Annotated in this window: 60 protein-coding genes and 1 tRNA gene (2 of these 61 only partly in view); 18 read left to right on the top strand and 43 right to left on the bottom strand. The window is 55.0% G+C overall.

Going from position 1 to position 55,038, the window contains the following annotated elements; all coding sequences use genetic code 11:
* Nucleotides 1–221, top strand: partial view of a DUF5681 domain-containing protein gene (locus ACEN84_RS30880; RefSeq protein WP_413711753.1) — the 3' portion only. 211 nt of this gene lie to the left of the window's left edge; the window shows 221 of its 432 coding nt (coding positions 212–432); its start codon lies beyond the left edge, outside the window; its stop codon occupies nt 219–221.
* A complete protein-coding gene (locus ACEN84_RS30875) occupies nt 218–1,399 on the top strand; it encodes a PBSX family phage terminase large subunit (RefSeq protein ID WP_413711752.1) in 1,182 nt (393 codons plus the stop codon). Before ACEN84_RS30880 ends, ACEN84_RS30875 begins: the two co-directional genes overlap by 4 nt.
* 11 nt (nt 1,400–1,410) lie before the next feature.
* Here the strand turns inward: ACEN84_RS30875 and ACEN84_RS30870 are convergent, their stop codons facing one another.
* Nucleotides 1,411–2,496, bottom strand: coding sequence for a quinone oxidoreductase family protein (locus tag ACEN84_RS30870; protein ID WP_413711751.1), 1,086 nt, complete (start codon nt 2,494–2,496; stop codon nt 1,411–1,413).
* Nucleotides 2,497–2,621: 125 nt separating this feature from the next.
* Here ACEN84_RS30870 and ACEN84_RS30865 point away from each other — a divergent pair, with 125 nt between their 5' ends.
* On the top strand, nt 2,622–3,842 hold the full coding sequence (locus ACEN84_RS30865; protein ID WP_413711750.1) for a hypothetical protein: 1,221 nt from the start codon (nt 2,622–2,624) through the stop codon (nt 3,840–3,842).
* 809 nt (nt 3,843–4,651) lie between these two features.
* Here ACEN84_RS30865 and ACEN84_RS30860 read toward each other — a convergent pair.
* The 13 genes from ACEN84_RS30860 to ACEN84_RS30800 form a co-directional block, all read right to left on the bottom strand.
* Entirely contained in the window at nt 4,652–5,086 is a 435-nt protein-coding gene (locus tag ACEN84_RS30860; RefSeq protein ID WP_413711749.1) for an RrF2 family transcriptional regulator, read from the bottom strand.
* Between the two features lie 84 nt (nt 5,087–5,170).
* The gene (locus tag ACEN84_RS30855; RefSeq protein WP_413711748.1) at nt 5,171–5,545 is read right to left on the bottom strand and encodes a hypothetical protein; all 375 of its coding nucleotides are present in this window, start codon (nt 5,543–5,545) and stop codon (nt 5,171–5,173) included.
* A gap of 46 nt (nt 5,546–5,591) precedes the next feature.
* The gene (locus ACEN84_RS30850; protein ID WP_413711747.1) at nt 5,592–8,714 is read right to left on the bottom strand and encodes an efflux RND transporter permease subunit; all 3,123 of its coding nucleotides are present in this window, start codon (nt 8,712–8,714) and stop codon (nt 5,592–5,594) included.
* Nucleotides 8,714–9,799, bottom strand: a complete 1,086-nt coding sequence (locus tag ACEN84_RS30845) for an efflux RND transporter periplasmic adaptor subunit (RefSeq protein ID WP_413711746.1) — start codon at nt 9,797–9,799, stop codon at nt 8,714–8,716. The genes ACEN84_RS30850 and ACEN84_RS30845 overlap by 1 nt, the downstream gene beginning before the upstream one ends.
* A gap of 65 nt (nt 9,800–9,864) precedes the next feature.
* A complete protein-coding gene (locus tag ACEN84_RS30840; RefSeq protein ID WP_413711745.1) occupies nt 9,865–10,485 on the bottom strand; it encodes a TetR/AcrR family transcriptional regulator in 621 nt (206 codons plus the stop codon).
* An 88-nt stretch (nt 10,486–10,573) separates the two neighbouring features.
* The gene (locus ACEN84_RS30835; RefSeq protein ID WP_413711744.1) at nt 10,574–11,020 is read right to left on the bottom strand and encodes a MarR family winged helix-turn-helix transcriptional regulator; all 447 of its coding nucleotides are present in this window, start codon (nt 11,018–11,020) and stop codon (nt 10,574–10,576) included.
* A gap of 58 nt (nt 11,021–11,078) precedes the next feature.
* Nucleotides 11,079–11,513, bottom strand: a complete 435-nt coding sequence (locus ACEN84_RS30830) for a hypothetical protein (RefSeq protein ID WP_413711743.1) — start codon at nt 11,511–11,513, stop codon at nt 11,079–11,081.
* 368 nt (nt 11,514–11,881) lie between these two features.
* Complete coding sequence (locus ACEN84_RS30825; protein ID WP_413711742.1) at nt 11,882–13,159, bottom strand: beta-ketoacyl-ACP synthase; 1,278 nt, start codon at nt 13,157–13,159, stop codon at nt 11,882–11,884.
* Nucleotides 13,156–13,488: a MarR family winged helix-turn-helix transcriptional regulator gene (locus ACEN84_RS30820; RefSeq protein WP_413712527.1), complete on the bottom strand. Its 333-nt coding sequence runs from the start codon at nt 13,486–13,488 to the stop codon at nt 13,156–13,158. Before ACEN84_RS30820 ends, ACEN84_RS30825 begins: the two co-directional genes overlap by 4 nt.
* 126 nt (nt 13,489–13,614) lie before the next feature.
* Nucleotides 13,615–14,223 carry a hypothetical protein gene (locus tag ACEN84_RS30815; protein WP_413711741.1) on the bottom strand — a complete coding sequence of 203 codons (609 nt, stop codon included), beginning with the start codon at nt 14,221–14,223 and terminating at the stop codon, nt 13,615–13,617.
* A complete protein-coding gene (locus ACEN84_RS30810) occupies nt 14,220–15,185 on the bottom strand; it encodes a LysR family transcriptional regulator (protein ID WP_413711740.1) in 966 nt (321 codons plus the stop codon). The genes ACEN84_RS30815 and ACEN84_RS30810 overlap by 4 nt, the downstream gene beginning before the upstream one ends.
* Before the next feature lie 2 nt (nt 15,186–15,187).
* On the bottom strand, nt 15,188–15,514 hold the full coding sequence (locus ACEN84_RS30805; protein WP_413711739.1) for a hypothetical protein: 327 nt from the start codon (nt 15,512–15,514) through the stop codon (nt 15,188–15,190).
* 179 nt (nt 15,515–15,693) lie between these two features.
* Nucleotides 15,694–16,449, bottom strand: coding sequence for an alpha/beta fold hydrolase (locus ACEN84_RS30800; protein WP_413711738.1), 756 nt, complete (start codon nt 16,447–16,449; stop codon nt 15,694–15,696).
* 142 nt (nt 16,450–16,591) lie between these two features.
* Between ACEN84_RS30800 and ACEN84_RS30795 the strand changes: the two genes are divergently transcribed.
* Entirely contained in the window at nt 16,592–17,518 is a 927-nt protein-coding gene (locus ACEN84_RS30795; RefSeq protein WP_413711737.1) for a cupin domain-containing protein, read from the top strand.
* Here the strand turns inward: ACEN84_RS30795 and ACEN84_RS30790 are convergent.
* On the bottom strand, nt 17,502–17,993 hold the full coding sequence (locus ACEN84_RS30790; protein ID WP_413711736.1) for a hypothetical protein: 492 nt from the start codon (nt 17,991–17,993) through the stop codon (nt 17,502–17,504). The two genes, ACEN84_RS30795 and ACEN84_RS30790, sit on opposite strands and share 17 nt — an antisense overlap.
* Nucleotides 17,994–18,001: 8 nt before the next feature.
* A complete protein-coding gene (locus tag ACEN84_RS30785; RefSeq protein ID WP_413711735.1) occupies nt 18,002–18,964 on the bottom strand; it encodes a GlxA family transcriptional regulator in 963 nt (320 codons plus the stop codon).
* A 90-nt stretch (nt 18,965–19,054) separates the two neighbouring features.
* On the opposite strand from ACEN84_RS30785, the gene ACEN84_RS30780 reads away from it, so the two are divergent.
* Nucleotides 19,055–19,909: an MBL fold metallo-hydrolase gene (locus ACEN84_RS30780; protein WP_413711734.1), complete on the top strand. Its 855-nt coding sequence runs from the start codon at nt 19,055–19,057 to the stop codon at nt 19,907–19,909.
* Between the two features lie 34 nt (nt 19,910–19,943).
* Here the strand turns inward: ACEN84_RS30780 and ACEN84_RS30775 are convergent, their stop codons facing one another.
* The 4 genes from ACEN84_RS30775 to ACEN84_RS30760 form a co-directional block, all read right to left on the bottom strand.
* Nucleotides 19,944–20,738, bottom strand: coding sequence for an SDR family NAD(P)-dependent oxidoreductase (locus tag ACEN84_RS30775; RefSeq protein WP_413711733.1), 795 nt, complete (start codon nt 20,736–20,738; stop codon nt 19,944–19,946).
* A 104-nt stretch (nt 20,739–20,842) separates the two neighbouring features.
* Nucleotides 20,843–21,385, bottom strand: a complete 543-nt coding sequence (locus tag ACEN84_RS30770; RefSeq protein WP_413711732.1) for a nuclear transport factor 2 family protein — start codon at nt 21,383–21,385, stop codon at nt 20,843–20,845.
* Nucleotides 21,386–21,401: 16 nt separating this feature from the next.
* Complete coding sequence (locus tag ACEN84_RS30765; RefSeq protein ID WP_413711731.1) at nt 21,402–22,160, bottom strand: SDR family oxidoreductase; 759 nt, start codon at nt 22,158–22,160, stop codon at nt 21,402–21,404.
* Between the two features lie 60 nt (nt 22,161–22,220).
* Entirely contained in the window at nt 22,221–22,652 is a 432-nt protein-coding gene (locus tag ACEN84_RS30760) for a MarR family winged helix-turn-helix transcriptional regulator (RefSeq protein ID WP_413711730.1), read from the bottom strand.
* A 92-nt stretch (nt 22,653–22,744) separates the two neighbouring features.
* Here ACEN84_RS30760 and ACEN84_RS30755 point away from each other — a divergent pair, with 92 nt between their 5' ends.
* Nucleotides 22,745–23,245: a nuclear transport factor 2 family protein gene (locus ACEN84_RS30755; protein ID WP_413711729.1), complete on the top strand. Its 501-nt coding sequence runs from the start codon at nt 22,745–22,747 to the stop codon at nt 23,243–23,245.
* Nucleotides 23,246–23,293: 48 nt separating this feature from the next.
* Here the strand turns inward: ACEN84_RS30755 and ACEN84_RS30750 are convergent, their stop codons facing one another.
* From ACEN84_RS30750 to ACEN84_RS30740, 3 genes are all read right to left on the bottom strand, one after another.
* A complete protein-coding gene (locus ACEN84_RS30750; protein ID WP_413711728.1) occupies nt 23,294–24,475 on the bottom strand; it encodes a thiolase family protein in 1,182 nt (393 codons plus the stop codon).
* A gap of 62 nt (nt 24,476–24,537) precedes the next feature.
* Nucleotides 24,538–25,053 carry a hypothetical protein gene (locus tag ACEN84_RS30745; RefSeq protein ID WP_413711727.1) on the bottom strand — a complete coding sequence of 172 codons (516 nt, stop codon included), beginning with the start codon at nt 25,051–25,053 and terminating at the stop codon, nt 24,538–24,540.
* A 68-nt stretch (nt 25,054–25,121) separates the two neighbouring features.
* Nucleotides 25,122–25,796, bottom strand: coding sequence for a GNAT family N-acetyltransferase (locus ACEN84_RS30740; RefSeq protein WP_413711726.1), 675 nt, complete (start codon nt 25,794–25,796; stop codon nt 25,122–25,124).
* Nucleotides 25,797–25,888: 92 nt separating this feature from the next.
* Here ACEN84_RS30740 and ACEN84_RS30735 point away from each other — a divergent pair, with 92 nt between their 5' ends.
* Together ACEN84_RS30735 and ACEN84_RS30730 are read left to right on the top strand one after the other, a co-directional pair.
* The gene (locus ACEN84_RS30735; protein ID WP_413711725.1) at nt 25,889–26,338 is read left to right on the top strand and encodes a winged helix-turn-helix transcriptional regulator; all 450 of its coding nucleotides are present in this window, start codon (nt 25,889–25,891) and stop codon (nt 26,336–26,338) included.
* Nucleotides 26,339–26,341: 3 nt separating this feature from the next.
* Nucleotides 26,342–27,043 carry a gamma-glutamylcyclotransferase gene (locus ACEN84_RS30730; RefSeq protein WP_413711724.1) on the top strand — a complete coding sequence of 234 codons (702 nt, stop codon included), beginning with the start codon at nt 26,342–26,344 and terminating at the stop codon, nt 27,041–27,043.
* Here the strand turns inward: ACEN84_RS30730 and ACEN84_RS30725 are convergent.
* Nucleotides 27,038–27,697 (bottom strand): TetR/AcrR family transcriptional regulator, encoded by a 660-nt coding sequence (locus ACEN84_RS30725; RefSeq protein WP_413711723.1) that lies wholly within the window; start codon nt 27,695–27,697, stop codon nt 27,038–27,040. The two genes, ACEN84_RS30730 and ACEN84_RS30725, sit on opposite strands and share 6 nt — an antisense overlap.
* Before the next feature lie 96 nt (nt 27,698–27,793).
* Between ACEN84_RS30725 and ACEN84_RS30720 the strand changes: the two genes are divergently transcribed.
* From ACEN84_RS30720 to ACEN84_RS30705, 4 genes are all read left to right on the top strand, one after another.
* The gene (locus tag ACEN84_RS30720) at nt 27,794–28,978 is read left to right on the top strand and encodes an HlyD family secretion protein (RefSeq protein ID WP_413711722.1); all 1,185 of its coding nucleotides are present in this window, start codon (nt 27,794–27,796) and stop codon (nt 28,976–28,978) included.
* Nucleotides 28,979–28,989: 11 nt separating this feature from the next.
* Nucleotides 28,990–30,555: a DHA2 family efflux MFS transporter permease subunit gene (locus ACEN84_RS30715; protein WP_413711721.1), complete on the top strand. Its 1,566-nt coding sequence runs from the start codon at nt 28,990–28,992 to the stop codon at nt 30,553–30,555.
* A 190-nt stretch (nt 30,556–30,745) separates the two neighbouring features.
* Entirely contained in the window at nt 30,746–32,200 is a 1,455-nt protein-coding gene (locus tag ACEN84_RS30710; RefSeq protein ID WP_413711720.1) for a catalase, read from the top strand.
* 63 nt (nt 32,201–32,263) lie between these two features.
* Nucleotides 32,264–32,914 carry an HD domain-containing protein gene (locus ACEN84_RS30705; protein WP_413711719.1) on the top strand — a complete coding sequence of 217 codons (651 nt, stop codon included), beginning with the start codon at nt 32,264–32,266 and terminating at the stop codon, nt 32,912–32,914.
* A 4-nt stretch (nt 32,915–32,918) separates the two neighbouring features.
* On the opposite strand, the gene ACEN84_RS30700 is transcribed toward ACEN84_RS30705, so the two are convergent.
* From ACEN84_RS30700 to ACEN84_RS30680, 5 genes are all read right to left on the bottom strand, one after another.
* Nucleotides 32,919–33,872 (bottom strand): GlxA family transcriptional regulator, encoded by a 954-nt coding sequence (locus ACEN84_RS30700; protein WP_413711718.1) that lies wholly within the window; start codon nt 33,870–33,872, stop codon nt 32,919–32,921.
* A gap of 53 nt (nt 33,873–33,925) precedes the next feature.
* A complete protein-coding gene (locus ACEN84_RS30695) occupies nt 33,926–35,299 on the bottom strand; it encodes an MFS transporter (protein WP_413711717.1) in 1,374 nt (457 codons plus the stop codon).
* Between the two features lie 83 nt (nt 35,300–35,382).
* On the bottom strand, nt 35,383–35,841 hold the full coding sequence (locus tag ACEN84_RS30690; RefSeq protein ID WP_413711716.1) for a MarR family winged helix-turn-helix transcriptional regulator: 459 nt from the start codon (nt 35,839–35,841) through the stop codon (nt 35,383–35,385).
* A gap of 97 nt (nt 35,842–35,938) precedes the next feature.
* Nucleotides 35,939–36,655, bottom strand: coding sequence for a flavin reductase family protein (locus ACEN84_RS30685; protein ID WP_413711715.1), 717 nt, complete (start codon nt 36,653–36,655; stop codon nt 35,939–35,941).
* A gap of 10 nt (nt 36,656–36,665) precedes the next feature.
* Nucleotides 36,666–37,856, bottom strand: coding sequence for an alpha/beta fold hydrolase (locus ACEN84_RS30680; RefSeq protein ID WP_413711714.1), 1,191 nt, complete (start codon nt 37,854–37,856; stop codon nt 36,666–36,668).
* 115 nt (nt 37,857–37,971) lie between these two features.
* Between ACEN84_RS30680 and ACEN84_RS30675 the strand changes: the two genes are divergently transcribed.
* Both ACEN84_RS30675 and ACEN84_RS30670 read left to right on the top strand, forming a co-directional pair.
* Nucleotides 37,972–38,877 (top strand): alpha/beta hydrolase, encoded by a 906-nt coding sequence (locus tag ACEN84_RS30675; protein WP_413711713.1) that lies wholly within the window; start codon nt 37,972–37,974, stop codon nt 38,875–38,877.
* The gene (locus ACEN84_RS30670; protein WP_413711712.1) at nt 38,877–39,665 is read left to right on the top strand and encodes an enoyl-CoA hydratase/isomerase family protein; all 789 of its coding nucleotides are present in this window, start codon (nt 38,877–38,879) and stop codon (nt 39,663–39,665) included. Before ACEN84_RS30675 ends, ACEN84_RS30670 begins: the two co-directional genes overlap by 1 nt.
* A gap of 43 nt (nt 39,666–39,708) precedes the next feature.
* On the opposite strand, the gene flgD is transcribed toward ACEN84_RS30670, so the two are convergent.
* Nucleotides 39,709–40,203, bottom strand: a complete 495-nt coding sequence (gene flgD, locus ACEN84_RS30665) for a flagellar hook assembly protein FlgD (RefSeq protein ID WP_413711711.1) — start codon at nt 40,201–40,203, stop codon at nt 39,709–39,711.
* Between the two features lie 112 nt (nt 40,204–40,315).
* Entirely contained in the window at nt 40,316–40,915 is a 600-nt protein-coding gene (locus ACEN84_RS30660; RefSeq protein ID WP_413711710.1) for a TetR/AcrR family transcriptional regulator, read from the bottom strand.
* A gap of 54 nt (nt 40,916–40,969) precedes the next feature.
* On the opposite strand from ACEN84_RS30660, the gene ACEN84_RS30655 reads away from it, so the two are divergent.
* On the top strand, nt 40,970–41,746 hold the full coding sequence (locus ACEN84_RS30655; protein ID WP_413711709.1) for a helix-turn-helix transcriptional regulator: 777 nt from the start codon (nt 40,970–40,972) through the stop codon (nt 41,744–41,746).
* 59 nt (nt 41,747–41,805) lie between these two features.
* Here ACEN84_RS30655 and ACEN84_RS30650 read toward each other — a convergent pair whose 3' ends face one another.
* Nucleotides 41,806–42,501, bottom strand: coding sequence for a LuxR C-terminal-related transcriptional regulator (locus ACEN84_RS30650; RefSeq protein WP_413711708.1), 696 nt, complete (start codon nt 42,499–42,501; stop codon nt 41,806–41,808).
* Between the two features lie 239 nt (nt 42,502–42,740).
* Here ACEN84_RS30650 and ACEN84_RS30645 point away from each other — a divergent pair, with 239 nt between their 5' ends.
* Together ACEN84_RS30645 and ACEN84_RS30640 are read left to right on the top strand one after the other, a co-directional pair.
* Nucleotides 42,741–44,510, top strand: a complete 1,770-nt coding sequence (locus ACEN84_RS30645; protein WP_413711707.1) for a putative bifunctional diguanylate cyclase/phosphodiesterase — start codon at nt 42,741–42,743, stop codon at nt 44,508–44,510.
* 82 nt (nt 44,511–44,592) lie between these two features.
* On the top strand, nt 44,593–45,654 hold the full coding sequence (locus tag ACEN84_RS30640; protein WP_413711706.1) for a diguanylate cyclase domain-containing protein: 1,062 nt from the start codon (nt 44,593–44,595) through the stop codon (nt 45,652–45,654).
* 15 nt (nt 45,655–45,669) lie between these two features.
* On the opposite strand, the gene ACEN84_RS30635 is transcribed toward ACEN84_RS30640, so the two are convergent.
* The 11 genes from ACEN84_RS30635 to ACEN84_RS30585 all read right to left on the bottom strand — a co-directional run bounded on the left by ACEN84_RS30635 (nt 45,670) and on the right by ACEN84_RS30585 (nt 54,626).
* Nucleotides 45,670–46,680, bottom strand: a complete 1,011-nt coding sequence (locus ACEN84_RS30635; RefSeq protein ID WP_413711705.1) for a GlxA family transcriptional regulator — start codon at nt 46,678–46,680, stop codon at nt 45,670–45,672.
* Nucleotides 46,681–46,985: 305 nt separating this feature from the next.
* Nucleotides 46,986–47,702 carry a CbtA family protein gene (locus tag ACEN84_RS30630; RefSeq protein ID WP_413711704.1) on the bottom strand — a complete coding sequence of 239 codons (717 nt, stop codon included), beginning with the start codon at nt 47,700–47,702 and terminating at the stop codon, nt 46,986–46,988.
* Nucleotides 47,703–47,713: 11 nt separating this feature from the next.
* Nucleotides 47,714–47,902, bottom strand: a complete 189-nt coding sequence (locus ACEN84_RS30625; protein ID WP_413711703.1) for a CbtB domain-containing protein — start codon at nt 47,900–47,902, stop codon at nt 47,714–47,716.
* A 42-nt stretch (nt 47,903–47,944) separates the two neighbouring features.
* Entirely contained in the window at nt 47,945–48,271 is a 327-nt protein-coding gene (locus ACEN84_RS30620) for a nitrile hydratase accessory protein (protein WP_413711702.1), read from the bottom strand.
* A gap of 9 nt (nt 48,272–48,280) precedes the next feature.
* The gene (gene nthA, locus ACEN84_RS30615) at nt 48,281–48,898 is read right to left on the bottom strand and encodes a nitrile hydratase subunit alpha (RefSeq protein ID WP_413711701.1); all 618 of its coding nucleotides are present in this window, start codon (nt 48,896–48,898) and stop codon (nt 48,281–48,283) included.
* 33 nt (nt 48,899–48,931) lie between these two features.
* Complete coding sequence (nthB, locus tag ACEN84_RS30610; RefSeq protein ID WP_413711700.1) at nt 48,932–49,675, bottom strand: nitrile hydratase subunit beta; 744 nt, start codon at nt 49,673–49,675, stop codon at nt 48,932–48,934.
* A gap of 28 nt (nt 49,676–49,703) precedes the next feature.
* The gene (locus ACEN84_RS30605) at nt 49,704–50,204 is read right to left on the bottom strand and encodes a DUF1097 domain-containing protein (protein WP_413711699.1); all 501 of its coding nucleotides are present in this window, start codon (nt 50,202–50,204) and stop codon (nt 49,704–49,706) included.
* A 22-nt stretch (nt 50,205–50,226) separates the two neighbouring features.
* Complete coding sequence (locus tag ACEN84_RS30600; RefSeq protein ID WP_413711698.1) at nt 50,227–51,198, bottom strand: CobW family GTP-binding protein; 972 nt, start codon at nt 51,196–51,198, stop codon at nt 50,227–50,229.
* 421 nt (nt 51,199–51,619) lie between these two features.
* A complete protein-coding gene (locus ACEN84_RS30595; protein ID WP_413711697.1) occupies nt 51,620–53,455 on the bottom strand; it encodes a methyl-accepting chemotaxis protein in 1,836 nt (611 codons plus the stop codon).
* 290 nt (nt 53,456–53,745) lie between these two features.
* Nucleotides 53,746–53,821 (bottom strand) — tRNA-Ile (locus ACEN84_RS30590).
* An 85-nt stretch (nt 53,822–53,906) separates the two neighbouring features.
* The gene (locus tag ACEN84_RS30585; RefSeq protein WP_413711696.1) at nt 53,907–54,626 is read right to left on the bottom strand and encodes a hypothetical protein; all 720 of its coding nucleotides are present in this window, start codon (nt 54,624–54,626) and stop codon (nt 53,907–53,909) included.
* Between the two features lie 174 nt (nt 54,627–54,800).
* Between ACEN84_RS30585 and ACEN84_RS30580 the strand changes: the two genes are divergently transcribed.
* Nucleotides 54,801–55,038: the 5' portion of a winged helix-turn-helix transcriptional regulator gene (locus ACEN84_RS30580; protein WP_413711695.1), read on the top strand. 134 nt of this gene lie beyond the right edge of the window; the window shows 238 of its 372 coding nt (coding positions 1–238); the start codon lies at nt 54,801–54,803; its stop codon lies off the right edge, out of view.

The raw sequence follows: 55,038 nt of genomic DNA, 5'->3' as shown, positions 1-55,038 counted from the left end.
AAGGCGTCGAGTATGAGGTGACGCAGCTTGAGCATATCTGTGCCAAGCTCGTGTCAATGGCGAAGAACGGCGATCTCGCCAGCATTGATCGGGTTTTTGATCGCCTCGAAGGCAAGCCGTCTCAGTCCCTTAACATTGGCGGGCAGGGCGATAATCCCGTGGTCACGCGCGGCGAGCTGGTTGTGAAGCTGGTAAAGCCCAAGGGAAGCTCCGATGAGTGAGCAGCATCGAAATACCGGAGGCGTTCTCCGGCCTCTTCGAGCCTCACCGGTATAAGGTCTACTATGGCGGTCGTGGTTCGGGAAAAAGCTGGGCTGCGGCACGGGCGCTCGTAAACCTTGCGCACCATACGCCGCTGCGGGTGGTCTGCGCCCGCGAATTTCAGAACAGCATTCAAGAGAGTGTCCACCAGCTCCTCTCCGACCAGATCAAGCTATTTGGTCTGCCGTTCACCATCCAAGACAACTGCATCTTCAACGATATCGGCTCGGAGTTCATCTTCAAGGGGCTGAGCAAGCAGGAAGGCGCCACTGTCAAGTCGCTGGAAGGCGCGGATATTGTGTGGGTTGAAGAGGCGCAGAACGTTTCCGAGCCGAGCTGGCGCAACTTGACACCAACCGTGCGTAAGGACGGCTCGGAGATCTGGGTAACGTTCAACCCGGACGTCGAGGATGCGCCGACCTACCAGCGCTTTGTCCTCAAGCAGCCGACCAACGCCTTAGTCAAGAAGGTGAACTGGGATCAAAACCCATGGTTTCCGAGCGTGCTTGAACAGGAGCGCCTGGACATGCTGCGTGACGATCCTGCGGGGTACCAGAACGTATGGGAAGGGCACCCCCGAACCTTTGCCGAAGGAGCTTACTGGCGCGAGGAGTTTGAGGCCCTTGAGCGGGCAGGGCGCATCGGGGACGTGCCTTATGACCCGAACCGGCCCGTCTTCACATGGTGGGATCTCACCCACAGCAAGAGCGAGAGTGGCGACCCGAGCGCGGTCTTCTTTATTCAGGCTACCGCCACCGGCACGTTTGATTGCATCGACTATTGGGAAGGCCATAACGTGTCGCTCGGGACCGTGGCGAAAGACGTGATCCTATCCCGGCCCTATACATACGGAAAACACTTCCTGCCGCATGATGGCAAGAACACCAACAGCCATAACCTGTATTCCATCCGGCATTTCTGTGCGCGCTGGATGCGGCAGAACGGGGTTGACCCGTGGAGCTGCGGAGCGCAGCTTGGACACGGGGCAGGAGGGCGCCTGACGATAACGGAGCGGTACGCCACCGCCGACCCGCTCTACCTCCAGGCGCCCTGTAACGCCCTTGAAAAGCTCCTGCAGGCCGTCCTCGCGCCAAAAGCGACCCACTCCACCCCCGAAACCCCTGCGGCGTATGGCTAGGGTGGTTACGACTACGGATGAGCGACGTTGACAGCAATCTTCCCGTAGACGCCTGAAGCCCTCTTCAGTTCACTGAGCCCTGCGTTAATTTCCTCGACCGAGGACCTGATTTCCTTCGAGATTTTAGGACGCACCTTCCCTTCGATATGCCATCTCATGGAAGCCTCCATCGCCATTCGAAAGTAAGCCTTTGTCGCTTCATCAAATGTATAGCCGTTGGAGAAGTACGTCAGGACATTTGCATTGATATGCGCCGCGCCCTTCCCCGAAAGGATTTCGTCAACAGGTGAATACGTCACCTTCGTTCGGGTCGTACGGCCTGGCCCAACACCGAGGACAATCCAAGTGCCGCCGTCGCGTACGGCATGTGCCGAGTTAACGTAGCTATCTTCATTGTAGGTCGGGTCGAAAACTACATCTGCTCCGCGGCCTGCGGTAAGCGTTCTGACGCGAGCGGTCGCATCTTCGGTCTTGTAATCGATCACGGCACCAGCGCCGCTTGCAGCCAACAGGGCTTTGGATTCTTCGGTGCTCCCACTGCTAATTACGAGTGAGGCGCCCAGAGCGCGAGCTGCTATTTGAATCGCAAGGTGACCAACGCCGCCACCGCCACCTGGAATATAGACGACGTCACCCGGCTTTACGTGATCGTACAATCCGAGAAACGCCGCAAGGAAGCATACCGGGAGTGCGCCGGCCTCGCTGAATGATACCGTCTCTGGCTTTTTGGCGGCGAGGAACTGGCGAACGACCGCGTAGCCGCCACCCCCTGTCGCCGCCCAACCGCCATGGCCGTTGCAGTCCGCCATGGCAACGACGGCATCACCAGGCTCAAACGCATCTACTTTGCTGCCGACAGCAATGACGACGCCTGAGACATCGAAGCCGAGAGCCACGGGTGGCTGATTCCCGAAGAAGTTCAAATCTGCAAGCTTAAACTCGAGCGGATTAAGAGACGACCCTATGACTTTGATCAGAAGCTCGTCGTCTTTTGGGGTGGGGACCTCACGTTCAAACTCCACCAACGGAAAGCCTCCCCCGTGGGAAACATAGCCAATCGCCTTGTATCGCGTCGGTTTGTTATCATTCTGTAGCATCACAAATCTCCTAGTGGACAAATACAGGCATATGCCCATAAATGGAGCTTAGTGCTATGTCTATTCAGCGATCTCAAGATCACGGTTTTGTGCAGCGCACGACGTTACGGGGATTTGGAATGTAAATGGAGAAGTTGCTGGACATTCTTCAACGGGACGACGTCCTTAGTGGGCTGAACGTCGGTGAAGCAGTCGATGCCGTCGCGCCCGCCATCGCGTTCGAGACAAATGCCGAGTTGACAGGCCTTGTGGCAAAAATATTGCGGCGCTGGGACACTGGAATTGCGGAGCTGGAATTAACTGCGGGTGGAGCAATTGTGCTCAGCACATCGGACGGTACAGTAACTCCTGTTCGACCGGGTAGAGCCGGTGCTAAAGTGATTCCGTTGGCGAGCTTGCTTCGCGAGGACACTAATCTGGCAGAAGTCTACTGGCGCACTCTGACGTCCGACACCGTTCTGAGGAGGGCGCTGTCGATAATGTCTCCAGTCTACGAGCGTGGTAGCGGCATTCCCCCCTACCTTTTCGATCGGGTTATGAGCTATGCACCGCTTTTTGAAAAAGTCGCGCTCAAGCATGCAACGATCACATCGGTTCTGCTGCAGCAGGCGCGTGTCAAGGTCATTCAGGCTATCGAGAGTGATCGAAGGTCGAGACAGTGGGTCCATTCCTATTGGCGGGCAACACAGACGATGAGCTTGCTGGCGATGGCGGCAAGTTCCCTTGAGGCCCGGCCTTGGCTTGTCGAACTCTCGAGGCAATTTCAATGGAACACATGGACCCCCACGTTTTGGCTGACGAGTGAGCGAACCTCGTGGCATGCGATTGCTGCAGCCCAATCTGCCCAGGCCTTTGGGCCAGACGTTTTAGGCAACTATCTGCGCGTACTGCTGGCTGCGGAACATCCTTTCAAAGTGTTCGACGCGCTTTTCAGTATTTCTGCGATCGCGGTAGCCAATCCTGAACTTGCCTCCAACTTGATTCAAACCCTTGACCGGCATCAGGAAAAACACCTGAGCCTCCTTAAGACCAATCGAGAGTATGTTGTGGGTCTCTACGCCAATGCGATATGGCTACTTAAGCGTTTGCGAGCAGGCGAGGGGGCGAATGTTGAGGCCTCTCGTCTCCCCGGCCTAGAAATCCTTTTCGAAGATCCTGCCTCATTGAACCAAAGGGGGAGGTTGATCGGTTTCGAGCGGCTTTTGGAAACTCATCGGGAGCGGACCGCACACCTCGGCATAAAACCGGGCTCTGATTCTGAGGATGGCCTGCACCACGCGGTCGAACGGTGGTTTGTTTCGACTTGGATGCGAACAGACGGCAATCAACCAACTAGACTTCATTAGCAACGGAAGCGTCGAAGCCGCGGGTGAGATACTCTAGCTCGGCGAACCTGTCGAAGTCCCTTGGATCCACGACAAACTTTCCAGACAGCAATTGCGATTCCGACGAAGGATGATGAACCCATAAGGCGATCGAGGGTCGTCTTTGGCGTCGCCTGTCAAGGAAATAAGGTCGACATTGACCGATGCCCGGTACGTCGATCGCTAGGGCGCCCCTGAACAGCTTTTCCGTCCGCAGCCCTGCCGGGGGTATGACGTACATTTGCACCTTGTCCGTGGTGCAGAAGGTTTGGGCGTTCCGGGTGTCGATAAGGATCTGGCCACCGCAGAAAGCGACTACCCGCCTAAAAACAGGCAGGATTATGCACCCGTTAACAAGATGATGGTCGACAACAGACATTGATTATAATCTCCAGCGACGGGCCGGGGAAGCCCCGGCCCGGTGCTCGGGCGCACCAATCGGAGGCTGTCGCTTGCATCGACAGCGCGCGCCTTCGCAATGCCGAGCCGCAGCTGCCAACCCCATGCGACAAGGCCGTTAACGTATACAGTATTTCTCCGGCCATATCAGCATGTTGAGGCGGATAGCCTCCATACTGAGATTGTATGGCAACGACGCTACTTGAACTGTTATTTTTCTTGATACAGTTATGATGATGTGCGACAACACTTGCAACAGAACGTCCTGCGGCGCATCTGCAGGTTACGAACTTTAGATTGGTGCGTTGAACGAATGCGCATCGATACTGATGCGGTGACCTCCCGATCAGTAGTTCCGGCGGGAGCCCGATATCCCAGTTGGGCTCCCGTTCTTAACGGGAAGTGTCAAGACGATGGAGCTCGTTAAGGCAATCCTCAATTGTCATTGACGACAGCACTCCCGCGATCGCGTCGTCAGCCTTAGAACAGAGCATTTCGCTCAGGCCGCCGATATTGCGCGTAACAAGGCAAGCAGGCTGTGAAACATCCCTTTGCGCCCATGCCCTGGCATCAGGCGTCGTCGCATCCCTTACCATTTGTAGCGTGATTTGGTTAGCGGGCTTTGCTAGCTTGATGCCGCCCTGAGCGCCCTCGGATGCCGAAATAATCCCAGCCTTCGCCATGGTCGAAAGCGTCTTTCGAACGAAACTTGAGTTGGTTTCCAACGAGTCTGCAAGTGTCGAACTCGTCGTTCGCACGCCTTGCCGCTCATTAATTGCGGCTGTCACTACGATTTGCAGTGCTGTCGGAAACCTCGTGTCTGCCATGCTCGCGAATATAGCGCGGGCAAAGATGGAAATCCAGATGCAACGTATAGGGGAGGCGCTGGACCTTGACGCCTCTTTCACGCGCTAGTAGGGCGACAACCAAGGCCTTCCGCGATCACAATTTTCGCACTGTTGCACTCGATGAGGTGTCAACTGGTTGTCCAGCTCAGGCCTGACAAAAAAGCGATCGCTCCAGAGAAAATTTAGTGCCAGGTACACGGCAATCCCGCCAACCGCCGCTCCTAGCACAAAGACATCAAAAAGCGAAAATTCCCGCGCCTGGATATTTGCAGCGTAGACTTCTTGCGGCGGCGGCTCTTCGGCGCCTTCCTGACTGACCGGCAGATTCTTGGTGGAACTATCGGTCGTTGCACGGGGCCTGAAGGCCAGTATGGTTGCGTTGCGCCTGTCGGCACCCTTTTCAACACCAGACGAATGTTCGCTTTCATTTACGGCCATGAATTTCCCTCGGGTCGGGGCGGCGACTCGCACCGCCCCCATTTTGTTATGAATGCGCTGCCTTAGCAGTCTGGTCGCTTACTGAATCGAGAGCGGCATCGCTGTTGGCGGGAGTGCGTTTGTCACTTGCTTTGATTTTGAACCAAAGCGCATAGAGCGCAGGGAGGCCAAGCAGAGTTAGGATTGTACCGCCGAAGGTTCCGCCAATGAGTGTGAACGCCAGCGACGACCAGAAGACGGAGAATGTCAGCGGAATGAAAGCCAAAACCGCTGCCATGGCCGTCAGAATGACAGGCCGAGCCCGCTGGACCGTTGCTTCGACAACTGCATCGAACGGACTTAGGCCTTCATGCTCGTTCGTGTGGATCTGCCCGATCAGGATCAGAGTGTTTCGCATGATGATGCCCGCAAGGCCGAAGAAGCCGAGGATGGCATTGAATCCGAACGGCTGATCGAAGACCAACAGGGTCGGCACCATGCCTACCAACGCCAGGGGAGCGGTAAGGATCACCATAAACATGTGCGCAAAGGAGCGTGTCTGGATTATGATCACAGTCAGCATCAAGGCGATCATAATAGGGAACACGGGTGCAAGCGCACCATTCGCCTTGCCAGCCTCCTCGATCGACCCTCCGGTTTCAATCTTGTAGCCGGTTGGCAGGGCCTTGATGATCGGCTCCAGTGTTTTGAAAATCTCGTTCGAGACGTCTGGCGGCTGCTGACCTTCTGCGATGTCTCCCTGTACAGTCACAGTAGGCACGCGGTCGCGCCGTCTCATGATCGGCTCTTCCATCCTAACTTCCGTCCGACCGATCTGGTCCAAAGGAATTCTTTGACCAGCGTTACCGACAAGGACGAAATTGCCGATTTTTGATGGGTCAAGGCGTTCGTCGCCGAAGCTACGCGCGACCACGTCCACCGTTCGGATGTCCTCTCTGACTTGCGTGACCGGAACGCCCGTGAGGTAGAACTGAAGTTGTTGTGATACATCGTGCGAGTTCAACCCAATTGCCCGCAGTCGGTCCTGATCGAGGACAAAATGCACGGTCGGCACCTGCTGTCCCCAGTCGACGTTCACCTGTCGCATGTGGGCATTAGCTTCCATGGCCTGTTTAACTTGGCCTGCAAGCTGGCGCAGCTTCGCTGGATCGCTACCAGAAACCCTGAATGCCACAGGGAACTGCGTGTAGGGACCGAATGTGATCTGGTTTGCGCGGATCTTAGCACCTGGAGCGAGCCCGTCGGCTGCAGCTTGCCGTACCTTTTGCTTGAGGATCTCACGCGTCTCCGGATCTTTGGTAAGAACCACGATCTTCGCGAAGGAAGGATCGGGAAGTTCCGGTGCGATAGCAAGGTAGAAACGCGGCGCACCCTGTCCGATGTAGCTAGTCACGATCAGAGCTTCTGGCTGCGTCTTCAGCCAGTCCTCGACATGTTCGACCACTTTGGTTGTCTGCTCGATCGCAGTTCCATATGGCATCTGCACCTCGACGAAGACCTCTGGACGATCAGAGACAGGAAAGAACTGGTTCTTCAGAAATCCCATGCCGACGACAGCGACAGCAAAGACCGCCACCACCGCGACAACGACCGCGTATTTGAAACGGACGGCCTGCTGCACAAGCGACCGGAGCCTATTGTAATTTGGCGTACCGTAAATGGCGGCATGCCCGCCAGGAATTGGCTCAATATCGGGGAGCAGCTTGACGCCGAGGTATGGCGTGAAGGCGCCTGCAACGAGCCATGACGTGAGGAGAGCGAAGAAGACAATCCAAAAGATGTTGCCGGCATACTCGCCTGCGCTGGATTGAGCGAAGCCTACTGGCATCAAGCCGATCGCCGTAACCAGGGCCCCTGCCAGCCGGGGAGAGGCGGTATGAACCCACGCCTCGCCGGAGGCCACGATGCGATCGAAGCCCTCTTCCATCTTCACGACCATGGTTTCGATAACGATAATCGCATCATCGACCAAAAGACCAAGGGCGAGGATCAACGCACCGAGCGTGATGCGGTCAAAATCGCGGCCGGTAGCCTGCATGATCATAAAGACGCCCGCGAGTGTCAGTGGTACTGCGGCGGCCACAACGATACCGACACGCCAGCCAAGGCTGACCAGACTTACGAAGATCACGACCGCAAGTGCTACAAAGAACTTGAGCATGAACTCGTCGATTGCTTCAGCGATGTTCACGGCTTGGTCCGTCACTTTCACAAGCGACATGCCAAGCGGAAGCTCTGCCGATATCGAAGCGACCTCCTTTTCGAGCGCCTCGCCGAGTACGAGGCCGTTCCATCGGTCCCGCATAACGACACCAAGCTCCAGCGCAGGCTCACCCTGATGGCGAATGAGGAAGGTCGCCGGGTCCTCGTAGCCGCGCTTCACTTCAGCAACATCTGAGAGGCGTAGCATTCGTCCCTGAGACACGATCGGTGTATTGCGGATTACGTCGAGGTCGTCGAAACTCCCATCTACGCGAACCTGGACCTCCGGCCCGTTGGTCTGGATTGAACCAGCCGGCGTTACGAGGTTTTGGTTTGCCAGTGCTTGGAAGATCTCAGAGGGCATAACGCCGAGGTTGGACAGCCTGTCATGGGAGAACTCTATGAAGATTCGCTCGGGGCGCTCTCCGATGATATTGATCTTCTTAACCCCGGGCACATGCAGCATTCGCTGTCGAAGCTGTTCTGCTTGCCTTGCCAGCACGCGTGGCGGTTCGCCCTTGGCCTTCAGTGCGTAAAGAGCGAAGGTAACATCTGAATATTCGTCATTCACGAACGGTCCAAGGGTGCCTTGTGGAAGCTTCGAGGCTTCGTCTCCCATCTTCTTGCGAGCCTGGTAGAACTGTTCTGCCACCTCACCCGGTGGTGTATTATCGCGCAGTGTGAGAGTGGTAAACGCTAACCCTGGTCGGGTAAACGTTTCGGCGCGGTCGTACCACTTCAGTTCCTGGAGACGCTTCTCAAGAGGTTCGGCCACTTGATCTTGCATCTCTTGCGCTGTCGCGCCGGGCCAAGCTGTTACGACTGTCAAAACCTTAATTGTAAAGCTTGGGTCCTCGGCGCGACCAAGCTTCAGAAAGGCCAGTCCACCCGCGGCCGTAATGGCAATGATCAGGAAGAGTGTAATTGCACGCTCGCGTACCGCAAGAGCTGAGAGATTGAAGCCCATCACTGTACACCCTGCTCGGTTCTGATTTTCTGAGAGTCGTGCAACAGGTGTGCACCCAAGGCCACGAAGCGAGCTCCCTGTTGAATGCCTTCCGAAATTGAGGCGTTCTCGGCGTCCAAGGAGGCAACTTTTACAGGCGTGAAGTGTACCTCGCTGTTGTCATTGATGATCCATACTCCCGGACCTGTTCCGGGATCGAACAAAGCGCTGAGCGGAATTCGATAAAATGGCTTCTGGCCACCCTCCGCGATGGTGATGTTTATCGTAGCGCCAAGGGGAGCTGACGCCGCGTCGCCCTCGAGTACGTAGCGTGCTTCGAAGGTTCGGGTTATTGGATCAGCAGAGTTCGAAAGCTGGCGCAGGACAGCATTGCCACCTTGACCGCTGTTGAAGACCGTAGCCGTTGCGCTGGATCCAACCTTTGGGAGCAGCGTCTCAGGGAGGTCGATCGACGCCTCGCGTGGACCAGCGTGAGCCAGGCGCACTACGGGCTGACCGGCAGCGACGACCTGACCTGGCTCAGCAAGTGTTTCGACTACCGTTCCGTCGGAGTCTGCCACGAGCACCGAATAACTTGCTGTGTTTTCAGTCACTCTCACCTGGGCCTCGGCGGCGTTTAATTTCGCCACGGCGACGTCAGCGGCAGCTTTTGCACGACTGTAATTCGTTTCAGAGACGGCGCCGGACCCGACAAGGGAACGGAAACGCCGTTCGTCGTCTGACGTTTGCGCGAGCTCGGCCTTGGCTGCTTCAACGGCTGCCCTTTGAGCCGTAATACCGAGATCGTAGTCAGTGTTGTCAATCCGCATGAGCGGTTGGCCTCTCGTAACGACCTGGCCGGTATCCACCAGTCGCTCCGTTACCTTTCCGGCAATTCGAAAGCCGAGACTGCTTTGGACGCGAGCAGAAACAACACCCGTGAACGTTCGGTCAGAACGCTGGGGATCAGTAACTACTGCGGACTTCACCAGCGGTGGTTCTGTGCGGGGATCTTGTTCCGCTGTCTGTGCCTTATCGCAGGCTTGTAGTGAAAGGGTTGAAGCCCCGATGAGTAAAGCGGAAAGCAGTCTTCGTGTCGACGTCATATGCGTGCCCTCAGAAGTTAAGGACTGCATATTATGACCAGTGACCAAATTGTCAATCGGTCACTTCATGGCGACAGGCTCCGCAGTATGAGGCTCACAACCTCATTGGACCCTTCGGGAACGGCATCGAGGTTATGCTGAAGCATAGCTGGGTTTAGAAATGACTGCATAGCTTGCATCGTTGCGCGCGAGACCTCGTCGATCGGCGTTTTTCTTTCGAATTCACCGGACTCCCGGCCCTCCAAAACTAGCATTCGCACCACACTTTCTATTCGTGCTGTGTGCTCTTGCGACGAGACCCAATTCTCGCTGGTGGAATAGGTGGCAATCTCATACAGTTGGCGATCAACGAAAAAAAGCTCTACATTTTTCTCGATCAATGTCTTGAAATATCGTCTTATTTTTTCTGAGGCGGCTCCAGGTTCCATAGCAGACCGTTCGGCAGCATTGGTGATCTTCGCCAGGCATTGGACACAGATCGCTTCGCCGATTGACTGCTTGGAATCGAAAAACTTGTAAATGTACGCCTTCGAGAAACCAATCGCTTTGGCAAGATCATTCATCGTTGTCTTGCCGTAGCCGAAATGACTGAAATAGCCGTTGGCAGCATGTACGATCTGGTCCCGCACCGTATGTTCGGCGGGGCCTCTTTTTTGGGGGAGAGTCACATCTTCAACAGCTGCCATACGGCAACGTAACATCGCAGAACGAAGAAGACAACGGTGACCGTATTAGAAACACGTCACCATGGGAAGTGGTCGCAATGGTGTTGGGCTAGGTCGAGTGGACTGCGCTCTCGATACTCTCACGGAGAGCGAAAGCTTGCGGCTTGCCGATCGTTCGTTCGACCTCCGCTTGGGCCGCGTTCCAGAGCGCGGTTGCTTCCCGTCTCTTCGCATCCCCTGCATCCGTGAGGTGGAGGTTCAAGCGTCTGGGCTCCGTGGGGTCAGGTTTTGCAACGATGTACCCGGCGTCTTGCAAGGGCTTTAGGGTTCGCACCAAGGTCGTCCGGTCCATAACCAGCTTCGTCGTGAGCTCAACCATCGTCATTTCGCCACATTGGGAAAGGAATTCGAAAATAGCAAAATCGCCGGCCGATATTCCCGAGGGTTGCATGTGTTTCTGGTAGATGCGGCCAAGCAGGCGAGAGAACTGCCTGGTCGCCAGCGAATAGCAGAGTTCGGTAGGCAATTTTCGCTTGTTCGGAATCTTCTTGCTCATTGGCGCATCTCGTGGGTGTTATTACACATAGCGTCTGCTGCCATGTGGTGTCAAAGACTTAAAGTCCTGCCATCGCTTCGGCAATGAGCGCCGTCTGAGCTTCTGGATCCAGCACTGATGCCGGTGCAAGGAGAAATACGATCTCGTTTGGGCGGCTTTCGAGGATTGTTTCCAAAACGGCACGACGAATGCGCTGATTATCGATCACGCAGCTATCCAAAGGTTGACCTTCGAGATCCTTCTCCACCACCAGGCTTTGAAAGTCGATTGCGAGTAGGAGGTATGGCTTGGCAAGTGCTGGTGAGCGCTTAAAATTCCGCTTGTACGACGCTACGGCGAACGCCTTCTCCTTATCCGATACGTGGGAGTAAACGAATGGAAATCCGAGGCCGGCGGCGATTTGCGAAGCATGGATCGTGGACCCAAATATGAAGATTGGCAGATCTGACCGATTACTATCATTATACTCGCTGGAGGGGTCGAAGAACGACATGAGCCTATCTCGGAGCCTGCCGATTGCAGTCGTCGTACCTGCTCGGTTCGATGACCGGCTAGGAGCCGGGTCCGGAGTGCCAAGCAGTATGTCAAGCCGAGCTGGAAAGAACCCTGTCATCATCGGGCTGTGCATAAATCTCCGAGGGCCGATGGCCGCGACCTCGCGATGCAATGCTATCCTGATTTTGCTCGTTGCGTTAGCGATGCGTCTAAGCAGAAGTTGACTATCCGGCGCAGCCTCGCCAGCTGCCAGCCATAACCGGTAGGAGCCGTGCCTTTCTGCCGCAATTGCCAAAGTCTCTAGTGAGCGGCTGTCGACGAAGCTGGTGCCCATCCTATCTCGGACAACCATAAGGGAGAATGCCGTCATAGCGGCTCGGACACTATGACGCTGGCGTTCTGGCCGCCAAATCCAAATGAATTCGACAGGATGTGACGCGGCGAGGCATTGCGACGGATGTTGGGCACCACATCCAATGGAATGAGGGGGTCGGGTTGGTTAAAATTGATTGTCGGAGGAAGAGTGCCTGTCCGAATGGTCTGTATTGAAAATACTGCCTCAATGGCGCCTGCGGCGGATATGGTGTGACCAATCATTGACTTGTTCGACGACGTCGGGACCCTGTCGACGATCTCACCGAAGACCCCAGACATGGCAAGATACTCCATCTTATCGTTTTCAGGAGTCGATGTGCCGTGGGCGTTAACATAACCAATGTCCTCGGGATTGAGGCTGGCATCAGTGAGTGCCGCTCGCATTGTTTCGATCGCGGGTCCGCCGTCAGGTGACGAGCGCGTCCGGTGAAAAGCATCAGCCTTATCAGCGCATCCGCTCACAATACCAAGGACATCCGCTCCCCTTGATATTGCTTCTTCAAGCGTCTCCAAGACAAGCGCAGCTGCCCCCTCAGCCATTACAAAGCCGTCGCGGTCGCGGCTGAAGGGCTTAGAAGCCGACGATGGAATATCATTGGATGTGGTGAGTGCCGACAGGAGGGAAAACCGGATCAGTGCTTCCTGACTGACCGACCCGTCGGTCGCTACGACCAATGCCCTGGAGGTTCGTCCTTGCCGTATAGCCTCCACACCGAGCTGAATGGCTGTCACGCCGCTCGCGCAGGCTGTCGAAAGGGTAACAGGGAGGCCGCGAGTTCCGAAGCGGTCGGCAAGACGTTCAGAAATAGCGCCAAACAGGGATGCCTCATGAAATGCGGGGTCTGGGCGCTCTCTCATTGCGCCAAGGAAACGAGAATAAGCCGTCCCCGCGCTATTGGGATCGCTTCGATCGGCAAGGTCGAACCGCGCTTGCCAGTCCGGTTCAATTGGAGGCGCTGCAAGAAAAAGCGGTCCGCCAAAATCGCCGTTGATACCCGCTTGATCAAGCGCCTCTGTTGCCGTCGCCTCAGCGAACACAAAAGAGCGTTCCATCGCGTTGGAGTTCTGAACGGGGAGAAAGTCGACGCATCCAGCTATTTTGGTCTTCAAGCCTTCTGTCGGGAACCTCTCGATGCTTTTAATTCCTGACCGGCCGGAGGTTAATGCGTGCCAGTTGTCAGAGAGGCCTTGTCCAAGCGATGTCAAAACCCCCATGCCGGTGACAGCAATAATTGGCCGACCTCGGGTATCTGCGTATCTGCTTTTCATTTGTGTATCCTCGAGGTCTCAACTGCGGACAACCGCGATGTCACGAAGGAAGCCACACTCCGCGATTGCTCCGAACATGCTGGGCCAATCAGAGAAAGAAAGGTGTCCTCCGCCTCGTTCCAAAGCACATGAGCCCGCGTTAGGGCGAGTTCACCAGATTTGGTGATGTGAACAAACCGGGCCCGCTTGTCGTGCTCATCACGAGTAAGCTCTATGAGTTTGGCTCGCTCAAGGGGACCGAGACTGCGTCCAAATGTCGATTTATCCAAGCCAAGCATCCTTCCAAGCGATCCGCAATGTGCCGCAGGGTGATCGGCGGCAACTGACATCAGGGCAAACTGCGAGATGCTCAATCCAGACGGTCGCAAAATGTCATCATACAGTCGTGTGACAGAGCGAGCGGCGCGACGCAGAGTGCTGCAGTGACAGTTTTCGGGGCTGAAAGTCTTCACCGATCAGACCTCCGACCGTAGCCGCGCCTGATTGTGGTGGCCGGTATTGTTCGCTGCGGCTCTCAGCTCGCGCTCGAGCCTGATCAAATAGAGGTCTGACACATCCATCTCTCGCAAAGCAGCATTGATGTCATGGGCGACGATTGCAGCCGCCTTTACGGTCGATATCTCGGGGTCGTCGCGCAGGAGATATCCAATCGCAGAGCGATCGACTATTCGCCTCGGCGTGACGAACGTCATCGCCCGCACCTTCTTTCCGAATGAGCTCGCGTTCACCCAAACCGGTCTGTAAAGCTTGTCATGCAGCCAGTAGTCCCAAACAAACTCGATCTGAGGATTGGTCAGCAAAATAAGTGCGCCGTGAGTTGAGCCGTTTGAGATTAACGTGAGCGGCAGCTCCTTCCCTCCTGTTTTCAGCGCGGTCAAGACCGAGCGTCGCCATCCTCGCACTAATGCAGGATGACGCACGGGCGCATCTATAAGAGGCCGAACCATCCAGGCGTCATAGACGAACAGCCAGGTATCTGGACCTAAAGGGCCGCGCGATAAAAAGTCGACCATTGGCTCTGATGAAGAGAAGTCTTGTATGAGACTATTTGGACGGATGTTCATTTCGAGTGGGCGATCCGAAGATGTTGAGCTGGTGAATAGGTGCGTGTGGAAGCGAGGCTTCTGGAGAGGAAGTCTACAAAGATCTTCGTCCGTAGAGGTGGTTGGCGCGGCCCCCGCCAGAAAGCGAATATGGGTAACGGTGTGGGCGAAAACTCGCCGAGAACCTCAAGCAACGAACCCCGACGCAAGGATCGATCAAACAGCCATTGCGGTCCATTGGCGATACCAAGGCCGCTTTCCGCGGCTGCTGTGATGGTGTCCGCATCCGCGGAAAGCAATGCTGGCTTCACGGGATAATCGACGTCTTCTCCACTGCTTCGGAAGCGCCAAGGCGAGGGATATTCTTCCTGCTCCCACTGCAAGAGATTAAAAAGACGGAGATCTTCTATTTGGCTAATGGAATTGGTGCTTCCGACGAGTGAAGGCGAAGCCACCGTTACCCAAGGCGTGTAGCCCACCCTCCTCGAAATCAGGGAGCCATCCGCCGGCATTCCAACTCTGACTGAGAGATCATATCCGCCATCGAGGGTGTGAGCTTGTGGTTCCTGCGGATTGAGATGCAGTCTAATCTTCGGATATTCGGAGAAGAAATCGGGTAGGAACGGGACTATGTGCTGTCTCGCGAACCCGCTGGGAACTGCAACGCTCAAACTGCCTTCTGGGCGGACTCGATGGTCGCTTATACGGGTTTCACAGTCTTCCAACTCACGTATAATCTCAGAGGCCGACTTGTAGAAGTCGCTACCAGCCTCGGTCAGACTGACGCCCCGAGCTGATCTTCTTAACAGAGCTGTCCCCAACCTACTTTCAAGCTCGGCAATATGCCTGCTGACGGTCGGCTGAGATATCCCGATTTCGCGGGCAGCCTTCGTAAAATTGCCAGAGCTGGCCACCCTCAGGAACAGTTCTATGATGTCCAGCCGATCCATTTCGACACAAAGACCTCGCTTCAAATATTTCATCTCTATGTGCTATTGCACATATCTGAAGTCAAGGGATCTGTAGACATTGTGCCGTCACCATCCGGCAACACGTCAGCCAAACACTTCGATCCGATCTGCCTTAATAGTGCCTGCTGGGCTCTTCTGTTGATGGTATCGAACAATCCCGCAAGCCGCGGGGCGACAGAGGACCCTTCGAGCCATTGTCCATCTCGGCTGACTGCGTGGAAAATATCTTTCAGCTCTATCTGGGAGGGCTCGCGAGTCATCCTCACTGAGGTACCATCGACATGAACGAAATAGTTCGCTTCTAACTGTTTAATCAAATCGGCCACGTCATCTTCGGACATTTGCAACGTCCTTGCCAATGCTTCTACAGTCGCGCTACATCCCACGAGGTTGATACTCCATATGGCGACTAGCGCTTGAATTGCTCGTGGGAAATTGGGATCGATCATAGGAGTGAAATAATCACTGACGACGCGAGCCTCAAGGGGGAGGGTGGAAGACGTGCACCCTCCCCAGTGTTTCACTGAGCTGCAGCAGCTTTCTCAATAACCCGCGCGACGTCAGCGGCGTGTACTACCAAAGAGGCGTGGCTGCCATCAACCTCGGTTACTTTGGCTTTAATGCGCGATGCGAAGAAGTGCTGATCTTTGGGATCAAGCAGCTTGTCCTTCGCGCTGACGACATAGAACGACGGCTTGGAATGCCATGCAGCTTTCGTCACCTTGGCCTCAAATGCCGTATGGTTGAGCGGCAGCTGATTGTTTGCGAGTGTTTCCGCGATCTTCAGCGGAACATCGGCTGCAATGACTTTTGGAAATGCTGCTGGGTCAATGGAGAGATAGCCCTTCTGGTCTGGACGGATGGCAGCGATACCCTCTGTCTTCGTACCAGCGTTACCTAGTGCTGCGACAGACTCGCCTTTTTCAGGCGCAAATGCGGAAACGTATACCAGTGCTTTCACCTTCGGATCATCACCGGCCTCAGTGATGACGACACCGCCCCAGGAATGTCCGACCAGGATAGCCGGCCCGCTCTGGGCATCCAGGGCTTTTTGCGTAGCCTCGACGTCGGCATCCAGCGAGGTGAGAGGGTTCTTTACGAGAGTGACATGAAAGCCATCTTTTTCCAAGATTGTTGCGACCGGCTGCCAGCTGGACTCGTCGACGAATGCGCCGTGGACGAGCACGACGTTCTTGACCTGGGCTGCGATGGCGGTCGTCGACGCGGTTGACAGAGCGAGCAAGCCGGCAAAACCGGAAAGTAGTGTCTTCAGCATTGGGGATATCCTTTCGCTTGATTGAGCAGGCGTTTCTGCAATGGTATCGCTCTGAGCGTTCGTATCCGACACAAGGCTTTCATGGCGTTGTCGTTGGCTACAGGCTCGGCGTTACCTGACAAGAAAAATAGGATCTATCGGCGTGGTGCTCTATAGCGGGGAAAACGGATTAATTGATCAATCGTCCAAAGAGGTGGGGCCAGTTGACTTGCTCTCAGACGTCCTCAGGTTCGTGCAATTAACCGGAGGTACTGTGCTGGCCGGTGACCTACCGCCCGAGTCCGAGCAAGCCAGACTAAAGAACGCACCTGCCATTCACGTCATTCAGGATGGAGCGGTAGACATCGTGCGTCCATCCAGGGTGCCGCTGAGGGTTGAACAGGGTGAGATAGTGCTTGTGCCGCGAGCCGGCTTGGAGCACGTCATCCGCGCGTCCGCCCGGCCTGAAAATATCCGACCTCGCTTGATAAGCGCGACTTTCGATTTTGATAACGCCGAAGCGGCCGCCCCGCTACTTCGGCTCCTTCCCGATCTTATCCACATAACGCCCGCGATGGATAACTCATCGGTGCTCATCAAGGACGTGGCTCAATTCCTTGTGCTCGAGACCGTAAAACCAGAGCCGGGGTTCGCGCTAATGATATCACGGGTAATAGACATACTGGTGATTAGGTGCATACGAACTTGGTCGCGCACTGTTCAAAATGACGGCTGGGTCGGGTCTCTTGCCGACGACAGAATAAGCCGCGTTGTGGCAACACTACACCGACACCCAGCTGATCCTTGGACGGTCGCATTACTAGCGGCCTTGGCCGGAATGTCCCGATCAAGTTTTGCGGACCGTTTCGCGCAACTCGTAGGAGTGCCGCCCCTGCGGTATTTGCAAAACTGGAGGCTTTCGCTTGCGACGGAGCTTCTCCAAAACTCGCAAATTTCGGTGAAAGAGATTGCTTTCTTAATCGGATACGAGTCGGAAGCAGCTTTCAGCAGGGCATATCGGTCAAAATTTGGTTATCCGCCAGGCGGCGCCCGACAGCGTGTAACGACGACGGTCAGCCAGATCTCTTGAGAATCAAGCTATCAACGTCGATAATCTTTCTCCACCTCGTGCCAGCAAGCGCATCGAGAAGATCGGCGCGAACATCAATCGAGCTTCCGGAAACCTGCTTTAGGTACTTCGCTGCGCCAATGGCATAAATCGCCACCTCTTCCACGGCGTGGCGAGTTCGGCCAGCAAAGCCATATTCCAAGTTGGCGACAGCTCTTACCGTCTGAATCGCGCCTCGATAGTGACGTCCCAGGTCTAAAGCGGCGAACGCAATCGATCGCGGGCTGTCGCCGGAGGAATATGACATCCTGATCGCTTTGTTGGTTTCATGCTCATCGCGGCGAACCGCGCTCAAGACGAACCATTCGTCTCGGTTGCGCTGGAGAGAGAGTCTGCGCAGGCCATCGCGCAGAGCGTCGTCCGTATCGGCACCGAAGCCTTCCACCGTTGTCCCTTCGTGAGTAACTCTAACGATGTTGCGCTCTATGACTTCCATAAACTGGATTACCTCTCTGCGATGCGGTTTGGAACTGCCACTGCGAGGCGCGTTCGGTATTCACCGGGGGTTATTCCTACAACGCGCTTGAAAATCTTGCGATAGGAATTCTGGTCTTCGTAACCGCATTGAACTGCGATCGCATCGATTGGAATGTCGCTTCTTTCCAAAAGCCCCCTGGAGCGATTCACTTTCAGGCGTTGACAATAGTCAGTCGGGTTCATTCCGGTCGCTTTTTGAAAGCGCCGCAGGAACGTGCGCTTGCTTGTTCGGGCGCGAGCCGCCATTTGATCCAATGTCACGCTTCTTCCGAAAACGGAATGAAGCCAGCGTTGAACGTCTGCGACACCCAAATCGCCGTGGTCAAGCCGCGGAGCAAAAGTCGCGTAGTACCCCTGTGGCCGGTCAGCGGGGTCGATCAGCATAAATTTCGCGGTTGCCAGCATAACATCGGATCCAAAGCAACGCTCAATGAGCCTTAAGCCTAGCTGTGTCCACGCCATGACGCCCCCGGCTGAGATCAGGTCGGGCTCTTCGATCAGAAGCTCATCTGTGCAAACGTCAATTGAGGGGTGTCTTTCTTTGAGGTTGCCTCCCAGTGACCAATGTGTCGTTACGCGCCGGCAGTCTAGCAAACCCGTCTGCGCGAGAATAAAAGCCCCTCCGCAAACGGAACACATTATCGTACCGGTTCTCGCGTGTTGGATCAGCAAACGCCCAACTGGTTTCGCCAACTCGACGCTGGTGGTGCCCGTTGTGGGGGGGCAGATTATTGCAGCGAACCGCTGGTTCTCAATGCTCTCCAATGACGTCTGAGATTCGGCATCGATCTCACATGCAAGTATCTTGTCCTGGAGGCCAATTGCTTGCGCCTGAATATTTGCGATCTCCCACATCTCGATCAGCCCATGTACCGCTGCTCGCGAACACATTGAGAAGGTGAGGATTCCGATGACATGGTCTTTTGGCATTTTCGCCCCGAAGTTTGTCCTTATTGCCACTGCACACCTAATGTATGGCGATTAGAATACAAGGCTGTATTTGGATGAAGGAGAATGATCATGCCCGGACACCAGGGTGTTCAGCAACCTCGAACATTCACGCAAGGGTCGTTTGAAATCTCGATCTTGAGTGATGGATTTATCGCGCTTCCTGCGGATATCATCATGCCTGAGATCGAAGAGGGGCTGAGGAAGCCAATACTTGCGAAGCTAGGCGGGGGCAGATCGAGCGCTCCAATGGACACAAACATTCCCATCATCCGGAGGGGCAACGAGGCTATTATCGTTGATACCGGATCAGGAACCCAATTTCAGGAAACCGCGGGAGCGCTCGAACAGAATATGCAGGCCGCAGGCGTCGATCCGCTAGCGATCACCAAAGTTGTTCTCACCCACGCTCATCCCGACCATATGGGTGGCATCCTAAAATCGGATGGGACGCTTCTTTTTCCCAAAGCTCAGCATTTCATCAGCGCCGACGAGTGGTACTTTTGGCGGGACGATGAAAAACTCCCGGAAGGTCTGAGACCGTTTGCTGCCGGCGCACGGGCGAACTTCAAAGCAATTGGCGAGCGGTTGACGATGGTCAATCCAGGACACGAGATCGTCACCGGAGTCGAGGTCATAGGCACCCCGGGACACACAGGCGGACATATATCGCTGTTGCTGGACGGCGGTGAGGGACTCCTGATCACAGGAGACGCTCTGACGAATCCTGTAATTTCCTTTGAGCACCCTGACTGGCGCTTTGGATTTGATGCCGATCACGAAGCCGCGGTCAGAACCCGAAAGCTATTGCTAGATCGATTCGCGACAGAACATGCCAGGCTCTTGGGATACCATTGGAAGCATCCAGGTGTCGGCCGCGTTGAATGGTCTGGCGGCCAGTATCGCTTGATTACCGAAAAGCTGTGATCGAACGGGGGCGGGAATACGCCCCCGTTCTTTCTTAGCCAATGCTATCTACAATGCCGCCCTCAACGCGAAGCGCCGCGCCTGTCGTTGCGGATGAAAGTGGAGAGGCTACATAGGCGATCATGTTCGCCACTTCTTCGACCGACGCGGTACGCTGAATGATCGAGGATGGCCGATTGGCCTTCACAAAAGCGTCGGCCGCCTGTTGGACAGTTTGATCAGTCCCCGCGATTGAGCCCTCAATCATTGAGACCACGCCGTCCGAAAGTGTAGGTCCAGGAAGTACCGAATTGACAGTGACCCCGGTGCCGGCCGCGCGTTTGGCTAGACCGCGTGCTAGAGCCAACTGAGCTGTTTTCGTGGTGCCATAGAAGATCATATCGGCTGGGATGTTCAGTCCAGACTCTGAGGAGATGAAGATCACTCTTCCCCAAGCCTTTGAAATCATTTCCGGCATGTAGTGACGGGAGATCCGGATTCCCGAAGTCACGTTGACGGATACGAACTCCTCCCACTCGTCATCTGTCGACTCGAAGAAATCCTTCCACGCATAGATACCGAGGTTATTTACAAGAACATCGCAAGAGGGGTGGGTCGCGAAAAGTTCCTCTGCAGCTTCAGCCTTGCTAAGGTCTCCTACGAAGCCTTGGACGTCAACGGACGGCGCGACATGGCGAATAGCAGCCACCGCCTTTTCGACGGTTTCCGCCTTGCGTCCGTTAATCACGACGTCCGCTCCGCATTTTGCCAATGCGGTTGCGGCCGCGAGGCCAATGCCCGCTGAGGAGCCGGTGACGATCGCTCGTTTTCCAGAAAGGTCTAACTTCATTTTCTTTCCTTTGGTGAATGAGGGGGCCAACGCGAAGGGCGGGATTCGCGTTGGCCGGTCCTTGGGGTGAATGGGGGAGAGCCCAAGGACGTTACGGTGAAAAGTCAGAGATGAGGCATATGGTCTTTGAACGACTCAGCTTTCGTATCTTGTGGAGAAAGGCGCTTGTTCGTCGTTGAGCCGCCGATGTAGCGCTCCCAGATCTTCCAACCACTCTCTGTTCGTATCAGGCGATCTCTCATGGGGGAGTATAGCCAAACAGCAGGAAGGTCGTTCTCACTTTCCATGATTTCGCCGGCGCCTATCTTAACGGCATCCTCGGGCCATGCATGACGGATCAGAAGGTTGTGGTAGCGAACCACCACGCCGTTGCCGTCCTGATCGACGATATGGTTCGTCGCATGACGGCCAACCCCTGGGATCAGGTACGGGTAGTCAACTTCGAAGAAATGGCGGATCTCCTGATGCCCCCGGATTGTGCCATGGAAGTGATAGGCAACGGCATCGCTGGTGAATGAGTCAATCATCCCCTCGACGTCCCACGTCTCAAAGAGCCAGTTCACTCGGTTTACGAAGTCAATTGCGCTAACGCGGTCTCCCGGGTCGATTGTCGTTTGCTTGCCGATTGGCGGAAACGCACTTTCCATTATCTCTAACCTCTCTTTAGTTGGATTGACGGGATCTTGTCGAAGGAAGAATTGTTGCAAGCTGGGCCTGTAGCCCTTTTGGATCGGCGACGAACGCAGCTGCAGCAACACGAGAAAGGGTGCCCGGGAAAACCTCCGTTAGTTCATTCTCGATCGCGTCCATGATATCGAGGGCTGCATCCTCGGCGGTCACTTTCTCTTGGTCTGTCCAGGCACCCATCGCGGTGTCGACCTGAACGGGCATGGCCGCAATGACGGCCGTGCCTTGAGCGCTCAATTCCGCCCTTAGGCTGTTAGTGAGCGATAACGCAGCTGCCTTTGATGCTGAGTAGGTGCCCATAAGGGGCAGGGTGACCAAAGAGAGGAAGGACAGGACGTTGACGATTACGCCCCCGCCATTACTCTTCAATGTCGGAGCAAAGGCCCGAGATATGTAAAGAGGCCCAAAGTAGTTTACGTCCATCTCGCGTCGCGCTAGGGCAGCGTCGTCCCCAGATAGAGCACCGGTTTCACCTGAGAAACCCGCGTTATTGATAACCAGATTGACGTCTCCGGCTTCAACACTGACGTTCATCACAGAAGCTAGGTCGGTTACGTCCAGATGGATTCCCACGACACGAGATCCGTACGTCGCCTCAAGAGTGCGAAGCGAAGCTTTGTTGCGCACCGAAGCGTACACCTTTATCGCACCGCGCCCAATAAGCTCATGTATGAGTGCTTGACCGATCCCGCCATTCGCACCAGTGACGAAGGCAACAGAATTAGAGATCTTCATTGCTATCCTATGTGTATATGCACACTAATATAAATCGCTTGTGTGGGCGGTGTTCTGCCGCTAGGTCAAACTGGCTTCGCTAATCTGAAGGCTGTCTGCACGACCACGTTTCGCCATGCTTTCCCCAAATTTGCTCTCGTAGGCCGCCTGGGCGGCCTCCCAGAATGGAGTGGCCTCCACTAGCTTTGCTCGGCCCGCAGAGGTCAACGAGATCACTCTTGCCCGTTCTCCTTGCGAAGCTACGCTTTGGATCAAGCTGCTTTCCAAAAGGGGCTTTAAAGCTCGGACGAGACTGGTTCGCTCCATGACCATAATTCTCGACATGTCTGCAATCTTCAAGTGTTCGTGATGTTCGAGCACTGTAAGAATCGAGAATTGGGAAATCGTGATGTCGCACGGCGCGAGCGCTGCATCGTACGTGCGAGTAAGCCACCGAGAGCTTCGTCGAGCTGCGAAGCAATAACAATTGTCTGGACCAAACGGTATTTTCATACGCTCAATATGTGCTATTACACACTAACTGTCAAGTCATCGCCTGAGGCGCAGTCCTGGCAGAATCTTCTCTATGACAAGGGTCCATAACTATGAGCGTCTCCCAGACAATGATCACGAAAGAGCCTGAGGCTCAAACTGCATTTGAAGCGGTCAACTTCGTCAACCGCATTAATTTCTTTTTCGACCGCTGGGAGGTTGAACATCTCCTGGCTTCCTTCACCGACGACGTGATCGTAGATCATCCCCTCGGGCGTAGCGTGGGCAAGCCAGCACTATCAGAATTCCTAAAGGCATATGAGCCGATCACTCACGGAGTTCGCCGGCACAATGCGAACCATGTGGTCGACACTGTGGAGGGAGGCGATGTGAGAGTTACATACTACATCCTTCTCGTCCGGATTGCACCGAGCTCCGAGGCCCAAACCCTCAAAGAAAAGCCAATGTCGATCATGGAATATGACGAGCATTTTCCAAAGCTCATTTCCTACGCCCAGGTCACCGACACGTTGACTAGGGCAGGGGATGGACAATGGAAGGTCCGTCACAAGCGAGTCGAGAATGTTGCTGAAGACAAGGTTCATCACTTCTAGGCAGTGAATCGGCCCGAGGTCGATCGCGATCTCGGGCGCTACCCGATCTCAAAGCTCGATCGCGACGGCGATTCCTTGACCGCCGCCAATGCACAGCGCGACCAGACCTTTCGATTGGCCGTCGCGCTTCATCGAATGTATCAATCGGGTCAACAGCACCGCCCCGGTTGCACCAATTGGATGACCATGCGCAATCGCGCCTCCCTCAACGTTGACAATCTCCGGCGACAGTCCCGTCTCCGCCATCACTGCAAGCGGTACGGCAGCGTAGGCCTCGTTAATTTCGACCCGCTGGAGGTTTCCAATTTTCCACCCAGCGTTTGCAAGTGCGCGATGGATGGCGGGTACAGGCCCGAGACCGAACATCGCAGGCTCGACGGCCGCCACACCGATGCCTGCGATCCGAGCAGCCGGTTCAATGCCAAGGCTGTTAGCTTTCGCAAGCTTGGTTACAATCATAGCGGACGCCCCGCTGTTAAGACCCGGCGCATTGCCTGCAGTAATTGTGCCGTCCGGGCGAAAGGCTGGCCGCAGCCTGGCTAGCACAGAAACATTCGTGTCTGCTCTAACTGCTTCGTCTTTGTCAAAAACAAACGCGCCCTTTTTGCCAGGAACAGTGACTGAAACGATCTCCGCAGAGAAGTTTCCCATGTTTTGGGCTTGCGAGAAGCGCGATTGAGAGCGTTCCGCCCATTCGTCTTGCGCCTCCCGAGGGATACCTAGACGTTGGACCAGGTCTTCCGTATGCCAACCGGAATGCTTACCTGAAAATGCGTCTTCCAGACCATCTGTCAGCATGCTGTCGTATATCTGCGCTACGCCAAGGCGGTGACCCCAGCGCCCCTCTGGCAAAAGATACGGCGCCCGGTCCATGTTTTCCATGCCGCCGGCTATCGCAACTTCCGCCAGCCCTGCCCGCAGCTCTAAAGTCGCCGAGATTACTGCCTGAGCGCCTGAGCCGCATACGCGGTTAACTGTATAAGCAGGGACTGACACCGGCAGGCCACCGTGAAGGGCGGCCTGCCTGCCTGGATTCATTTTGTTGCCGGCCTGTACGACATTACCCATGATGACAGAATCGATCTCGGTGGGTGACAGAGCCGTTCTTTGCATCACCGCGCCGATCGCAGCTGCTCCAAGATCAACTGCAGAGCAGTTTCGAAGAGAGCCGTTAAAGGCACCGATTGCAGTGCGGACAGGACTGCAAATCACTATGTCGTCGTTGCTCACTTGATCACCTCATGTCGACTTTGACTCTGTCACTGGCGTCACCGGTTACCAATGCGCAGCGCCTAGTTCTCGCGTCGGCCGTTGTTTTGGTTGCGAGAGGGGCTTGCCTCCGAAGAGCCAGCCGTGGCCCCAACACTGGCGACTAAGCCTTCATCGCCAGCCGGTCCTGCATGAAGCTGCTGGTTCTTCGATTGCTCAAGAACCCGATGGCGGACTTCTTCGACGATCTTTTCGCGCTCCTCAGCTGGAAGATTGGCAAAATCCTCCTTCGAGAGGCCGTGCTCGCCGAGATATTGCTGCATCATACGATCGCCGATATCCATGTCGGCCAGTTCTCCGAACTCCTCCTCAGGTGTCTTATCGGCAGCCTGACCGATCCCATCGTCAGCGCCCGACTGAAGCGACCAGAGAGCGCTCGATAATTTATTTGCACCGCTGCTGTCGGAGTTGAGAGTTGTGCCGTCCTGACTAGTGCCGGGTGCCTGACTCGAAAGGTCGAATGGGCTCGCCTCAGAAGTTCGGGTTCGTGTGGCGAAGATGCTTGGCTTCGCGGTTTTTGTGGGATCGATGTACGTCATTTGAATCTCCTCGTTGAGCTGGAGGCTTTCTGACAACACAAGCTTGCACATAGCTTTCATTATGCAAGCTACGCCTCTATTTGGATTACCGTGAGCGTCATGGCCTTTCGTTTCGAAAACCCAACTCGCTCATAAACCCGCGCAGCACGGTTCTCACCTTTGACGTGAAGAAACGGAATGCGACCCTCACGCATAATCCGCTCGCTCAAAAAGGCGACAAGAGACTGCGCGTAACCATGACCTCGGAAGTCTGGATGTGTGCACACGGCGCTGATCTCAACGTGGTGTGGAAGTGCAAGTCTTCGGCCTGCCATGGCGACAAGCGAGCCGGTAGACGAGCGAATGCCGAAGTACGACCCCATCGATATCGTGTTTGAGGCAAAAGGGCCGGGCTCTGTCAGTGTTACCAGCTCCATCATCTCGGAGATATCACCGGCTCCCAAGCGGACTGGGAAAAAAGCACGCTCCTCTGAAAGCGTTGTACAGACCATTTGTTCGATCGGTCGCTGCCGAAGCAAGGTCCACCCACGCGGGAGGGTGGGAACAATTGAGGTGAAGAGTGCGACTGCCTGTCCGGGAGCGAGAGTAGTCGCGAGCTCTGCGAAGGCTTCGTTACTTGGCACTCGGACGGCCGCAAATGGCGCCACGTCTTCCCTGTAACGCTTACCATCAGGGCCACCAACGGAAAGTTCCTGATGCTCGTTGGTCAGCGCATGCCAAATCGGATTATCAAGTGCGTCCATGTGACTGCCGGTGCTATAGCCTTTGAGAAGGGCAATATGATCACTTGCATCATAAAAGTCACTAGACTAATTTGTGACGGAAAGGAAATCGCGTGAGACGGAAAAGCCTTGCTACTGTTAAGTGCCCGATCGCTCAAACGCTGGAACGCGTGGGTGATCAGTGGAGTATCCTGATCCTCAGAGACGCGTTGAAAGGGGCTAGTCGCTTCGACGAATTTCAGCGCAGTTTGGATATTGCACCGAACATCCTCACTGGACGTTTGAACAATTTAGTTGAGGCCGGTTTTCTCGTCCGGCAGCGTTACAGCAACCATCCGCCGCGTGACGAATATCTTTTGACGGAACGGGGGCAAGACTTCCAGGGCGTTATCCAGGCAATTGTTGGTTTTGGAAACAGGCATTTTCGCGATGAAAGTGGTCACGTCGCATTCATCGACACTGACACTGGACGAGAGGCGGATCCCGTTACCGTCGATCGCCATACGGGCGAGCTCATCCGGGAGCCCCGATTTAGTTTTAGAGCGGACGAAGAACAGGCATAGTCCATGACCCCAATGCAATCAGCTCCAAACGAGCATGCCATCACCCGTGATGCATTGCTAAACGGCTCGTTTTTGCTACGAGCGCGTTCGATACCCGGTGTTTCCGCGCTCACGGATGAACAACTGGAGCGCAGTCTCGACGAGGCAATGGCGTCTCGGCCCCACGGTGACGAGGTCTGGCTTTTTGCGTATGGATCTTTGATTTGGAACCCAGCTTTCGACTATGAAGATCGCGTGGGCGCCTCGGTAACTGGATGGCAACGCTCTTTTTGCCTCTCTGCGCCATTTGGACGTGGGACGCCTGAACATCCAACTCTGTTTCTCGCGCTGGATAAAGGCGGAGAGGTAAACGGCGTGGCTTACAAGCTTCCAAAAGGGCGGGAACGTGATGAGTTGTTGCTGGTGTGGCGCAGAGAAATGTTCGCTTCTGGCTATCAGGCGAAGTGGGTGAAGATTCAAAAGTCGAGTGGAGAATGCTGGGCCATCACCTTTGTTGCCAATACAATTTCATCAACTTACGAAGGCCAGCTTTCGCCGGAGGCTGTTTCGGAGCGCTTGCGCAAGGCCGAAGGACCTCTCGGAAGTGGCATCGAATACTTGTACGATACAATCCGCCATCTTGAAGAACTCGGTCTGGACGACATGAGCTTGAACAAAATTAAGCGTCTCATCGACCGCCATACAGCAGCTATAGACCACTCATAGGCCTCGGCGACCGGCCACACCTTCCAAGAAGATCTCCACACACATTTTAGCTCTAGCGCGAATTTCTTCGGCGGTTGGATATCGCGTTTGACCAAGCAGCGCGGACCGCTGAGGTTCCATGATCATCATGCCTCGTAGCATTCCACTGGCAATATGTGGGTTCTCGAGTATTATCTCCCCTGCCTCGACGCGGGAGCGAAGATAGGCCTCCATGGCATCGTTCGTTCGATCGATTGCCTTCTCGTAGAAGGCTGTGGCGATTTCCGGGAACCGCTCGGACTCGCTAACGATCAACCTCAGCAGGGTTACCGTCCGTTCAGAAAGTGTGAGCTCTCCATAGGCGCGTAGCATCCGCTCGAGCCCCTCGCGCACGTCGACTCCCGCCAGCGCTGCTATATCTAAGCGCAAAAGAAAGTCGTCAATGCGCACGCTGACGACGGCTGAGAATAAGTCTGTCTTCGATGGAAATAGTCGGTACAGCGTCTTCGTGGAAACGCCCGCTACCTGTGCGATGGCGTTTACGCTTGTTGCCTCATATCCGCCCTCTCTGAACGAGCAGCAAGCGGCGTTCACGATCACTTCGCGAGTGTCTTCGTCACACCGAGTTTGCGGGCGACCACGGGGTCGCTTAACAGGTTGGGCATTTTGGACCATGATAATTTTCCAAAAGTTATTGACAGCGTCTACATAGAGCATATTTTGGAATACGACAAGTTTCCTTAATCCTATCGACTTCTGAGAAACCTCCCCATGACTGATAACGTCCGCGTGCTTAACCCTTCGAAACCCACGGCCGAGACCAACCCAACGCCTGCAGCTGAGCCGCCAGCAAAAGTCGCGCAGGAGATGGCTATCGGTGCTGCGTTGTCTGGCGATGAACGACCTGTCCGCAAACGCAAGGGTGGGCGCGGAGTGCTGCTGGTGGGAGGCATCGCTGTACTTGCTGGCTTGGCATACTATGGTCAGCACTACTGGACAGTTGGCCGATTTCAGGTCGAAACTGATGACGCCTACGTGAAAGCAGACAGTAGCGCCATTGCCCCGAAGATTTCGGGTTATCTCAAGGAGGTCCTTGTATCTGATAACCAGGCCATCAAAGCCGGTTCGCCATTGGCACGCATCGATGATCGTGATTTCAGGGCGGCACTTGATCAGGCTAATGCTGACGTTCTTGCGGCCCAGGCCAGTTTGGAGGCTAGTCGGGCTTCTCTCGATATCCAACAGTCCAACATAGCGGCAGCGGAAGCTACCCTCGAAGTCGACAAAGCCAATGAGCTTTTCGCTGAGCAGAACAACAAGCGGTACTCAAACCTAGCGACAAGTGGATATGCGCCAGTGCAAACGGCGCAGCAGGCTGCGTCACAGATAGCGGTAGCAAAGGCGACGATCGCCCGGGACGAAGCCGCATTGGAAACTGCTCGTAAGCAGGTCTCTCTGATAAATGCGCAGGTCGCACAGGCAAGTGCAACGGTCGCCAGAGCGCAAGCGCAGCAGCGTCAGGCTGAACTCAATCTCAGCTACACTACGATCGTTGCGCCGGTTGATGGTGTTGTGGGCAACAGGACGCTTCGTACAGGGCAGTATGTACAAGCTGGGACGCAGTTGATGGCGCTTGTTCCGACTGAGCAGGTCTACGTCATCGCAAACTATAAAGAGACACAGCTCACCGATGTCCACCCGGGTCAGGAGGTGGAGATTGATGTCGATATGTTCCCGGGCAAACAGTATCGTGGTCGCATTGACAGCATAGCGCCGGCAAGTGGTCAGGAGTTTGCCCTCCTGCCGCCGGATAATGCGACCGGCAATTTTACAAAGGTCGTTCAGCGTATTCCCGTCAAGATTACGTTGAACGCTGACGATATGAAAAGCGGCGATCTTAGGCCCGGCATGTCAGTCCAGCCCGTGATTGATATTCGCTCCGACGGTGCCCGGTAGGAGCCTAAACCATGTCAACAGCGAACAAAACCCCGAGCGCTAGCGCTCGGGAATGGATTGCCGTACTTGCCGGAATGATCGGCGCGTTTATGGCGATCTTGAATATCCAGATAACGAACGCTTCCCTGCTAGACATAGAGGGAGGGATCGGCACTGGCGTCGACAATGGGGCCTGGATATCGACATCATATCTTATTGGCGAGATCGTCGTGATTCCACTTACTGCGTATCTCAGCAACGTGTTCTCGTTCCGCCGGTATATTCTCGTGAACTCGATCCTATTTCCACTGTTCTCGATTGCCTGCTCGTTCGCGCACGATCTTGGAACAATGATCGTGCTTCGCGGTCTTCAGGGATTCGCGGGAGGCGTTCTCATTCCGATGGCTTTCACGATGGTGCTGACAAAGCTTCCGAAAAACCAGCAGCCACTCGGACTAGCAATCTTTGCCCTCTCAGTGACCTTCGCACCAGCTATTGGCCCCACCATCGGAGGGTACCTCACAGAAAACTACGGATGGCAGACGATTTTCTATATCAATGCTGTTCCGAGTGCGATCATGGCAGCTGCCCTGGCAGCTACGCTAGATCCAACGCCCATGAGGCTTGGCCTTCTTCGGGAGGGGGACTGGTTTGGTATCGTCACTATGACCATCGGCCTCTCTGCCTTCCAGACAGTTTTGGAGGAAGGGAACAAAGACGACTGGTTTTCATCGCCGTTCATTGTGAAGCTCAGTATCGTTGCTGCGGTATTTCTTATCACGTTTATCTGGATCGAACTCACCGTCGAAAAGCCGCTGGTCAAACTAAGGTTGCTGGCCCAGCGAAACTTCGGCATTGGAGTGGTAGTGAATGTGTTAGTCGGCATCGCCCTGTTCGGCACCGTGTATATATTACCGCAATATCTTGGCCAAGTTCAGCGGTATAACGCCGAGCAGATCGGGTATGTCTTGGCTTGGACCGGTTTGCCCCAGCTTTTGCTGATCCCGCTTGTCCCGATTCTCATGAAGCGATTTGACGCAAGGTACATTGGCTTTCTCGGAATCTCGATCTTCGCAGCCAGTTGTTTCTTGAACATATACCTGTCCGCCGACAATGCTGGAGACCAGTTCTGGATCCCGAATATCATCCGCGCTATCGGGCAAGCCTTGGTGTTGACGCCTATCACCGCGATCACAACAGGAGGGATTGCGCCAGCCGATGCTGCAGCTGCATCGGGCTTGACAAACATGCTCCGCAATTTGGGCGGGGCCGTCGGCACGGCGTCTCTTGGAACCATCCTGACGAAGCGGGAGCAGTTTCATTCTAATGTAATCGGGCAGTCGATTACTATGGCCAAAGACGAGGTACGCTTGCGCGTCGATACCCTAACCGGATATTTTATGTCCCATGGTGTTGCTGACAAAGCTCAAGCGACAAAGCAAGCCGTGGTCGCGCTGGGGCGCGTCGTGCGAAAGCAGGCGTTGATCATGGGGTTTAGTGATACTTTTGCAGTTATCGGCACCGTCCTCGCAATTGCGGCAGTTGCGCTCCTACTCGCTAAACGCTCCGCCGCGGGCGGCGGCGCGGGAGCACACTGACCGGCAACAGCTCAACCTCCCAGGAGGCCCTGCCACGGTGTGGCGGGGCCCTTTTTTATCCGGCAGCAGTAGGACCAATATTGGCAGAATCCAGCCCCTCGCCGCGCTTGAGATCAGGCGCTAGGGAGCAGATGTTGCGGGCAAGGCCGGGTTAGCCGGTTTTGTCTTTTAACATCATAAGGGCACCCCGATGGATAGCAAAAAGCCATTGACCACCGCGGCAGGCGCGCCGGTTGTCGACAACTTCAACATTCAGACTGCAGGACCACGCGGTCCCGCTCTTCTTCAGGACGTGTGGCTGATCGAAAAATTGGCTCACTTTGACCGTGAGGTCATCCCCGAGCGCCGTATGCATGCCAAAGGCGCGGGAGCATTTGGCACCTTTACGGTGACTAACGATATCACGGCTTACACACGCGCAAGTATCTTCGCGCAGGTCGGGAAAACAACCGACATGTTTGCCCGCTTCTCAACCGTAGCCGGCGAGCGCGGTGCTGCGGACGCGGAGCGCGACATCCGCGGTTTCGCTCTAAAATTCTACACCGAGCAGGGAAATTGGGACCTGGTTGGAAACAACACGCCCGTCTTCTTCTTCCGCGATCCGCTTCGTTTTCCAGACTTGAACCATGCGGTTAAACGAGATCCTCGCACAGGAATGCGAAATCCGGAAACGAATTGGGATTTCTGGACGTCTATTCCGGAATCTCTGCACCAAGTAACGATCGTTATGAGTGAACGCGGCATTCCGGCGACGTATCGCCATATGCACGGCTTCGGAAGCCACACGTACAGTTTCATCAACGGCGCGAATGAGCGTTTCTGGGTGAAGTTCACCTTCAAGACGCAGCAGGGTATCAAGAACCTGACGGACGCAGAGGCCACGGATTTGATCGGCCGCGATCGTGAAAGCCATCACCGCGATCTCTACGACAGCATCGAGAATGGTGACTTCCCCCGTTGGACGCTGTACGTCCAGGTCATGCCGGAAGTTGCGGCGGAAGATCACCCGGTCAATCCGTTCGATCTAACAAAGGTTTGGCCACACAAAGACTACCCTCTGATCGAGGTTGGTGTGATGGAGCTCAACCGCAATGCCGAGAACTATTTCGCTGAGGTCGAGCAGGCATCCTTCACCCCCGCTGCTGTCGTTCCCGGCATTGGGTTTTCGCCAGATCGCATGCTGCAAGCACGTTTGTTTTCCTACGGAGATGCAGCGCGATACAGGCTCGGCGTAAATCACCATCAGATCCCGGTAAACGCTCCAAAGAATCCGCATAACTCGTACCACCGCGATGGTGCGATGCGGGTCGACGGCAACCATGGCTCTGCAAAGGCGTACGTTCCGAATTCACGAGGCGACTGGCCCGAACAGCCAGCTTACCGCGAGCCGCCACTGAAGATTTCAGGTGACGCAGATCATTGGGATCATCGTGTGGATGTTGACCACTTCGAACAACCTGGGAACCTGTTCCGGATGATGACAGACGAGCAACGCCAAGTGCTGTTCAACAACACCGCTCGCGCCATGGAAGCAGTGTCTGCTGAAGTAAGGCAGCGTCATATCGACAACTGCACCAAGGCTGACCCTGCTTACGGTGAGGGTGTAGCCAAAGCACTGGCGGCCCATCCCGCATTGTCAGAGTAGCGGGCCATATTTTCAAGGCCGTCTGCGACACGATCGCTGACGGCCGTATTCAGAGGAAACAAAATGAGTAAATCTGCAGAAGTAGTTGCGGGCATCAAGATTCCTGACAGCGCAATGGCGACAGCCGCGACCGAATTGGTGCGCGAGACGGAAACTGATCTCCTCTATCACCACTCGCGTCGCGTGTTCCTATTCGGCGCCCTGACTGGTGAGCGCAAGGGACTCTCTTATGACCCGGAGCTCCTCTACATCGGGGCGATGTTCCACGATATGGGGATCATGGACAAATACGCGAGTGACACCGAGAGGTTCGAAGTCGACGGCGCAAATGCCGCTCGTGACTTTCTGAAATCGTATGATGTCTCTGAACGTGATATCGATGACGTATGGGACTCAATCGCACTGCACACGACGCCCGGAATTCCGCAACACAAGCGGCCTACGGTAGCGTTGGTTACCGCAGGCGTTGAGATGGACGTTCTAGGTATCAACTACGATGCGTTTTCCGAGAGCCAACGTGAAGAAGTGTGTGCGTGTCATCCGCGCGGCCTCAAATTCAAGCATGGTATTCTTTCGTCCTTCTGCTTGGGAACAATCCGCAAGCCGGAGACGACCTTTGGCAACGTTAAAGCCGACGTTCTCGCGAAGATGGATCCGAGTTACGAGCGCAAGGATTTCGCAGATATGATCCTGAGCTCTCCTTGGGAAAGTTGATAACTCAGGCCGCCGGTTTTAGGTTAAAGCGCTCGCGGTATTCCGCGGGCGTTACGCCGAGCCGCTTCACAAACGCCTGCCGCATTCGCTTCGGGTTACCGAAACCACATTGGTGCGCGACAACCTTTAAAGGCTGAGCCGTGGCCTCTAATGCATGCCTTGCCACGTCTATCCTGGCCTTTTCGACAAACTCTGCCGGTGTAACTTTCGCAAACTCGACGAAAGAGCGCGCAAAAGTACGTGCACTCATGCCAACGACTTGGGCTAGATCAGCCACCGTCAACGGCTTTCCTAGATTCTCCATGACGTATTTGGTCAGGCTGACCAGCGGCGAGTCCTCTTTAAAGTCCATTTCGATGTAGGGACTGAATTGTGATTGTCCACCCTGTCGCTGGGCCACCACCACGAGACGTTTGGCGACGGCTACAGCCAAAGAGCCACCATGGTGTTCCCTTATAACGGATAAGGCAAGATCTATACCGGCGGTCACGCCAGCCGATGTAAGAAGGTTTCCGTCCCGCAGGTATATGCGGTCGTAGTCAACCTTCGCTAAGGGAAATCTTGCCGCCAGGTTGGCGGCATTTTGCCAATGTGTCGTAACCTGCTTCCCGTCGAGCAATCCGGATTGACCCAAGCAGAACGCTCCGGTGCACACGGAGCCGTAGGTCTGGCTCGTCTTCGCCAGCCGTAAGATGCACGTTTTCATCCGCTCGTCGATGACGGAAGATGGTAGCTTCGGTCCACCAGCGACAAGAAAAAGATCGAATGGGCCAGTCGCTTTGTCATAATCTACGTCGGCAGAAATGCCCATTCCGTTAGATGCTCGGACAGGAGACACTGTAGGCCCGATCAGCGTGACGTCATACCCTTCGCCATCTGGTAGAAAGCCGGTGGCTTCCGCAAATACGTCGAGCGGGCCGGAGACGTCTAGAGCCTGGACACCATCGAAGATCAACATCGCAATAGTTCGCATCACCACCCCAGCAACTTCTGGCTGCCTGTCTCCAGCGATCAGCGACCGGAGCCGCTTGCTCGTATAGCAAACGACGTAGCAGCCGCCGCAAGTGATGTCACGCTGATTACCCAGAACGCCGAGGTGAAATCGGCACCATGTCGCGCTGAGCCCGTGAGTGCCACGAGAAGTGCGATTCCCAAAGCCCCGCCAACTTGCCGAGATGTGTTGAGGACGCCGCTACCAGCGGAATATTCCTGTGGGGACAAGACCGCAGTTCCCCCGGCGAGAAATCCCGCTTGTGCCATTCCTGCGGCGATGCCGGACAAGGCGAATCCAGGGAGAAAGCCGATGGTGAAGTTCGGCGTGTCACCCAAGAACGTGATCCACCACAGGCTTGCCGCAACGAAGATTAGGCTACCTAGCAGTGTGAGTGTCCGGGGGGTGATTTTACCTCGTCCCGACAAGATGGAAGTCGTTCCCGCTAGCGCTGGTCCGATGGCATAGGCAATACCGGCCCGCGCAGGATCCCACGCCCAAACCTGGGTCAGATAAAGCGTACCCGCAAGGATCGACATCGAGAAGCCGGTGTAAAAGCTGAGCATGCCGACAGTGGCTAGCGAGAACGTGGGATTGCGGAAAACCTCAAGGTTGAGGGCAGGGTTACTTACGGTATTGCAGCGATAGATAAATCCGCCCAACATAAGCCCGCCTAACACAGTGATGGTCCACAGCTTCTGGCTGAAGAGACCCCACTCGTGGAAATAGGAGAGTGCCGCCACGATACAGGCTGTGCCCAACGCAAACAGCAGCGACCCCAGCACGTCTGGAATTGCGGATTCCCCACGTGGGGTCTCGTGGAGAAAACGACAGAGAAGGATGGAGGGCAGGGCAATTGGAAGGTTGATCAGAAAAATGTATCGCCAGTCCAAGTGGACGAGGATCCCACCCAGAACTGGTCCAAGTGCGGCCCCGACCGAAGCAATGGCAGCCCAGATAGCCACCATCAGCTTATGCTTCGACGGAGGATAGGCGGCGAGCAGCAGTCCGATCGACGAGGGGATCATTAAAGCGGCTCCAGCGCCCTTCAGGGTCCGCGCGGCGATCAGAAGCTCTACACTGGGAGCAAATGCGCATCCAGCGCTTGCTATCGCGAAAACAATTAATCCGGCTCTGAAAACATTCTTTCTGCCAAAGCGATCACCCATTCTTCCACTGGGAACGAGGAGAGCTGCGAACACAATCGAATATGCACTCAACACCCAGGAAAGTGACTGGTTTGACGCATTTGGGAAGCTATCGCGTATCGACGGGAATGCGATGTTGACGATGAAAAGGTCTAAAGCCGAGAGAAGGCTTCCGGCAGCGACGACAGTGAGCGTCAGCTTCGAAAGCGTTTTAGGGGATGTAGTCGCTTCTAACATGTGATCCATGGGAGCCTCTTGGGATACAAGAAGCCTCATGTGTAGGACGAGTCACTTTTATCATGCAAGTAACAATGTTGGCCAGTGGAACTTCAGACAAGCTCCGCATCGACAACGCTGTCCATTTTATCGCGTAAGTCGTGAGCGGCAGCCGGCCCGAAGGCGCGGTCAAAAGCCGCCTGCGCGCGGTCCCAGCCCGGTCTACCAGCGGTGATGCATTCTAGTCCCTTTTTAGTCACGCTGACTATGCGGGCTCGTTTGTCCTTCTCACTTACTTCGATAGTGACCAGCCCGTCACGTTCCAGAGGTCGAAGGTTATGACCCACGGTGGCCCTATCCATCGCCATGAGGTCGGCCAACTCAAGCATAGTCTTCGGTCCGCGATGCTTGAGGTATCCTAGTATCGAATACTGAGTGATTTTTACACCGCTCTCCGCAATACATTCGTCGTAGAAACGGGTGAGGGTTCGAGCCGCCCGGCGAACCTTCGTGCAGTTACACAACGAGGGGATGTCCGGTTCCGTGACTGCGTTGGCCTTCTTTACGGGCATGGTAAGTCCTATTGGAAGTTGGTGACGCCGAAAGAGCGTCACCTTCTTTTTGAGCAGTATCAAGTCGAATGTGAAATGCCAACAGTGAGCTGTTAGTTCAGTCGGCGGCAACGCTACCGGATGCAGACCAGTTCTTTTGGCTGACGGCGGACCAATCTGCGGGCTTTCCGTCGAGCCTTTGCATACGAGCGCCTTCGCGTTGCCTCAGCAGTTCATCGTCGAGTGGGGCCGTAAATACATTCTCGACAAGGGTATACTCCGCCGCCAATCGGCCTATTGGAGATAGGGCAGCAGTGTCGATACGCCCGCCTTCCAGATACGCGTCGTCACGGATATGAAAGCGGACCACGCGACCCCACACCACGTGATCCCCTAAATCACCCACTGGAATGATGCGGTCAAGTTTGCACTCCATTGCCACGGGTGCAAGTGCGACGCGGGGTGGTCGCACGATCGTGCTAGGGGTCTTTTCAAGGCCTGTTGCCTCGAATTCGTCAACATCAGAGGGATGTTCGATAGCAGACCGATGCATCTGCCCCGCCAGGCCAAGCGTGGCGAGGTTTGCGACAAATTCCCCGGTATCCCTGATATTGACAAAGCTGTCCTTAAGGGTCAGGCCATCAGATTTTGGTTGCATGCTGATTGACAGAACAGGGGGCTTGCGTCCGACGACTGTGAAGAATGAGAACGGCGCCAGGTTCGCGACGCCATCCGTTGAAAGTGTGCTGAGCCAACCAATAGCACGTGGCACAACCGTTGCAATCAAGAGTTTATAGGCTTGCGTAGCATCTAAGGCTTCTGCGTCAATAATCATTTGATTCCTCCTAATCCAAAATGACCGGCGATGCGGCAAAATGCTCGTCTGGCAGTACTCCCTTTAAACGGACGCCGAGTTCGTGAGAAAACTTGATGGCGGCTGCGAGTGGCCGGTGATGTATTGCAATGTTTGCGATTTTCCCGTCGCTACTGCGGGTGATGACGGTTACGCCTGATATTTTAACTCCGCCGAAGGCAAGAGCGCGCCACTCCAGATACTGTCGTGCTTGCCCATCCGACTGCTCTGTAAATTCAAGTGACTCATAAATCCGGCTGGCCGCTTCCATTACGTTCTTGACGTTCTCTTTGCCTACAACGGGCTTGTAGAGCGTAGCTGCCTCAAGAGTTACGTCTTGGGAGAAAGTGTCAGCGAAAGCTGATGAGGACTTTTGAGCGAAAGCGCTCTTCCAATCACCTGCCGCCTCGGATGATGTCAAAGCCTTGAGGAGGTCCTGGATGACACCCATTAGAGCTTCCGGGTCCTCAAAATGCAGCCAGTGTCCAGCTCCCTTGACCGATACTTGTTTCCGGTTCTTGAACCTTGCCGCTACGCGGTCTGCCATCTCAGCATTGACGAAGGGATCGCTCTCGCCACGCATAAGCACGACTGGTCCCTCAAAGGAGCTTGGAGCGTCTGCGCCCGCCACCCCGGCATTCCAGAGATCCACGAGGGTAGCTACCGTTGACGGGCGCACTTCTTCACCGGATTTGTTCAGCGTATCCAGCTCTTCACTCGCCAGGTTGGGGGAGAGATAAGCCCGAACATTTCTCTGAGCCTCAAGGTTGCCGCCGAGTGCACGGAAATCAGCCACTGCATCCTCGGGCGCATTCACGCCCGACAACGGAACAGGCGCAACCAATATCATCGCGAGCACTTTTTCGGGATGGGCCTCCGCGAGCAAGTCGGCCACTTGCGCACCCATGCTTTGTGCAACGATGACGAGGTTTCCTGGAAGCCTCTCAATTATAGAGGAAACGTCGTCGCGGTAGCTCTCGAGACTGATGTCACCTGCCAGGCCTGTCAGTTTGCCCATCCCAGGTAGGTCGAATGTGACCGTCGAGTGCTCAGTTTTCGCCAAGAGCTTCAGGACAGGATTCCAAACTTCTGCGGAATCAAGAAAGCCGTGGATAAATAGAATAGTTAGCGATCCCGTGCCTCTCCGTTCGAACGGAATACGGGCAGTCAAATCCTTGGTCATGTTCTCCTCCCGAGAAACGTTTTCCAAAAACCGTTTGCTTGAACGGCAACCAGGTTATAAGTCTTATATGCCCCTAAATTCAAGAGGCGTCTGGAAAACCATCGGAGGAATGGCTTTGAAAAGACTTGATATAGAATTTGCCGCTGAGGGCGGCGCCACGATCGCGGGATGGCTTTTCGTGCCGGACAGCAGCCATGCTCTCCCCGCGATCTCAATGGCTCACGGCTATGCTGGGGTGAAAGAGCAGGGACTCGAATCATTCGCGAAGGCTTTTGCGGACGCGGGTTTCGTAGTGCTGTTGCATGATCACAGAGGATTTGGCGCCAGTGGTGGCGATCTCCGTCAAGACGTCGATCCATGGAGACAGATAGCAGATTGGCGACGCGCGATATCATTTTTGGAGTCCCGCCCAGAGGTCGATCCGTCTAGAATTGGAATTTGGGGAACCAGCTATGCCGGCGGCCATGTCCTTGTCCTTGGAGCTACCGACCGCCGTGTAAAGGCCGTCGTTTCCCAAGTGCCCACAATTTCCGGATATGAGCAGGGACTGCGGCGCGTGCCTCCAGATGGTGTGGCAAAGCTCGAGGAGCTCTTTTCGGACGACGAGCGTGCCCAACTCGCGGGCTTCCCGCCACGACGGCAAGCCATTGTCAGTAGCGATCTCTCGATCGCGGCCTCATACAGGACCCCAGACGCAATTTCGTTTTACACACAGACGGTTCCGGAAGGAGCTTGGGAGAACAACGTAACCGTCCGATCTACTCGTCTTGCGAGAATGTACGAACCAGGCACCTGGGTCCCGCGGGTCTCTCCAACCCCGTTGCTTATGGTCGTCGCCATGGATGATACAATCACAGTCACGGATCTCGCGCTTGCGGCCTATGAAAGAGCGTTGGAACCTAAAAAGCTCGTCACTATAAAAGGCGGCCACTTCGATCCTTACCTGGACGAGTTTCGAGCAGCCAGTTCGGCCGCCGTCGCTTGGTTCACAAAACATCTTGGCAACGAGGGAGGTCGGTGATGCAACATCTGAGGCACTACTTCGCGGAAAATGTCGCGCACATCGTTCTACAAAATCCGCCGCAAAACCGCTTGTCGCCGCAGATGCTGGACGAGTTCGCCCACGCTATAGCGGCCGTAAGCAATAGTGATGCTCGTGCTCTTGTTGTCACTGCCGATGGCGCAGACTTCAGCTTCGGAGGCGATATCGTTCCTTGGGTAGACCTAAACGAACGGGAGCTCAGGACCCTCTTCGAAGGTTACCTTAACGCTTTCAATACGTTCGAGCGACTATCAATTCCAACGATTGCTGCTGTCCGCGGCCTTTGCTTTGGCGGCGGGCTGGAGTTGTCGGTCCGTGCCGACATCGTCTTTGCCTCTGAAAACGCTCGGTTTGGGCATCCCGAACAGTCGCTAGGGATCGTCACTTTGCTCGGAGGCATCTATCGGGTTGCAGAAAAAGCGGGACGTGCAAAGGCCATGGAATGGGCGTTGACGTCGGAGCAAGTTCCAGCTGATACAATGATGCAATATGGTGTGGTCAATCGCATTGTTGCCGACGAGGCGCTTGAACAAGAGACTATCGCGTTCGCCAAACGCATAGCAAACGGCCCAACCAAGGCCCATGCCGCACACAAAGCACTCCTACGATTATGGGCAACAGGTGGTGTGGCCGTCGCGGACGAAGCAATGTTCGATATCGCAATGCCATTGTTCAAAACCGCCGATGTCCGGCACGCTTTGCCAACTTCGGTTGAACTGTTCAAGGCCGGAAAACCGAGGCCCGCCTTTGACTTCAAGGGCGAGTAGGGTGTCTTGCGCCCCGCTCGGCAAAGAGTCGGGGCGCAAGAGTTCAGGAAGGGTTGGACGTCTTCGGCGGCCCGTCACTTATGGTGACGCCTGGTCCAACAAGAACCTGCTTTCCGTTATCCAACGTCGCAATGAGGCCATCGCTGTAGACTTTAACGGAAGCCACTGTTCCCGAGACCGGGTTATCGCCTGTGGTTTGAACGTATTTTCCTATATAGCTCTGCGCAATCTGCAGACTGCTTTGCGTGAGCAGGCTATCCAGCTTCTGGTTGGATTGGATGGTCTGCTCCACCTGTGAGAAACTTGCTAGTTGTGCGAGCTGTTGAGCTGGATCTGACGGAGCTGTAGGATCCTGGTTCTTCAGCTGTGCGATAAGGAGTCGAAGGAAGCTGTCGTAGTTCAACATCGCCTTGTCGCTAGCCGTCTTACCTCCGGCTTGCGATGTGGGGTCGCTCGTATTTCCAGTATTTCCAGAGCTGCCAGTGCTTCCTGTGGTGGTGTTAGCGGTCGCTTTATTTACTTGTCCAACTACCGTCATTGTGTCCTCGGCTTCGGGTGAAATGACCTAAGATGCCGGACGGATGGTTTATTCACAGCCCACCGACTCAAGCATGATACCCATCATGTTTGAGCGCGATTTGGCCTTACATTCAAGCCCGCTTGCTTGAGGTGCGCTTTTTTTTCGAGTTTGCGGCGCCGTCCTCTTTCAGCGACTGCACAACACTCGCCAACAGTTCGTCAGAGAGCTTATGACCCGCGCACGCACGGGCGAGAATTATGGTTCCAACCATCGTCGCAAACTGCGTCAGTGCTGCTTGCCTCGCATCATCAGGCGTCTGATCTTTCATGCCAGAAGCAAGTTGAAGCACCACGTTTTCGATGTGAGGGGCGGCGATGTCACGAAGAGCGTTATCGCGGGCTATTTCAGGGCCGCAGGCCGCTAGAACACAACCGTTTTCAGGCTCGTCACGGTGAGTAGCGGAAACGTAATAGTTGTGAATCGCTGCGTTACCGCTCCCGGACAGGGAAGCCAGGGTTTCTTGCAGTTGCTCCGTTGTTCTTGTGATAACTTCTTGCGCAAGCGCGGCTTTCGACGGAAAGTGGTTGTAAAAGGGGCCGTGAGTAAGTCCGGTCGCTTTCATAATGTCGCTGATGGAAACGCCATCCAGTCCGTGGGCGCGGAACGCGCGGGCGGCCTCCCTCAGAATTCGCTGATGCTTCTCTTCGGTCTCGTGTGCTGGATATCTCATGGCTAACTCCCTTTGCGCTTGACCTAATAGCCGCAATGTATTCAAAAATGAAGCATGATGATCGTCATGATTGGCGGCGGTTCTACACGGGGTTTCCATTTGCGTATTTCATCTAGCGCCCGACTACTTATTGATGTTGATTCAGGTGGGAGTGGCCGCCTCCGACAAAAACGCCTCTACGAGCTGTTTGAGACATCCCTATGCCGTGTAGCAGATGACAGCGGTTTTTCCTATTACTTGGCTGCCTACTTTCCAGAGGCGGATCTTCGCCTCCTTGAGAACGGGATAATCTGCACGAACTGGCCGACGGACGTTTACAAGGAATATGTGCTCGCAGGGCACTTCGGAAAAGGAGAGTTTGTCAGCCACGCTAGACGCACAATCTTACCTCTGTTCGGCAATGACGTGCTGTTTCCAAAGCGGCTGCCGGGCGGATCGGAAGCTCTTCGCACCGCATTCGAAGCGCGCGGGCTGCACTCTACTTTAGCATTCAGCCTGTGCGATCACGAGGACCAGCGCTACGTGTTTTTCTTCTCGCGGCCACATGACGAAGAATGGGAACCGGATACTCCTCGCGTTCTGTTCGAGACCATGAAGTTGATCGAGGGGCTTAGCCCACGTCCAACTGAGACGTTGGGCAATCATTTGTCGATGAGAGAGATCGAATGTCTTGGTTGGGCGGCGGCGGGGAAAAGCAGCTTTGAGACAGCGACTATCTTGAAGATCTCAGCTCATACGGTGAACGGGTACATGAAAAGCGCGATGAGGAAAATGGACGTAGTCAACCGTATGCAAGCCGTCGCCAAAGCATGTAGGCTCGGAATCATATAGAGCAAATGGCCGTTCGCCGGCCATGCCTGGAACCCATTTTCAGTGCGAAAGAGCTTGGATCAGATTAGGCCCCGCCTAATAGCAATAGCCACAGCTTGAACCCGGTTGTTGGCTCCAAGTTTTTTGGCGGCCGCAATGAAATGGCCGTTCACAGTCTGAGGAAGCAGCCCGAATCCTTTCGCGATCTCTTCACTTGTCAGTCCTTGCTCAGATAGCGCGAGGCACCGAAGCTCCGTGGCAGAAAGTCTGAGCTGATCCGCGCCATATTTTCGCATCAGAGATTTGGTAATTCTCCGGTGCAGCATCGGCGATACGAACTCAAGGTATTCCATCTCATCGTCCCCGAACGCGTTCTCTCTTGCGACGATAACTGCACCGAATGGCCCACCTTGCCGTTCCACGGGTACAATAGCACGAGCATAAATGTTGAAGTCCGCCAGCAGCGACTGAAGCCCAACAGGCGATTTGTAGAGCTTGTAGGCCTCTAAGTCGGTAAGCGACCGACGCAGATCAGCGGCTGCGAGAATAAGCGGATCTGCTGCGTTGAATTTTCCAAGAACGTATTTTTCAACGAAAAGCGGAGGGAAGTCGGTATCAACGGATCTCGCTGTCCCTGCTTCGAACCCAGGAATGTCCAGACCACAGATCCAAATGTAGTCGAAAGGGACTGCCTTCCGAAGCTTGGAAAGCACCAGATCTGGGTCAAGGCGCCGCTGCGCCGGTACCGATCTTAGGTCTGGATAGTCTTCCTCCAAGTCGCACCTGGCCTTCCGTCAGTCAGTTATTGAGCCTGTGATTCGATTCATCATTCCTTAGCACGTGAACCATATTTTTTTGCCAGAAAAGATGCAGGCACAGATTGAGTTCCTTTCCCGTCTGATCGTAATAGAAAGCATTTGAGATGCCAAAGAGTGTTGCTTCTGCGGGGTTCGCTCCGGCCTACCCACGTGTTCAAACGTCGTTGCCCCTCCTCAATCCGGGGCAGAGCCGTGAGATGGAAAATCTGCTTAGAGACCGCGAAGCGCGCTTCCTGCTGCTTTCAAAGCGCCTCGATCTTACACTGCAAGCGTCGGGGGTTGGATCGTGGGAGTTCCACCCCTTTGACGGCGCTATGGTCTGGGACGACCGGATGCGGGAGATTTTTGGCATCACGGCGTTGACTGAGACGCTGGGATACGAGCATTTTCGCGCAATGGTGCACCCGGAGGATTTAGGCCTTGTTGAGGATGCTCTCAGTGCGGCTTTCAAAGGAACGATGCCCCTAAGGGGTGAGTTCAGGATCTTCAATACAAAGGGGGAGTTACGATTTGTTCGCGCGCACGGCATAGTGCACACTTTAGAAGATGGGGAGCGTATCCTCATCGGCGCCAACTGGGACATAACTAGCGACGTACTGGCTCAGCAAGAAGCTCGAGCCGCGGAAGAGAAAGCCAAGCGTCAAAACGATGAGCTCCATAAGATACGTGCGGAGCTTGAGTTTCAAGCACTACATGACTCGCTCACGGGACTAGCAAACCGAAGAAGCGTAGAGCGCGACCCGGCTTCGTTTTTTGGCTCCTTGGGTCAGAAAGACGTCATAGCGTGCCTGCACGTGGACCTGGACAGGTTCAAATCTGTGAATGACACCGGTGGTCACTCATTGGGCGATGCTGTGCTGCGCATCATGGCCGCTCGTCTCAAAGCCATCTGTTCCGAAAGCGATCTAATAGCGCGTACAGGAGGCGATGAATTTATAATACTGCGAAAATGCGAAACAGACCGAGGAGAGGTGACAGCAACGGCAGCCGCGATAGTGGCTGCTTGCCGGGAACCGGTGGAAGTCGGGCGACGCGGCTTTCGCTTGGGTGCAAGTGTTGGTGTTGCGTTTCAAACTGCCAGCGCATCGCTGGGGTCATTGATCTCAGACGCCGACATAGCCTTATATGAGGCCAAGCGGCGTGGAGGTGGCCGCTATGCAGTGTTCTCGCAGCGACTTCGAGAGAGAGCAGTCGGTGAGCGAGAGCTGGCGGAGGAAGTGCTCAGCGGCCTGGAACGATCTGAGTTCATCCCTTTCTTCCAACCGCAAGTCGACGCCAAAACGCGAAAAATTGTGGGGGCTGAGGCGCTCGCTCGCTGGTCACATCCATACGATGGAATACTCCCGCCAACGCGGTTTCTACCGGCGGCCGAACAAGTTGGGCGCCTCGGAGACTTGGATGGAATGGTCCTCGTGAAGGCGTTGGCCGCTTTCGATCGTTGGCAAGAAGACGGGGTGCCGATCCCGCGAATAAGCGTTAATGTGTCGGCGCAACGGCTGAAAGACGATGATTTCCCTAAAATGCTTGGTTTGATCGGGAATCGTGCCGGGGTGCTATCCTTCGAATTACTAGAGTCGATTTCATTCGACGAGCGCGATGTCCAACTTTCGCAAGCGGTCGAGAGAATAAGAGATCTTGGGATCCAAATCGAACTGGACGATTTTGGAACCGGGCACGCTTCGATTGTTAGTCTGATGGATCTCAGGCCCGACAGATTAAAGATCGATCGGAAGCTGGTGGCTCCCATCGTTAATGACCTGGCTCAAAGAGCGCTACTCGCATCGTTGATCGACATTGCAAAAGCACTCAAGATCGAGGTAATCGCAGAGGGCGTTGAGACTAACGAGCATGCGGACATACTGGAGGGACTTGGTTGTGACGTGTTGCAAGGCTACCTCTTCAGTCCGCCAGTGACGGCCGATGAGATCGGGCGCATGGCACTTGTGCTGGCGGGCGGTCGCGGTTAACGCTCCATTCATACCTGGTCCATATTTATCTAACCTAAATCGGCGTCCGCATCAGGGCTCGATAGTTCAGATATGATAGTCGATGGCCCAAGCTTTCAAAGAATTCACGACACCCGGAGCTTTCGCGGTGCACTTTCTTGATGACGATTTTAGACGCAATTTCGAGGAGCGTCGGGAAGACATTGCGCGTCGCTTTCCCGGTGGTACAGAAAACCAACTAGAGCACCTGACTCTTCGGCTGGAGCTTGCGTTGGAGGCGCTCGAAGCGGGGGTGTGGGAGTATCATCCAGAAACGGGTGTTTTGCTTTGGGATCGTCGGATGCGCGAGCTCTTCGGCGTGACAGAGGCAAAAGACGGGCCGACGTTCGAGATCTTCAGAAACTCGCTGCACCACGAAGATCTGTCCATCGTCGAAAATGCGCTATCCACTTCGCTGGAAACAGGACGCAAGCTCAGTGGGCAGTTTCGAATTACACGACCGGCCGGGGAAACGCGCCACATGAGAGTCAGCGGGATGCCATTCCAGCTGCCAGATGGCGAAACGATTATGGTGGGCGCCAACTGGGACATTACAAACGACGTTGCGGTACAGGAGGATTTACGCGCATCAGCGCTGCAAGTGCGTGCGCAAAACGATCGGTTAGAGGCGGCACATTTCGAAATGGAACGTTTAATGCTCCATGACGCGCTTACGAACTTGCCAAACCGCAGATATCTCGACCGCTTTCTCGCAAGCCCGGAAAATCGTGGACGTAGGGCTGCTTGCCTGCAGATAGACCTGGACCACTTCAAAGAAGTGAACGATACCGATGGACACGCTGCTGGAGATGAGGTTCTAAAGCTCGCGTCTGTGAGACTCTTCAATAACCTTCCACAAGCAAATATTTTGGCGAGGCTTGGAGGTGACGAATTTGTGGCGATGATCGTCGGACCCGATGCCATAAAGATTGCTCGCAGTTCGGCTGCGGCGATACTCGCAGCTTTCGGGAAGCCACTTGTCGTCAATGGCCGCGCTTACGCGATCGGCGTCAGCATCGGCATCGCGTCGGCCGACGATGGGCCCTCTAGTGCGCTATTGGTGGCGGCCGACAAGGCTCTTTACGACGCCAAGGGCAATGGGCGCGGACGCATCAGGGAACGCTAACCCACGACGCGAACACTAAGCTCGGGCGTCATGCTCGGAACCGACCTTTACGCTGGTCCTTACTTTGCTCCATGAAGCGGCGGGCTGGAATCTCGTCCTATACTCGTTTGGACTGACGCCTATCGTCTTGGCGAATGCGCGGCGCATGGCGTGCACGTCACCAAATCCGCACACCGTTGCAATTCGCTGAAGCGGTTGATTGGTGTCCTCAAGCAATCTGCGGGCCGCGTCGGTTCGTGCCGCGGTGATGAATTCGATCGGTGTTATTCCTAATTCCTGTCGGAAGACCCGCCCGAAATTTCGGGTGCTCATACCAACCTTGCTTGCGACTGAGTCAATCAAAAGCGACCCGGCCAGATTGGCGAGAATATAATCTTGAGCGCGTTGTATCAGGGTCGTCTCCGACATTTGCCCTACCAGGTGCGCGCTGAACTGTGATTGCCCTCCCGGCCGCTTCATAAACATCACCATGTAACGGGCTACAATGAGTGCCACGTCACGTCCGTAGTCTTCCTCAACGAGTGCTAAGGCGAGATCTATGCCGGCGGTGACCCCTGCTGCGGTTATGAGAGACCCATCACGGATATAGATAGCGTCCGCATCCAATTCGATGTTCGGGAAGTCTTTGCTGAACTTCGGGGCACACTCCCAATGCGTTGTTACCCGCTTTCCATCGAGGAGCCCGGCTGCACCCAGAAGAAAGACACCAGTGCAGATCGAACCGAAGCGGCGGACGGTTGGCACGCGTCGGCGAAGCCAGGCTATGACTTGGGGATCAATAGCATGAAACGAAGGATCACCAGCTACCAGAAGGGTATCAATCTCTTGGTCACGGTCGAATATCGTTCGATCCGCCACGAAACGTAGTTGGCCGGTACCTGCAACAGAAGGCGCGCCAGTCGACATAATCTGGATGTCGTATTTGGTCATGTCCCCCAAGCGCCTTGCGGCCTCCCAGAAAACTTCCGCTGGCCCAACGATATCCAATGACTGAACTCCCGGTGGAGCGAGGATCACAATTCGCATGGCCCTGACCTTTCGTTAGAACGACTGTGTGACTTTTCACATGCAAGTCTCGCGCCAACTGGTCGAACGTCTTATGTGGCGACTGTTGAGGTGGTAGTTTTTTCCCGGCTTTATGCGTTGGTCAATCGCCAGTTTGCTCGCTGCGTCTGCCACCTCGAGCTCATGTTTAGCAAGGAAATCGAGGCAGTCCTGCGGCTTAGGCTCGCCACCAAGAATTGCGCGGAAAGCGAGGCGGTGGATGTAACAGTTCCCGCCATTAGCGGCGGGAAACTGCACTGCGTCGAGGGCTTCCACCCACCTCATATTCACTTTGAGGCTCCAAAGCGTCCGTAGACTGCAGCGCCAAGGGAGCCGAGCATCACCCAGAAGACGAGACTGGTGATAACGACCGCCGCAACGAACTGCTGCTCTAGAGCGGCCGGTGCCGACCCGTGCTCGCCCTCAGGTGCGATTGGCGCACCGATCAAATGCGGGACCGAGATCATCACTATTGCCACTGCCGCAGCCCACGGCCTTCGGTTAAAGGCGAGAATTGCTAGAGCACACGCCGTCATAATTGCTGTCCCGACCCACCAAATTTGGCGGGCGTCAAGCGGCGCGGACGGTGTTCCAGGAAGCTCTGGCGGCAAGCCGAGCATTGGTCCGAGCATGACAGACGCAAAGGCGGCAAGGCCCCAAAATATGCCTTCCCGCCAAGTGACCGGCTTGCCCCGGAGTGCAACCAAGCCAATGAGCACGAGAGAATAGCCGATCGACGTCAGTATATTTGCAGCCAGAGTAAAGGACAGCCTCTCAACGCCATCACTAGGCTCCCAACTCGCCGTGTTGTGACTGTGCGTATCCGGTAATGTTGGTGTTGCTGCCTCGTCGGCGTCGTGGTGATGCGCGCTTCCACCGGTTTCGTAGACCTCCGCCTGAGCGATCAGCTGAATAGTTCCGAAATACTGAACGATGGTAATTGCTGTACCAACAATTAGCCCAACGACGACGGAGGCGAACACAATTGATCTAAAAAGCGGCATCACCTAGACTCCTAGTGGCAGGGAAACGCGTTTGCGTGGCGCGTGTCATGCGCGGCGTTATGGACTGCTTCCAAGTGTGAGAAGCCCACAAAGCCGACAATGGCTATTCCGAAGAAAACGGCCGCAGCCGACTGCATTAGTTTCGAGACGCCACTGGAAATCCCGGGGCGGGTGTGTACAGACGAGGTATAAGCAGTCATAGTTGACCTCCAAAAATGGGACGAGGGAAATGAGGGGAATGATCAGGCCGCAATTGCGGCCCTGATCTCGGCGGGATCTACTAAGCCAGCCTTGACGACCGCTGCTTCCAGCGCTGCAAGGAACTGATCGTAGTAGTTCCATGATGATCGATCGTCTGGGTGAGCGTCCTCCCAGGTTCTTATGGTCGCGATCAGCTCATCTCTGAAGTCGTCCCACTCGAAATAGCCGTGCTTTGCAAGCGCGAGGGCCATACCAAAGGAGGATCGTTCCCAATCCGAACCGAAACAAAGGGTGCCGTTTGCCCTCGGTGGGTTATCGGCTTTGCCCATCATTTCGTTGACGGCGAAGTGTTCAAACTGAGTGAGCATCTTTAGTCCTCAGGCAGCTTTGGATATGGCGACGCCCATCATCGCTTCTGGAGTGACAAGCGCTTCAAGTTCGAGCTCAGACATTCCATCCGTGCCTTCCGGCCTTTCTGGGATCACGAACCATCGGATCTGGGCGCTGGAGTCCCAGACCTTGACTTCGACATCGTTGCCGATCGGCAGCCCGAATTCGGAAAGAACGGTGCGGGGCTCGCGGGCCGCGCGGCTGCGGAACGTCGGGTCCTTATACCAGTACGGCGGAAGACCAAGCACTGGCCACGGATAGCAAGAGCACAGCGTGCAGATAATCAGATTGTGGACGCCTGGCTCATTTGCGACCGCGCGCATGTGTTCGCCTTCCGCGCCCGCCATTCCTTCAGGAAGGTTAAGTTCAGCGATTGCCTTTGGCGTATCCGCTACGAGCCTATCTCTGAATGAAGGGTCCACCCACGCGCGTGCGACGATCTTGGCTCCATTAAATGGGCCCATTTTGGTCTCGAAATAATCGAGAACTGTATCAACCGTGTTGGCCGTGATAACGCCCTTCTTGATAAGTAGGGCTTCCAGTGCCCGGACCCTGGCGGCGCTGTACGCTTCTCGGTCGGCTCGGTATTCGAAACGATCTGACATGAAATTCTCTCCAGTGCGTCTGTTCGGCTGAGCTCAGGCTGCCTTGGCAGTCTCAGCAGTTTCAGGAAAAGCGAGGTAATGGGAATAAAGGTCAGCGTAGAGGCTGAAGTTCGGCTCCGCATTGTCCGGCCAAAGTTCATTCGGGTCGAAACGAACGCAGTAGACCGCCATCGCAGGACCGATACCGTCCGAGCCTGTGTTGCACAGATATGTGTACGCCCCCGGGTAGACGGTCTCGACAACGCCGGTTCTGTTTCTCAAAAAGCCAGGTAGACGCGTGTGTTCGATGCTTGGCACGTTCTTGATCGAAACCAGATCGCCCTCGACAAAATCAAATTGCACCGAGACATCGCGCTTCGGACTGTCGCCCTCGACGAGGTATTGAACCACCCGATCGTCGACAGCCTGTTCAGCGGACGAAGGAAGAGCCTTTAACGGATCAGCGTAATACTCCTCGGTCAACGCGTCGAGCTCGTCGGCCGTGATGTAGCCTTTTTCGATGAAGTAACCGGAGACCCCTCCTAGCCACTTCTCGTAGTATCGGTATTTGAAGTAGTCGAACGGGTTCAAACTCTCGGCGCCTTTACGAAGGTCCGCCCAAGTCCATACGGTGTTGAAGGTCGAAGGGGTGGCAGGCAGCGGAAGCTGAGAGGAAAGCGCCATCATTGCTGTATGGATCCCGAAGATGCGGGTTTCCCATTGCTCGACAAATACCCGCGTTTCAGTACTGACTGGACCCAGGTTTTCGAGTCCACCGAGGAAGTGTTGAAGTTTCATTGGATGAGCCTTTCGCTAAGGGATGGTTTCAGGCAGTGGCTGGCTTCTTGGCAGCGAGCAGGTTGGTCCCTATTTCAGACAGCAAGCCGAACGCGCCACCAAGAAGCATCGCGGCCATTGCGACGAGTGTCGGGTGGTTGAGGCCTGAGCTGGTGACTGTTGTCCCGGTAGCTGCGGTGGTTCCAACTAAGGACGCAAAGCCGAAAACGATTGCCGGCGGGAAGTTCAGGATGGGGATTGCCGACACGAGCACCATTACAGATGTTCCCGCACCAACGAGTACAGCAGCGAAAACCGGATGCTCTGGACCGAACTGTATTATCAGCAAGGTGATGGATGCGATGATGATCCCTGTCCAGTTAGATACGACTGATTTGAGAAGGCCATGTTGGCCGCCGCCGCATGCGAAGAAGGATGCCCAGGCGATAAAGGTCACCCAGACTGGGACAGGAAAGACAGTTGCGGTGATATAGGTATCGATTGCGCCCAGTACTCCCAGGCTGATCATTGCGGCGACAAGCGGTGGCATGTTTATCTCCTTGTTTCGATGGTTAGGAAGCGAGTGCGGGGAGGGGTATGCGGCAGCTCAGAAAGCCTTCTCTGAGCAATTCTTCATCAAGGTTACGTCCGATGAAGACTATTTCGGTAAGCCTGTCGTCTGTGAGCCACGGCTTTCCAGGGCGTCCTTCAAGGGTCATGTGAACGCCATGGAAAACGTAACGGCGCGCTTCGTCAGCGAAATTTATTACGCCTTTCATCCTGAAGAGATCTTTTCCGATCTCTTGAGTGAGGCGAGACAGCCACCCGTTGAATAGGGCGGGGTCGACAGGTAGCTTCTCTCTGAATGCGACGCACGACACGGTTTGATCGTGTTCGTGTTCATGGTCGTCAAGGACAAACGGATCGATACTGAGAATGTTCTTAAGGTCGAATGCAGCGAGATCGAGGACTTCCGACGCCTGAACGTTGCAGCGGTTGGTTCTGACTATTCCAGCGAGAGGATTGAGAAGGCGGATGGTCCTTTCGATCTCAGCGAGATGCTCTTCAGAGACGAGATCAACCTTGTTGAGCAAGACGACGTCTGCAAAGCTTATCTGCTCCACGGCTTCGTCCTGTGACAGTTGACGTTCAACGTGTCGTGCGTCTACGACCGTAACGATAGCGTCGAGCTGCAATCTCTCTGAGAGAACCTCATCCAAGATGAAGGATTGGATGACGGGCGCAGGGTCTGCCAGACCGGAGGTCTCGATTACAAATCGATCGATCGGGCGTCCCGATGCAAGAAGGTTCCGTATTGCGGAGATCAAATCATCACGGACGGTGCAGCATATACAGCCGTTGTTGAGCTCGACAATATCGTCCTGCGTACCGACAACGAGCTTCCCGTCTATTCCCACTTCGCCGTATTCATTGACAATCACAGCGACACGTTCGCTAGTCCTTTCCGTCAACACGCGGTTTAGCAGCGTGGTCTTGCCCGCTCCCAGGAACCCGGTGATGATCGACGTGTTAATCTTCGACATTCGCAACTCCACGATAGGCACGGTGAGCCGATCCCCAGTTGATGGGGTGTGCACACGGGCGGGAAGTAAATTTTGGTGGACCCCGTAGCGGGCTTGATGTGATTACACGGTAAAGCGGCCAGTTTCACAACGCCCGCGCCAGTGCGTTTTCAGCCAAATTAGGGGAATATCACGCCAATTTATGGCGCAAAAATATGCACGATTAATTTATAGGCAGGATGGCGGTATTGCCGTCATTCAATGTCTAAAAGATGAACAAGTTAATTTGCATGTCGCCAGCACAAGCTTACGTTGTGCTTTCATCAGTATTGTGGCGCGACTGGTTGACTATTGGGTCTGTTCTAAGCCGAGGCAAATCAGGGAGTGTTCTGTCGCAGTTTGAGTAAGAACTCCGCTCTTAAGCGGAGTTCTTACTTGGAACTCAAGCAACCTTACGTTCAGGCTGCTCAAAGCGAGAAGACGGAGCATTCGTAGTGGGGAGGAGGAAGCCACCGACGAGCTCGCGCAGTTTGGCGGATTCGATTGCCAGCGCCGTGGAGGCGGCAGTAGACTGCTCCACCATCGCAGCATTTTGCTGCGTCGTCTGGTCAAGCAGGTTTACGGCGGAATTCACCTCACCCAGACCAACATTTTGCTCACGGGACGATGTCGCGATCGATTCCATCTGCGCATTCATTTCGGCGATAGATGATCCGATAGCCTTCAGCGCCTCGCCAGCGTTTCGCACCAAGGTTACGCCACCCTCCACTTGCTCAGTCGAATTTCGAATAAGTCCCTTGATCTCCTTCGCCGCCTGTGCGGAGCGTTGAGCGAGTTCTCGTACCTCCTGCGCGACAACGGCAAAACCTTTGCCCGCCTCGCCGGCACGAGCAGCCTCCACGCCTGCATTCAATGCTAGAAGGTTTGTTTGAAACGCAATCTCATCAATCACTCCAATAATATTAGAGATCTGCTGAGAACTGCTTTCGATGCGCTCCATTGCCGCTTCTGCTCTGGAAACTACGTCCGTGGACTTTACGGCGCCGTCGTTTGCTTGTGTCGCAATAGCCCGCGCCTCTTCGGTTCTTTTGCTGGAAGCAACCACATTCGAGGTTATCTGTTCCAAAGCAGCCGCAGTCTCTTCCAGTGAGGCGGCTTGTTGCTCCGTTCTATGCGACAGATCCTGCGCACCCGAAGCGATCTCCCGAGTACTCGCATCGATGGAATTTACGCTTGTGGCAACCGCCGTAAGAACCGATCCAAGCCGATGTACGGACTGATTAAAGTCAGTGCGAAGGGCTTCGAACTCGGGCGAGAATGGCTCGGAGAGCTGAAATGCGAGGTCGCCGGAGGCCATTCGCTGCAGGCCAGCGGCAAACCCAGATGTTGCGACCCGGAGGCGTGCACTAGCATCTCGCTCCGCCTCTCCTTGAAGCGCTATCCTCACTCGCTCTGCTTCATCGCGTGATACCTGCGCCTCGCGCTGGAGCCTATTGTTCTCGATGGCGGCCAAGCGGAAAACTTCGACTGCACTTGCCATAGAGCCGACTTCATCGGTTCGCCCTGCGTATGGAATAGGAGACGAGGTGTCACCTTCCGCCAGGCTTCTCATGGCCTGAGTGATACCCGTAATTGGTCTTGCTATTCCAACGAGCGCGTTGAAGATCGCTCCCACGATGATGATGAGGGCGAATACCACCGCGGCCAACAAGATGACTCTCGCACTCTGAAATGTTTCGGCGCTCGCTCGGGCGGCGTTCAGGCCGCCGCGCTGATTGACCTCGACAAGCTCCAAGGCTGAGGTCATCGCTTGATCCGAGAATCTCTTCATTTCACCGTTTAAAAATTCGCCAGCGGCAACCGTTTGGTTCGCTCGCGACAAAGCAAGAAGTTCATTACGCTTCGCTGCATATTTGGCTGCATCTCCCTTAATGCTTTCGAGCAATGATTGCTCTTCGGTCGAGGAGATCAAAGGAACGTAGCCAGCCACCGATTTCTCCAGCTGGACTTCAGCCGTGGCTATTGCTTGTTCCCTTCCAGCTTTTTCCTGAGGAGTCTGAGCAATTATGTGATCGCGGAAGGCAAGTCGGAGGTTGGTAAGGCTCAGGGCGATTTGCTGGGATTGCTGCACGCTTGGCAGCCAGTTAGTCGCGATTTCGTTCGCGGACGCGTCGGTCTTCATCATGCCGTCCAGCGCAGCAAAGCCAACGAAGCCAAAAAGCGCGAAAATTAGAGATAAGGTTGCTGTGATGCTGACCTTGATCGACAGGCGTTTCATGTCAGGTTTTCCTTGTTAATGTTTTAGTAATGAGTTTTTATATTTTTATTGTTCGAGTATTAAAGAAGTGTTGTTTCGTGGATTTTCAGCCGGCATGCATGTATCCTCGTTCGCGCTGCGTCAGTTCGATCTGCGCAACGCTTGGTACTCGCCCTAAAAGTAAAGGTGGAGATCTGGATGCGAGCCGGTGCTCGCCGGCTGGACGGCGGTACAGGATTTTACGTCTCAACCGGCTACGAACTGCTCGCCGTCGCCAGCATCGACGTGAAGGCAATGGTTGCTGTGGGAAGTGGTGGGCCCGGCAGGACTCGAACCTGCAACCAATCGGTTATGAGCCGACGGCTCTAACCATTGAGCTACAGGCCCGCCAAGCCCACTCATACCCGGCGGCCAAGAAGGTGGCAACCTCGGTTAGGCGGAGAAATTTAGCTCCTTATGAAAATGCCAGATGTTACGCGGTCACCACGTCGTGAATGTTAATGGCAACAGCCACGCGATCCAACAGAGGTCGATTGTTGCTGTCTTTTGCGTAGACTCTTCGTTTGGTTGGTATGATAAGGCCGCCGAAACTCTTCGGTGCTAAAGCGTAGTTTGCGCTCGAGGTTCCGCCCAAGACGTCAGCGCTGTAGTCATGACGTTTAAGCAAACCCGACTTGTCGAAATAAAATACCTGTTCCCTGGAGTGGCTGGCAACCTCAGGCGGGAAAACGACCCTCAGGCGCCGCCACTCTTCGCCGTCTTCGATCCAGGGCTCAACCTCTGTTGCTTCGAAACCTGGCAGGTTGAAGAGGAAGGGTGTCGTCAGGTATGTCCAAAGTGCGTAGCCTGCGAAGTAGGCTAAATGCTGCGGATCCCACGGAGTATTCAACGAGTGGCCTTCGAATGCCTGGCGTGGTTCGAAACGCTCAGTGATAATGTCGCCTGTCGATCGCCTTATTATAGCAGTCCGAGACGGTTCGAATAAAGCGGTTTGGTCAGGCTCGATGAATGGTGATATCTCCGCGAGCGGTCGATGCGGGTCGATGACAACCGTCACATCTAGGAAAGCGCCTTTCCATCCTTTTAGATCCGTGATCCCCGTCGCCGTGTAACGTACAGACAGTTTCTTGGCCTTTTCCCAGCGGTCCAGTCCGCCGTGCGCTTCAATTGCAGTTTCCAGAAGGTCAGCCATACAATTCTCCATAGGTTTAAATTTGCAACCTGTCGACATCTTCGCAGAATGAGTTTAAATTTGCAACCTCAGTTCTGAACGGAGGGAAAGCCATTGAAGGGTAAGCGCGCGGACTTGACGGATGCAAATTGCGGGATCGCGCGAAGCCTCCAGATCGTGGGGGATTGGTGGAGCTTGCTGATTGTCAGAGATGCTTTCAACGGGAAGCAACGGTTCAACGAGTTTCAAAAAAGCCTTGGGGCGGCGAAAAACATCCTCTCAAGTCGCCTTAAGAAACTTGTAGATGATGGAATCCTCAAAATTGTCCACGAAGAGGACCCCAGGGCCGGCCACCGATATTTACTTACGGCAAAGGGCGAGGGGCTTTACGTAGTTCTTGTTGCCCTGTGGCAATGGGGCGAGCAAAACTGCT

This window comes from Rhizobium sp. Rhizsp82 (genome assembly GCF_047325115.1).
GTDB lineage: Bacteria > Pseudomonadota > Alphaproteobacteria > Rhizobiales > Rhizobiaceae > Rhizobium.
Note: the sequence above shows the minus strand (reverse complement) of the source record. Positions and strands in the feature narration are given on the sequence as shown.

Coding starts and splice junctions, on each gene's coding strand:
- ACEN84_RS30775 (WP_413711733.1), bottom strand. CDS start 20,738: ATGAAGTTAGACCTTTCTGGAAAACGAGCGATCGTCACCGGCTCCTCA.
- nthA (WP_413711701.1), bottom strand. CDS start 48,898: ATGTCAGATCGTTTCGAATACCGAGCCGACCGAGAAGCGTACAGCGCC.
- ACEN84_RS30800 (WP_413711738.1), bottom strand. CDS start 16,449: ATGCTGAAGACACTACTTTCCGGTTTTGCCGGCTTGCTCGCTCTGTCA.
- ACEN84_RS30585 (WP_413711696.1), bottom strand. CDS start 54,626: ATGGCTGACCTTCTGGAAACTGCAATTGAAGCGCACGGCGGACTGGAC.
- ACEN84_RS30625 (WP_413711703.1), bottom strand. CDS start 47,902: ATGACTGCTTATACCTCGTCTGTACACACCCGCCCCGGGATTTCCAGT.
- ACEN84_RS30860 (WP_413711749.1), bottom strand. CDS start 5,086: ATGGCAGACACGAGGTTTCCGACAGCACTGCAAATCGTAGTGACAGCC.
- ACEN84_RS30810 (WP_413711740.1), bottom strand. CDS start 15,185: ATGAAATATTTGAAGCGAGGTCTTTGTGTCGAAATGGATCGGCTGGAC.
- ACEN84_RS30695 (WP_413711717.1), bottom strand. CDS start 35,299: ATGGATCACATGTTAGAAGCGACTACATCCCCTAAAACGCTTTCGAAG.
- ACEN84_RS30755 (WP_413711729.1), top strand. CDS start 22,745: ATGAGCGTCTCCCAGACAATGATCACGAAAGAGCCTGAGGCTCAAACT.
- ACEN84_RS30685 (WP_413711715.1), bottom strand. CDS start 36,655: ATGATTATTGACGCAGAAGCCTTAGATGCTACGCAAGCCTATAAACTC.
- ACEN84_RS30705 (WP_413711719.1), top strand. CDS start 32,264: ATGAGTAAATCTGCAGAAGTAGTTGCGGGCATCAAGATTCCTGACAGC.
- ACEN84_RS30805 (WP_413711739.1), bottom strand. CDS start 15,514: ATGTCCGAAGATGACGTGGCCGATTTGATTAAACAGTTAGAAGCGAAC.
- ACEN84_RS30765 (WP_413711731.1), bottom strand. CDS start 22,160: ATGAAGATCTCTAATTCTGTTGCCTTCGTCACTGGTGCGAATGGCGGG.
- ACEN84_RS30785 (WP_413711735.1), bottom strand. CDS start 18,964: ATGCCAAAAGACCATGTCATCGGAATCCTCACCTTCTCAATGTGTTCG.
- ACEN84_RS30830 (WP_413711743.1), bottom strand. CDS start 11,513: ATGTCGTTCTTCGACCCCTCCAGCGAGTATAATGATAGTAATCGGTCA.
- nthB (WP_413711700.1), bottom strand. CDS start 49,675: ATGAAACTTCAACACTTCCTCGGTGGACTCGAAAACCTGGGTCCAGTC.
- ACEN84_RS30725 (WP_413711723.1), bottom strand. CDS start 27,697: ATGGTCCAAAATGCCCAACCTGTTAAGCGACCCCGTGGTCGCCCGCAA.
- ACEN84_RS30845 (WP_413711746.1), bottom strand. CDS start 9,799: ATGACGTCGACACGAAGACTGCTTTCCGCTTTACTCATCGGGGCTTCA.
- ACEN84_RS30740 (WP_413711726.1), bottom strand. CDS start 25,796: ATGGACGCACTTGATAATCCGATTTGGCATGCGCTGACCAACGAGCAT.
- ACEN84_RS30710 (WP_413711720.1), top strand. CDS start 30,746: ATGGATAGCAAAAAGCCATTGACCACCGCGGCAGGCGCGCCGGTTGTC.
- ACEN84_RS30825 (WP_413711742.1), bottom strand. CDS start 13,159: ATGAAAAGCAGATACGCAGATACCCGAGGTCGGCCAATTATTGCTGTC.
- ACEN84_RS30745 (WP_413711727.1), bottom strand. CDS start 25,053: ATGACGTACATCGATCCCACAAAAACCGCGAAGCCAAGCATCTTCGCC.
- ACEN84_RS30835 (WP_413711744.1), bottom strand. CDS start 11,020: ATGAGCAAGAAGATTCCGAACAAGCGAAAATTGCCTACCGAACTCTGC.
- ACEN84_RS30820 (WP_413712527.1), bottom strand. CDS start 13,488: ATGTCAGTTGCCGCCGATCACCCTGCGGCACATTGCGGATCGCTTGGA.
- flgD (WP_413711711.1), bottom strand. CDS start 40,203: ATGACGGTAGTTGGACAAGTAAATAAAGCGACCGCTAACACCACCACA.
- ACEN84_RS30850 (WP_413711747.1), bottom strand. CDS start 8,714: ATGGGCTTCAATCTCTCAGCTCTTGCGGTACGCGAGCGTGCAATTACA.
- ACEN84_RS30680 (WP_413711714.1), bottom strand. CDS start 37,856: ATGACCAAGGATTTGACTGCCCGTATTCCGTTCGAACGGAGAGGCACG.
- ACEN84_RS30630 (WP_413711704.1), bottom strand. CDS start 47,702: ATGCCGCTTTTTAGATCAATTGTGTTCGCCTCCGTCGTCGTTGGGCTA.
- ACEN84_RS30655 (WP_413711709.1), top strand. CDS start 40,970: ATGATGATCGTCATGATTGGCGGCGGTTCTACACGGGGTTTCCATTTG.
- ACEN84_RS30855 (WP_413711748.1), bottom strand. CDS start 5,545: ATGGCCGTAAATGAAAGCGAACATTCGTCTGGTGTTGAAAAGGGTGCC.
- ACEN84_RS30670 (WP_413711712.1), top strand. CDS start 38,877: ATGCAACATCTGAGGCACTACTTCGCGGAAAATGTCGCGCACATCGTT.
- ACEN84_RS30640 (WP_413711706.1), top strand. CDS start 44,593: ATGGCCCAAGCTTTCAAAGAATTCACGACACCCGGAGCTTTCGCGGTG.
- ACEN84_RS30760 (WP_413711730.1), bottom strand. CDS start 22,652: ATGAAAATACCGTTTGGTCCAGACAATTGTTATTGCTTCGCAGCTCGA.
- ACEN84_RS30870 (WP_413711751.1), bottom strand. CDS start 2,496: ATGCTACAGAATGATAACAAACCGACGCGATACAAGGCGATTGGCTAT.
- ACEN84_RS30645 (WP_413711707.1), top strand. CDS start 42,741: ATGGAAAATCTGCTTAGAGACCGCGAAGCGCGCTTCCTGCTGCTTTCA.
- ACEN84_RS30595 (WP_413711697.1), bottom strand. CDS start 53,455: ATGAAACGCCTGTCGATCAAGGTCAGCATCACAGCAACCTTATCTCTA.
- ACEN84_RS30730 (WP_413711724.1), top strand. CDS start 26,342: ATGACCCCAATGCAATCAGCTCCAAACGAGCATGCCATCACCCGTGAT.
- ACEN84_RS30770 (WP_413711732.1), bottom strand. CDS start 21,385: ATGGAAAGTGCGTTTCCGCCAATCGGCAAGCAAACGACAATCGACCCG.
- ACEN84_RS30715 (WP_413711721.1), top strand. CDS start 28,990: ATGTCAACAGCGAACAAAACCCCGAGCGCTAGCGCTCGGGAATGGATT.
- ACEN84_RS30620 (WP_413711702.1), bottom strand. CDS start 48,271: ATGCTCACTCAGTTTGAACACTTCGCCGTCAACGAAATGATGGGCAAA.
- ACEN84_RS30720 (WP_413711722.1), top strand. CDS start 27,794: ATGACTGATAACGTCCGCGTGCTTAACCCTTCGAAACCCACGGCCGAG.
- ACEN84_RS30865 (WP_413711750.1), top strand. CDS start 2,622: ATGGAGAAGTTGCTGGACATTCTTCAACGGGACGACGTCCTTAGTGGG.
- ACEN84_RS30815 (WP_413711741.1), bottom strand. CDS start 14,223: ATGAACATCCGTCCAAATAGTCTCATACAAGACTTCTCTTCATCAGAG.
- ACEN84_RS30840 (WP_413711745.1), bottom strand. CDS start 10,485: ATGGCAGCTGTTGAAGATGTGACTCTCCCCCAAAAAAGAGGCCCCGCC.
- ACEN84_RS30690 (WP_413711716.1), bottom strand. CDS start 35,841: ATGCCCGTAAAGAAGGCCAACGCAGTCACGGAACCGGACATCCCCTCG.
- ACEN84_RS30660 (WP_413711710.1), bottom strand. CDS start 40,915: ATGAGATATCCAGCACACGAGACCGAAGAGAAGCATCAGCGAATTCTG.
- ACEN84_RS30790 (WP_413711736.1), bottom strand. CDS start 17,993: ATGGAAGTCATAGAGCGCAACATCGTTAGAGTTACTCACGAAGGGACA.
- ACEN84_RS30635 (WP_413711705.1), bottom strand. CDS start 46,680: ATGCGAATTGTGATCCTCGCTCCACCGGGAGTTCAGTCATTGGATATC.
- ACEN84_RS30780 (WP_413711734.1), top strand. CDS start 19,055: ATGCCCGGACACCAGGGTGTTCAGCAACCTCGAACATTCACGCAAGGG.
- ACEN84_RS30600 (WP_413711698.1), bottom strand. CDS start 51,198: ATGTCGAAGATTAACACGTCGATCATCACCGGGTTCCTGGGAGCGGGC.
- ACEN84_RS30605 (WP_413711699.1), bottom strand. CDS start 50,204: ATGCCACCGCTTGTCGCCGCAATGATCAGCCTGGGAGTACTGGGCGCA.
- ACEN84_RS30700 (WP_413711718.1), bottom strand. CDS start 33,872: ATGTTGATCTTCGATGGTGTCCAGGCTCTAGACGTCTCCGGCCCGCTC.